50 protein-coding genes and 1 tRNA gene (2 of these 51 only partly in view) are annotated in these 56183 nt (G+C 67.5%); 26 read left to right on the forward strand and 25 right to left on the reverse strand.

Features of this window, described 5'->3' with window-relative positions; all coding sequences use genetic code 11:
- From D8S75_RS07505 to hemW, 5 genes are all read left to right on the forward strand, one after another.
- Window positions 1–769 carry the 3' portion of a serine/threonine protein kinase gene (locus D8S75_RS07505; protein WP_119965532.1) on the forward strand. 248 nt of this gene lie to the left of the window's left edge, so 769 of the gene's 1017 nt are visible here — the last part of the coding sequence; its start codon lies off the left edge, out of view; the stop codon is at window positions 767–769.
- Window positions 766–1668 (forward strand): PP2C family protein-serine/threonine phosphatase, encoded by a 903-nt coding sequence (locus D8S75_RS07510; protein ID WP_119965534.1) that lies wholly within the window; start codon window positions 766–768, stop codon window positions 1666–1668. The genes D8S75_RS07505 and D8S75_RS07510 overlap by 4 nt, the downstream gene beginning before the upstream one ends.
- Before the next feature lie 186 nt (window positions 1669–1854).
- On the forward strand, window positions 1855–2583 hold the full coding sequence (gene rph / locus D8S75_RS07515; RefSeq protein WP_119965536.1) for a ribonuclease PH: 729 nt from the start codon (window positions 1855–1857) through the stop codon (window positions 2581–2583).
- Window positions 2584–2628: 45 nt separating this feature from the next.
- Window positions 2629–3246, forward strand: coding sequence for an RdgB/HAM1 family non-canonical purine NTP pyrophosphatase (rdgB, locus tag D8S75_RS07520; RefSeq protein ID WP_119965537.1), 618 nt, complete (start codon window positions 2629–2631; stop codon window positions 3244–3246).
- Window positions 3247–3338: 92 nt separating this feature from the next.
- Complete coding sequence (gene hemW, locus D8S75_RS07525) at window positions 3339–4574, forward strand: radical SAM family heme chaperone HemW (RefSeq protein WP_119965539.1); 1236 nt, start codon at window positions 3339–3341, stop codon at window positions 4572–4574.
- Window positions 4575–4672: 98 nt separating this feature from the next.
- On the opposite strand, the gene D8S75_RS07530 is transcribed toward hemW, so the two are convergent.
- From D8S75_RS07530 to merR, 4 genes are all read right to left on the reverse strand, one after another.
- Window positions 4673–4984 (reverse strand): I78 family peptidase inhibitor, encoded by a 312-nt coding sequence (locus D8S75_RS07530; RefSeq protein WP_119965541.1) that lies wholly within the window; start codon window positions 4982–4984, stop codon window positions 4673–4675.
- A gap of 351 nt (window positions 4985–5335) precedes the next feature.
- A complete protein-coding gene (locus D8S75_RS07535; RefSeq protein WP_157982607.1) occupies window positions 5336–6778 on the reverse strand; it encodes a PI-PLC domain-containing protein in 1443 nt (480 codons plus the stop codon).
- A 466-nt stretch (window positions 6779–7244) separates the two neighbouring features.
- Window positions 7245–7679 carry a thermonuclease family protein gene (locus tag D8S75_RS07540; protein WP_232828964.1) on the reverse strand — a complete coding sequence of 145 codons (435 nt, stop codon included), beginning with the start codon at window positions 7677–7679 and terminating at the stop codon, window positions 7245–7247.
- A gap of 75 nt (window positions 7680–7754) precedes the next feature.
- Window positions 7755–8189 carry a mercury resistance transcriptional regulator MerR gene (gene merR / locus D8S75_RS07545; protein WP_000414383.1) on the reverse strand — a complete coding sequence of 145 codons (435 nt, stop codon included), beginning with the start codon at window positions 8187–8189 and terminating at the stop codon, window positions 7755–7757.
- A 71-nt stretch (window positions 8190–8260) separates the two neighbouring features.
- On the opposite strand from merR, the gene D8S75_RS07550 reads away from it, so the two are divergent.
- The 5 genes from D8S75_RS07550 to D8S75_RS17930 all read left to right on the forward strand — a co-directional run bounded on the left by D8S75_RS07550 (window position 8261) and on the right by D8S75_RS17930 (window position 11206).
- Window positions 8261–8611 carry a mercuric transport protein MerT gene (locus D8S75_RS07550; protein WP_001294666.1) on the forward strand — a complete coding sequence of 117 codons (351 nt, stop codon included), beginning with the start codon at window positions 8261–8263 and terminating at the stop codon, window positions 8609–8611.
- Window positions 8612–8626: 15 nt separating this feature from the next.
- A complete protein-coding gene (gene merP, locus D8S75_RS07555; RefSeq protein WP_000732290.1) occupies window positions 8627–8902 on the forward strand; it encodes a mercury resistance system periplasmic binding protein MerP in 276 nt (91 codons plus the stop codon).
- A 71-nt stretch (window positions 8903–8973) separates the two neighbouring features.
- Window positions 8974–10659 (forward strand): mercury(II) reductase, encoded by a 1686-nt coding sequence (gene merA / locus D8S75_RS07560; RefSeq protein WP_003090700.1) that lies wholly within the window; start codon window positions 8974–8976, stop codon window positions 10657–10659.
- 17 nt (window positions 10660–10676) lie between these two features.
- Window positions 10677–11042: a mercury resistance co-regulator MerD gene (merD, locus tag D8S75_RS07565; RefSeq protein ID WP_003090698.1), complete on the forward strand. Its 366-nt coding sequence runs from the start codon at window positions 10677–10679 to the stop codon at window positions 11040–11042.
- Window positions 11043–11056: 14 nt separating this feature from the next.
- Window positions 11057–11206 carry a hypothetical protein gene (locus D8S75_RS17930; protein ID WP_370807471.1) on the forward strand — a complete coding sequence of 50 codons (150 nt, stop codon included), beginning with the start codon at window positions 11057–11059 and terminating at the stop codon, window positions 11204–11206.
- A 335-nt stretch (window positions 11207–11541) separates the two neighbouring features.
- Here D8S75_RS17930 and D8S75_RS17415 read toward each other — a convergent pair whose 3' ends face one another.
- The 6 genes from D8S75_RS17415 to D8S75_RS07605 all read right to left on the reverse strand — a co-directional run bounded on the left by D8S75_RS17415 (window position 11542) and on the right by D8S75_RS07605 (window position 17001).
- Window positions 11542–12186 carry a hypothetical protein gene (locus D8S75_RS17415; RefSeq protein WP_157982608.1) on the reverse strand — a complete coding sequence of 215 codons (645 nt, stop codon included), beginning with the start codon at window positions 12184–12186 and terminating at the stop codon, window positions 11542–11544.
- 107 nt (window positions 12187–12293) lie between these two features.
- The gene (locus D8S75_RS07585) at window positions 12294–12590 is read right to left on the reverse strand and encodes a hypothetical protein (RefSeq protein ID WP_157982609.1); all 297 of its coding nucleotides are present in this window, start codon (window positions 12588–12590) and stop codon (window positions 12294–12296) included.
- A complete protein-coding gene (locus D8S75_RS07590; protein WP_119965552.1) occupies window positions 12577–14850 on the reverse strand; it encodes a DUF3987 domain-containing protein in 2274 nt (757 codons plus the stop codon). Before D8S75_RS07590 ends, D8S75_RS07585 begins: the two co-directional genes overlap by 14 nt.
- Window positions 14851–14860: 10 nt before the next feature.
- A complete protein-coding gene (locus D8S75_RS07595) occupies window positions 14861–15067 on the reverse strand; it encodes a helix-turn-helix transcriptional regulator (protein WP_119965554.1) in 207 nt (68 codons plus the stop codon).
- Window positions 15068–15544: 477 nt separating this feature from the next.
- The gene (locus D8S75_RS07600) at window positions 15545–16687 is read right to left on the reverse strand and encodes a tyrosine-type recombinase/integrase (protein ID WP_370807452.1); all 1143 of its coding nucleotides are present in this window, start codon (window positions 16685–16687) and stop codon (window positions 15545–15547) included.
- A gap of 226 nt (window positions 16688–16913) precedes the next feature.
- A tRNA-Ser gene (locus D8S75_RS07605) sits at window positions 16914–17001 on the reverse strand.
- A 215-nt stretch (window positions 17002–17216) separates the two neighbouring features.
- Here D8S75_RS07605 and D8S75_RS07610 point away from each other — a divergent pair.
- Window positions 17217–18296 carry an adenylate/guanylate cyclase domain-containing protein gene (locus D8S75_RS07610; RefSeq protein WP_119965558.1) on the forward strand — a complete coding sequence of 360 codons (1080 nt, stop codon included), beginning with the start codon at window positions 17217–17219 and terminating at the stop codon, window positions 18294–18296.
- Window positions 18297–18298: 2 nt separating this feature from the next.
- On the opposite strand, the gene D8S75_RS07615 is transcribed toward D8S75_RS07610, so the two are convergent.
- The 9 genes from D8S75_RS07615 to D8S75_RS07655 all read right to left on the reverse strand — a co-directional run bounded on the left by D8S75_RS07615 (window position 18299) and on the right by D8S75_RS07655 (window position 28954).
- Window positions 18299–19075 carry an ABC transporter permease gene (locus D8S75_RS07615; protein WP_119965560.1) on the reverse strand — a complete coding sequence of 259 codons (777 nt, stop codon included), beginning with the start codon at window positions 19073–19075 and terminating at the stop codon, window positions 18299–18301.
- Entirely contained in the window at window positions 19072–19926 is an 855-nt protein-coding gene (locus D8S75_RS07620; RefSeq protein ID WP_119965561.1) for an ABC transporter ATP-binding protein, read from the reverse strand. Before D8S75_RS07620 ends, D8S75_RS07615 begins: the two co-directional genes overlap by 4 nt.
- Window positions 19927–19994: 68 nt before the next feature.
- Window positions 19995–21023 carry an ABC transporter substrate-binding protein gene (locus D8S75_RS07625; RefSeq protein WP_119965563.1) on the reverse strand — a complete coding sequence of 343 codons (1029 nt, stop codon included), beginning with the start codon at window positions 21021–21023 and terminating at the stop codon, window positions 19995–19997.
- 316 nt (window positions 21024–21339) lie between these two features.
- Window positions 21340–23646, reverse strand: coding sequence for an NADP-dependent malic enzyme (locus D8S75_RS07630; RefSeq protein WP_119965564.1), 2307 nt, complete (start codon window positions 23644–23646; stop codon window positions 21340–21342).
- Window positions 23647–23957: 311 nt separating this feature from the next.
- Window positions 23958–24182: a hypothetical protein gene (locus D8S75_RS07635; RefSeq protein ID WP_232828966.1), complete on the reverse strand. Its 225-nt coding sequence runs from the start codon at window positions 24180–24182 to the stop codon at window positions 23958–23960.
- 135 nt (window positions 24183–24317) lie between these two features.
- Window positions 24318–25547: a M20 family metallopeptidase gene (locus D8S75_RS07640; RefSeq protein ID WP_119965566.1), complete on the reverse strand. Its 1230-nt coding sequence runs from the start codon at window positions 25545–25547 to the stop codon at window positions 24318–24320.
- A gap of 9 nt (window positions 25548–25556) precedes the next feature.
- Window positions 25557–27320: a 2-oxo-4-hydroxy-4-carboxy-5-ureidoimidazoline decarboxylase gene (gene uraD, locus D8S75_RS07645; protein WP_119965568.1), complete on the reverse strand. Its 1764-nt coding sequence runs from the start codon at window positions 27318–27320 to the stop codon at window positions 25557–25559.
- Window positions 27321–27323: 3 nt separating this feature from the next.
- Window positions 27324–28280, reverse strand: coding sequence for an allantoinase PuuE (gene puuE, locus D8S75_RS07650; protein WP_119965569.1), 957 nt, complete (start codon window positions 28278–28280; stop codon window positions 27324–27326).
- Complete coding sequence (locus tag D8S75_RS07655) at window positions 28277–28954, reverse strand: GntR family transcriptional regulator (protein WP_119965571.1); 678 nt, start codon at window positions 28952–28954, stop codon at window positions 28277–28279. Before D8S75_RS07655 ends, puuE begins: the two co-directional genes overlap by 4 nt.
- Before the next feature lie 89 nt (window positions 28955–29043).
- Here D8S75_RS07655 and uraH point away from each other — a divergent pair, with 89 nt between their 5' ends.
- Window positions 29044–29394 (forward strand): hydroxyisourate hydrolase, encoded by a 351-nt coding sequence (uraH, locus tag D8S75_RS07660; protein WP_119965573.1) that lies wholly within the window; start codon window positions 29044–29046, stop codon window positions 29392–29394.
- Between the two features lie 100 nt (window positions 29395–29494).
- Here the strand turns inward: uraH and D8S75_RS07665 are convergent, their stop codons facing one another.
- Window positions 29495–30019, reverse strand: coding sequence for an energy transducer TonB (locus D8S75_RS07665; RefSeq protein ID WP_119965575.1), 525 nt, complete (start codon window positions 30017–30019; stop codon window positions 29495–29497).
- 34 nt (window positions 30020–30053) lie between these two features.
- On the opposite strand from D8S75_RS07665, the gene xdhC reads away from it, so the two are divergent.
- Together xdhC and D8S75_RS07675 are read left to right on the forward strand one after the other, a co-directional pair.
- Window positions 30054–30875 carry a xanthine dehydrogenase accessory protein XdhC gene (xdhC, locus tag D8S75_RS07670; protein WP_232828968.1) on the forward strand — a complete coding sequence of 274 codons (822 nt, stop codon included), beginning with the start codon at window positions 30054–30056 and terminating at the stop codon, window positions 30873–30875.
- 172 nt (window positions 30876–31047) lie between these two features.
- Window positions 31048–32265 carry a urate hydroxylase PuuD gene (locus D8S75_RS07675; protein WP_119965578.1) on the forward strand — a complete coding sequence of 406 codons (1218 nt, stop codon included), beginning with the start codon at window positions 31048–31050 and terminating at the stop codon, window positions 32263–32265.
- A 9-nt stretch (window positions 32266–32274) separates the two neighbouring features.
- Here the strand turns inward: D8S75_RS07675 and D8S75_RS07680 are convergent, their stop codons facing one another.
- Window positions 32275–32913: a TetR family transcriptional regulator gene (locus D8S75_RS07680; protein WP_119965647.1), complete on the reverse strand. Its 639-nt coding sequence runs from the start codon at window positions 32911–32913 to the stop codon at window positions 32275–32277.
- 167 nt (window positions 32914–33080) lie between these two features.
- Between D8S75_RS07680 and D8S75_RS07685 the strand changes: the two genes are divergently transcribed.
- Genes D8S75_RS07685 through D8S75_RS07695 form a run of 3 tightly spaced genes read left to right on the forward strand, consistent with a single transcriptional unit; the run spans window position 33081 to window position 38964 of the window.
- Window positions 33081–34355 carry an efflux RND transporter periplasmic adaptor subunit gene (locus tag D8S75_RS07685; protein WP_119965580.1) on the forward strand — a complete coding sequence of 425 codons (1275 nt, stop codon included), beginning with the start codon at window positions 33081–33083 and terminating at the stop codon, window positions 34353–34355.
- 12 nt (window positions 34356–34367) lie between these two features.
- The gene (locus tag D8S75_RS07690; RefSeq protein ID WP_119965582.1) at window positions 34368–37526 is read left to right on the forward strand and encodes an efflux RND transporter permease subunit; all 3159 of its coding nucleotides are present in this window, start codon (window positions 34368–34370) and stop codon (window positions 37524–37526) included.
- Window positions 37519–38964: an efflux transporter outer membrane subunit gene (locus tag D8S75_RS07695; protein WP_119965648.1), complete on the forward strand. Its 1446-nt coding sequence runs from the start codon at window positions 37519–37521 to the stop codon at window positions 38962–38964. The genes D8S75_RS07690 and D8S75_RS07695 overlap by 8 nt, the downstream gene beginning before the upstream one ends.
- A gap of 12 nt (window positions 38965–38976) precedes the next feature.
- Here the strand turns inward: D8S75_RS07695 and D8S75_RS07700 are convergent, their stop codons facing one another.
- A complete protein-coding gene (locus D8S75_RS07700) occupies window positions 38977–40857 on the reverse strand; it encodes a GGDEF domain-containing protein (protein WP_119965583.1) in 1881 nt (626 codons plus the stop codon).
- A 278-nt stretch (window positions 40858–41135) separates the two neighbouring features.
- Between D8S75_RS07700 and D8S75_RS07705 the strand changes: the two genes are divergently transcribed.
- Both D8S75_RS07705 and D8S75_RS07710 read left to right on the forward strand, forming a co-directional pair.
- Entirely contained in the window at window positions 41136–41762 is a 627-nt protein-coding gene (locus tag D8S75_RS07705; protein WP_119965585.1) for a Crp/Fnr family transcriptional regulator, read from the forward strand.
- Window positions 41763–42014: 252 nt separating this feature from the next.
- Window positions 42015–44108 (forward strand): sensor domain-containing diguanylate cyclase, encoded by a 2094-nt coding sequence (locus tag D8S75_RS07710; RefSeq protein ID WP_119965586.1) that lies wholly within the window; start codon window positions 42015–42017, stop codon window positions 44106–44108.
- A 1-nt stretch (window position 44109) separates the two neighbouring features.
- On the opposite strand, the gene xdhB is transcribed toward D8S75_RS07710, so the two are convergent.
- Window positions 44110–46407 carry a xanthine dehydrogenase molybdopterin binding subunit gene (gene xdhB / locus D8S75_RS07715; protein WP_119965588.1) on the reverse strand — a complete coding sequence of 766 codons (2298 nt, stop codon included), beginning with the start codon at window positions 46405–46407 and terminating at the stop codon, window positions 44110–44112.
- On the reverse strand, window positions 46404–47894 hold the full coding sequence (gene xdhA, locus D8S75_RS07720) for a xanthine dehydrogenase small subunit (protein ID WP_119965590.1): 1491 nt from the start codon (window positions 47892–47894) through the stop codon (window positions 46404–46406). Before xdhA ends, xdhB begins: the two co-directional genes overlap by 4 nt.
- A gap of 128 nt (window positions 47895–48022) precedes the next feature.
- On the opposite strand from xdhA, the gene D8S75_RS07725 reads away from it, so the two are divergent.
- The 6 genes from D8S75_RS07725 (at window position 48023) to D8S75_RS07750 (ending at window position 54960) form a co-directional block, all read left to right on the forward strand.
- A complete protein-coding gene (locus D8S75_RS07725; RefSeq protein WP_119965592.1) occupies window positions 48023–48955 on the forward strand; it encodes a LysR family transcriptional regulator in 933 nt (310 codons plus the stop codon).
- Between the two features lie 77 nt (window positions 48956–49032).
- Entirely contained in the window at window positions 49033–50643 is a 1611-nt protein-coding gene (locus D8S75_RS07730) for an ABC transporter ATP-binding protein (protein WP_119965593.1), read from the forward strand.
- The gene (locus D8S75_RS07735) at window positions 50630–51709 is read left to right on the forward strand and encodes an ABC transporter permease (RefSeq protein ID WP_119965595.1); all 1080 of its coding nucleotides are present in this window, start codon (window positions 50630–50632) and stop codon (window positions 51707–51709) included. Before D8S75_RS07730 ends, D8S75_RS07735 begins: the two co-directional genes overlap by 14 nt.
- 1 nt (window position 51710) lies before the next feature.
- A complete protein-coding gene (locus tag D8S75_RS07740) occupies window positions 51711–52631 on the forward strand; it encodes an ABC transporter permease (protein WP_119965597.1) in 921 nt (306 codons plus the stop codon).
- 44 nt (window positions 52632–52675) lie between these two features.
- A complete protein-coding gene (locus D8S75_RS07745) occupies window positions 52676–53836 on the forward strand; it encodes a BMP family ABC transporter substrate-binding protein (protein ID WP_119965598.1) in 1161 nt (386 codons plus the stop codon).
- A 74-nt stretch (window positions 53837–53910) separates the two neighbouring features.
- Window positions 53911–54960: an adenosine deaminase gene (locus D8S75_RS07750; protein ID WP_119965600.1), complete on the forward strand. Its 1050-nt coding sequence runs from the start codon at window positions 53911–53913 to the stop codon at window positions 54958–54960.
- Between the two features lie 7 nt (window positions 54961–54967).
- Here D8S75_RS07750 and D8S75_RS07755 read toward each other — a convergent pair whose 3' ends face one another.
- A complete protein-coding gene (locus D8S75_RS07755) occupies window positions 54968–55417 on the reverse strand; it encodes an HIT family protein (RefSeq protein ID WP_119965602.1) in 450 nt (149 codons plus the stop codon).
- Window positions 55418–55562: 145 nt separating this feature from the next.
- Here D8S75_RS07755 and D8S75_RS07760 point away from each other — a divergent pair, with 145 nt between their 5' ends.
- Window positions 55563–56183, forward strand: partial view of a BMP family ABC transporter substrate-binding protein gene (locus D8S75_RS07760; protein ID WP_119965603.1) — the 5' portion only. 468 nt of this gene lie beyond the right edge of the window; only the first 621 of its 1089 coding nucleotides appear in the window; the start codon lies at window positions 55563–55565; the stop codon falls past the right edge of the window.

Raw genomic sequence — 56183 nt, forward strand, 5'->3', positions numbered from 1 at the left:
AGGCCGGGCGCTGGCCCAGATCTCGCACGCCTCGGTGGTGAGCGTGCTCAACTTCTTCCGCGAGAACGAAACCGTCTACATGGTGATGAACTACCTGGAGGGCGCGACCCTGCAGGATTTCATCATCACCGCGCGCGACCTCAAGACGCAGAAGGTGTTCCGCGAATCCACCATCCGCTCGCTGTTCGACGAGGTGCTGCGCGGCATGCGCATCGTGCACCAGCACAAGATGCTGCACCTGGACATCAAGCCGGCCAACATTTTCATCACCGACGACAACAAGGCCGTGATGATCGATTTCGGCGCCGCGCGCGAGGTGCTGTCGAAAGAAGGCAACTTCATCCGCCCCATGTACACCCCCGGCTTCGCCGCCCCCGAGATGTACCGGCGCGATTCGTCCATGGGCCCCTGGACCGACATCTACGCCATTGGCGCCTGCATCTACGCCTGCATGCAGGGCTTCCCGCCCAACGAGGCGCCGCAGCGCCAGGAGAAGGACCGCCTCTCGCTGGCCCTGGCCAAGCTGCGCGGCGTGTACTCCGACAACCTCATCGAGGTGGTCGAGTGGTGCATGGCGCTCGACCCGCTCTCGCGCCCGCAATCGGTGTTCGCGCTGCAGAAGGAATTGAGCCGCGAGGGCGAGCGCCGCTACACCAAGCTCACGGTGGCCGAGAAAATGCGCATGCAGCTCGACACCCTGGTGTCCGACACCAAGAAAAATGTGCAAAAGGTGGGTGAGGCCACTGGAATCGGAGTCAAGCCCAAATGAAATTCTCCGTCTTCCAGATCAGCCGCCGCGGGGGCCGCGAAAAGAACGAAGACCGCATGGGTTACTGCTATACGCGGGAGTCCGGTCTGTTCGTGCTGGCCGATGGCATGGGCGGCCATCCGGAAGGCGAGGTGGCGGCGCAGATCGCCATGCAGACCGTGGCCGCCATGTTCCAGCGCCAGGCGCGCCCGGTGCTCTCTGACGTGCAGGAGTTCCTCTCGTCCGCCTTGCTGGCGGCGCACCACCAGATCCTGCGCTATGCCAGCGACAAGGGCATGCTCGACTCGCCGCGCACCACGCTGGTCATCGCCGTCGTGCAGGCCGGCAGCGCCACCTGGGTGCATTGCGGCGACTCGCGCCTGTACATGGTGCGTGCCGGCGCGCTGCTCACGCGCACGCGCGACCACTCCTACCTGGAGCTGCGCAACATGCCGCCAGGGCTGGAGCGCATCAACCGCAACGTGCTCTTTACCTGCCTGGGCTCGCCCACCAAGCCCATCTACGACATGACCGGCCCCGTGCATTTGGAGCAGGGCGACCGCATCCTGCTGTGCTCCGACGGCCTGTGGGGCACGCTCAGCGACGAGGAAATCGCCCTGCAGCTCGGCAGCCAGACGGTGTCGCAGGCCGTGCCCGAGCTGGTCGAGCAGGCGCTGCGCAAGGCCGGCGCCGGCAGCGACAACGTGACCGTGGTGGCCATGGAGTGGGAAACCCCCGACGCCTTCGAGTCCACCCAGGGCGTGTCCACCGACAGCATCAGCGACGATGTGTTCGCCTCCACCATCCAGGCTGGCCCCATCGACGGCCTGGTGGACGACCTGGACGACGAAGCTATCGAGCGCTCCATCGCCGAGATCAACGAGGCCATCCGCCGCACTTCTGCTGCAAAAAAGGCGTGAGCCTCCCCCTGAGGCGCTGCGCGCCTTCCCCCTCCTCTCGCGCTGCGCGCGGGGAGGGGAACACCGCCAGCGCTGCGGGGCGGCCCTTGCGCGGCGGTTGCTGGCCTGGACAGCGCACAGCGCAACAGGCGGTGAATGGTTTGGACCCGGCGCTGCACTTGGCGCCATTTTTTTGACGGATTCCACATGACTACATTTGTTCGCCCCGGTGGCCGTGCCGCCGACCAGTTGCGCCCCGTGCGCATCACCCGCCGCTACACCATGCACGCCGAGGGCTCGGTGCTCATCGAGTTCGGCAACACCAAGGTGCTGTGCACCGCCTCGGTGGAAGAGAAAGTGCCGCCGCACAAGCGCGGCAGCGGCGAGGGCTGGGTCACGGCCGAATACGGCATGCTGCCGCGCGCCACGCACAGCCGCAGCGACCGCGAGGCCGCGCGCGGCAAGCAGAGCGGCCGCACGCAGGAGATCCAGCGCCTCATCGGCCGCTCGCTGCGCGCCGTGTTCGACCTCAAGCTCCTGGGCGAGCGCAGCATCGTGCTCGACTGCGACGTGATCCAGGCCGACGGCGGCACGCGCACCGCGGCCATCACCGGCGCCTGGGTGGCCGCGCAGGACGCGGTGAACACGCTGCTCGCCAGCGGCAAGCTCACGGTCTCGCCCATCCGTGAACCCGTGGCCGCCGTCTCTGTGGGCATCGTGCAGGGCCAGCCTGTGCTCGACCTCGAATACGTGGAAGACGTGGCCTGCGACACCGACATGAACGTGGTCATGACCGGTGCCGGACACTTCGTGGAAGTGCAGGGCACGGCCGAGGGCGTGGCCTTCACGCGCCGCGAGATGGACCAGCTGCTGGCCCTGGCCGAAAAAGGCATTGGCGAACTGATGCAGATGCAGCAGAAGGCGCTTCAAAATTAATAGCTGTTCGCGCTTTATGGACAAGCGCTGGAGGCCAATTTGGCTATGAAAATCGTATTGGCATCGAACAACCGCGGCAAGCTCGCCGAGCTGCAGGCCATGCTCGCCCCCCTGGGCGTGGAGCTGGTGCGCCAGGCCGACCTGGGCGTGGGCGAGGCCGAGGAGCCGCACCGCACCTTTGTCGAAAACGCCCTGGCCAAGGCCCGCTTCGCCAGCGCGCACACCGGCCTGCCGGCCCTCGCCGACGACGCCGGCCTGTGCGTGGACGCCTTTGGCGGCCTGCCGGGCGTGGATACCGCCTACTACGCCACCCAGTTCGGCTACGAGAAGGGCGACGACAACAACGTGCGCGCCTTGCTCGAACAAATGCAGGGCCAGGACAACCGCCGCGCCGCCATGGTCAGCACCCTGGTGGCCGTGCGCAGCCCGCAAGACCCCGAGCCGCTCATCGCCGTCGGCCGCGTGGTCGGCGAGATCGCGCGCGAGCGGCGCGGCAGCCACGGCTTCGGCTTCGACCCGGTGATGTTCATCCCCGAGTTCGGCCAGACCTTCGCCGAACTGCCGCCCGAAGTGAAGAACGCGAACAGCCACCGGGGCCGTGCCGCGCAGCAGATGCTGGCACTGATGCGCAGCAACTGGCTTCCCGAACCATCAAAAAAGTGAGCTGCTAGCGCTTGCCAGTGGCTGACTTTCAATACGTTTCTTATTGAAACCCTTATCAGTCAAGCGCCAGCAGCTATGGTTTTGATAACGCCATGAACATCCCCATCGTCCCCGCCACCGAGGCCGCGCCCGTCGCCCCGCGCGATGTGCAGCACTACATGCGCCCGGGCCTGCTGCAGCTCACCAGCCTGCCGCCGCTCTCGCTCTACGTGCACCTGCCCTGGTGCCTGAAGAAATGCCCCTACTGCGACTTCAACTCGCACGCCTGGGCCGGCGGCGGCGAGCTGCCCGAACAGCGCTATCTCGACGCCCTGTGCGCCGACCTCGAAGCCGCGCTGCCGCTGGTGTGGGGCCGCCAGGTGCAGAGCATCTTCATCGGCGGCGGCACGCCCAGCCTGTTTTCGCCCCAGTCCATCGACCGCCTGCTGGCCGACATCCGCGCGCGCCTGCCGCTGGCGGCGGGCTGCGAGGTCACGCTGGAGGCCAACCCCGGCACCTTCGAGAAAGACCGCTTCCGCGCCTTCCGCGCGGCCGGCGTCACGCGCCTGTCCATCGGCGTGCAGAGCTTCAACGACCGGCACCTGCAGGCCCTGGGCCGGGTGCATGACCGCGCCCAGGCCATCGCGGCGGTGGAAGAGGCCGCCCAGGCCTTCGACACCTTCAACCTCGACCTCATGTACGCGCTGCCCGGCCAGGACCTCGCGGGCCTGGACGAAGACCTGCGCACCGCGCTCGGCTTCGCGCCGCCGCACCTGTCGGTCTACCACCTGACCATCGAGCCCAACACCTACTTCGCCAAGCATCCGCCCGTGGTGCCGCCCGACGACGACGCCTACGCCATGCTCGACCGCATCACCGAGCGGACCGGACAGAGCGGCCTGCCGCGCTACGAAATATCGGCCTACGCCCGTGCCGGCCACCAGTGCGTGCACAACACCAACTACTGGGAGTTCGGCGACTACCTGGGCATTGGCGCCGGCGCGCACAGCAAGCTCAGCTTCGCGCACCGCGTGGTGCGCCAGGCGCGTTTCCGCGACCCCGGCCGCTACATGAACCACGCCCTGGCCGGCCACGCGCTCGCGCAGGACGACGACGTGCGCCGCGCCGACCTGCCGTTCGAATACATGCTCAACGCCCTGCGCCTGCGCGGCGGCTTCGCGCTGCAGGACTTCACCGAACGCACCGGCCTGCCCCTCACCGCCATCGCCAAGCCCCTGCAGGCGGCCGAGGCCAAGGGCCTGATCGAACGCGACTTCGCCCGCGTGCGGCCCACCGAGCGGGGTTTCGATTTCCTCAGCGATCTGCAGGAGCTGTTCCTGGCCGACTGAGCGCGGCCTGGAAGCCCGGTATGTAAGAAAATTGGCTGCTAGCGCTTGTCAGATAAGCGCTAGCAGCTATTAAAAGAGAAGCGTTGGCGGGCTGCGGTTCAACCGCAGCGCACCGCCACGATGCGCCCGTTGGCGTCCACCTCCAGGTTCAGCCGCTGCGCGTCGAACTCTTTGGTGATCATCTGCCCCGGCCGCAGAATGCGCGCGATCATCGCCCCCGAACGCACCCGCGCCGCCTCCACCACCTTGGCCGTGCTGTTCTGCCCCACGGCCGACTGCGCCGGCTTGGCGTCGCAGGTGCCGCCCCGGGGCGCGCCTGTCGGGCCGACGGTGGGTTCGTTCACGCCGGCACATCCAGCGGCCAGCGCGCAGGCGGCGAGGGCGCTGATTGTGGTTGCGGTGGTTTTCATGGTCGTGCCTCCTGGGTGCTGAGGACCCTACCTTAGCGGAAAGCCGTGCGTCTCGGCGTTTGCCAACAATGCGTTACGGTGAGCGCGCGAGCGCGGCCGGTTAGTCAAATGCATGCCGACCTGACCCTGTGCGCAGCGTCGTGAAGGATGACGCTGACTGAACGCTCTATGGTCTAGCCGACTTGGAACGCAATGAGTCGGTCTCCAAACAATCTCCAGCGATTGCTGGCGTCACCCTGTGCCGTGTCGGCCCACGCTGCCTGGTACAAAGCAGTCTGCGGGTCTGCGTGCATCCGCTGGGCATCCGCAGGTCGTTCCAAAGGCCAGCCGATATCTGGCCAAGCACGGTACTCAGTGCATTTGGTTGATCAGGATGGCCGCGTTGGTTGCCTTTTTGTCTGACTGATCGACATACACAACATGCGGGTAGCGGCGCTGCTTGCTCACCTCGGTAACGATGTCGTCGATGTGTTTGTTGGCTGCCTGGCCAAGTGCCGGCAGCGTTTTGCACTCGTAACCCAGTTGGGCTGCAATCCATTTCAGTTCATCGGTCACCGCGACGGAGCACGCGATCATCTGATTCTTGGTCTGCGTCAGCGTCCAGGAGAGCACAAAGAGTGGCGCTACGCGCGTCTGCTTATCCCACGCCGCACGAGCGCGCTTGTAGCAGTCCGTGCTCATTGGACCGACGAACTGTTGGCACATGAAGGCGTTCACCCAATACTGCTCGCCATGCAAGGGTGGTGCGTGAGTTTCCATCTTGCTGAACTGATCAGCGCGCATGTCGCTGACGGAAGCCGTCTTCGAGTATTCGTCATAGAGAATCAAATCAGACTGCGGGTAGATGCCCGTCGAACCGTCGTAGCCACTGGCGTCGAACGTCACGATCACCTTGGGGCCGTCCGCCGTCAGTTCCGCGATGGGCGTGGTTCTGAAGTTCCGGTTACCGCGCAGCAGATACGGGCCCAGCTTCTGCTCAATCATCTCTTCGAGCGCCCTGAAATCCACCGCGTCGAAATGCGAGTGGTCTGTGTCATGCGCCCTCAGATTCTGAAAATGAGAAAACTTGAGAATCACCAGCTCGCGGTTGTCTCCGCCTTGCATGAAGTCGCGGACATTCTCCAGGGCATATCGCACCGTATAGCCTGCGCAACCTTCGTTGCGCAGCGTGAACTTATGAATGCCCAGGTTGACAGTCGTGCCTACCCAACTGTAGTGGCCCAAGCGCATTTCGGGATCCGACGAAAACGCAGGTTTGACAAACATGGGCCGCATGTCGAAGTAGCGAATCCCGTCATTGAGCATCCGCCCCACCGTGGTGTTCTGGGTCCGCGTGGTTGCTTCATTGGCATAAAACGAGCAGCTGTCCACCTTGCCCATCCCGGCATCATGGGCCCCTGGCAGCGTGATTCCGAACAGCGTGGACTTTTGTACACCCGCGTCGTCCGTCATCCAGCGGTCATTGCGCACGGGTTGTGAAACCTGTTCTCCCGCTGTCAGGAGATGGGCCTGCTCGTTGAGCACCTCGTCATCAGGCCCAAGGACCCGAACGAGAAGAACCTTGGCGGTCTCCGGAACCTCGACCACATCAGAGGCAATCCCGGGCGCCGCGGGCAACGTAGTCCATGCCCCGTCTTCGTCCACCACGCGGTACTCCACGCGGCCTGCCTGCCCTGACAAACCGCCATGCGACACCGTGACAGAGCGGGTTGGGGTTTCACCGCCACCACACGCCGCCAGCATTACAGCGCTCCAAATGGCTGCCATGCTCAAGAAAGATTTTGCGCGCTCCATGACGATCCTCCTTCTCCGTAGATTCTGGATACGGCGAGCAGTCTGGTTTTGACACACATCAGCCAGGTGTGTGAGACAGTCGCTACCAGTTCGACTGGTGGGCTGTCTGCTAGACCGGGAGCCGTCCAGGATCGGACGGCAACGCGGTGAGGCCGCACCGCGACTGCCGCACCAAGTTCGTTGCGCTAGACATTCGCCAAGCAGGGGCGCCGTTCAGGAGTAGAACGGTGGCGCTTCATGGGTCATTTGATGGGCAGAAAAGAAAAACGGGCCCTTGCGGCCCGTTTTTCTTCGTGTGCTGGCGGAGACTGTGTCCGCATGGAATCTAGTATTCATGCGGGTCCATGGGTTGATATCTCGATTTTCCCACCGTAAAACCCACCATAAAAACCACGCCAAATTAAGCGCACAAAATAGTTTCCGAGGTGTGGCAGACACGCTAATCCGGCTTGCAGTGTATGAACGATCACTTGTTGCCCGCGATGGTTGAATGGAAGTTTGAGTTGCTATTGCGCCTGAACTCCCAGGGTGGCGTTGGTTCTGCATCCCGCCACAGGCCCAGCTTCGCCGCTCTGGCCTCAGCCTCGGCCGCTGCATAGCTCTGTCGGTCAGCCGGGGACTGCTCCCGCTCGTACTTCTTGTAGTGCCATGCCAGGCCGCGCTTGATCTGCACCAGGTTGCTATCCAGACCGGCCAGCAGAACCTTGCCGACCTTGCGCCCGTACCGATCAACTTTGTCCCACTCGACCGCCACAGACTGCCCGGCGACCTGCTCGGCCAGGCTCTCCTTGGAGACATTGCCGAATGCCTGCCCCCGCTCAGGCGCATCAATGCCGCTTAGGCGAATCTTGTGCTGGGTGCGGGTGTCGTCCAGGACTGTGATGCTGTCGCCATCCTGCACATGGATGACCTTGCCCAGCAGGGGGTCGTCTCAGAAAACGGAAAATAAAGCACGCTAAGGCGTAACTACCCTCGGCTACACCGCGTCGGCACCACGCGGCTCTTTCTCCCCTTGCAGCGAAGCAATCAGCGGGCAAGAAACGTTCCCTTGCCGCGCATGGCAGGCGAACACAAGTTCGGATAGCACGGTTTCCATGCGCGCCAGGTCGGTCATTTTTTCGCGCACGTCCTGAAGCTTGTGCTCGGCCAGGCTGCTGGCTTCCTCGCAGTGGGTGCCGTCATCCAGCCTCAGCAGCTCTGCGATCTCGTCGAGGCTGAATCCGAGCCGCTGGGCTGATTTCACGAAGCGCACCCGCGTCACATCCGCCTCGCCATAGCGGCGGATGCTGCCATAGGGCTTGTCCGGCTCCGGCAACAAGCCCTTGCGCTGATAGAACCGGATTGTTTCCACGTTGACCCCGGCCGCCTTGGCGAAAACGCCAATAGTCAGATTCTCCAAATTTTTTTCCATATCGCTTGACTCCGTACATTGGTACGGAAGTAAGCTTAAGCTATCCAATCCAGATTTGAAAGGACAAGCGTATGTCTGAACCTCAAAACGGGCGCGGGGCGCTCTTCACTGGCGGGCTAGCCGCCATCCTCGCCTCGGCTTGCTGCCTGGGGCCGCTGGTTCTGATCGCCCTGGGGTTCAGCGGCGCTTGGATCGGCAACTTGACGGTGTTGGAACCTTATCGCCCGATCTTCATCGGCGCGGCGTTGGTGGCGCTGTTTTTCGCCTGGCGGCGCATCTACCGACCGGCGCAAGCCTGCAAACCAGGGGATGTGTGTGCGATTCCCCAAGTGCGCGCTACTTACAAGCTCATTTTCTGGGTCGTGGCCGCGCTGGTTCTGGTCGCGCTCGGATTTCCCTACGTCATGCCATTTTTCTATTAATCACAGGAGTTCATCATGAAAAAACTGTTTGCCTCTCTCGCCATCGCTGCCGTTGTTGCCCCCGTGTGGGCCGCCACCCAGACCGTCACGCTGTCCGTACCGGGCATGACCTGCTCCGCTTGTCCGATCACCGTCAAGAAGGCGATTTCCAAGGTCGAAGGCGTCAGCAAAGTTAACGTGACCTTCGAGACACGCGAAGCGGTTGTCACCTTCGATGATGCCAAGACCAGCGTGCAGAAGCTAACCAAGGCCACCGAAGACGCAGGCTATCCGTCCAGCGTCAAGAAGTGAGGCACTGAAAACGGCAGCGCAGCACATCTGACGCCCTTGTCTGCTACCACAAACGAAAAAGGATCTGTCGCATGACCCATCTAAAAATCACCGGCATGACCTGCGACTCGTGCGCGGCGCACGTCAAGGAAGCGCTGGAAAAAGTACCCGGCGTCCAATCTGCCATAGTGTCCTATGCCAAGGGCGCGGCCCAGCTCGCCCTTGATCCAGGCACAGCGCCGGACGCACTGACCGCCGCCGTGGCTGGCCTGGGCTACAAAGCGATGCTCGCCGATGCCCCGCCGACCGACAACCGCACTGGGCTGTTCGACAAGGTGCGCGGCTGGATGGGTGCCGCCGACAAGGGCAGCGGCGGCGAGCGCCCGTTGCAAGTCGCCGTGATCGGCAGCGGTGGAGCCGCGATGGCGGCAGCACTGAAGGCCGTCGAGCAAGGCGCGCAGGTCACGCTGATTGAGCGCGGCACCATCGGCGGCACCTGCGTCAACGTCGGTTGTGTGCCGTCCAAGATCATGATCCGCGCCGCCCACATCGCCCATCTGCGCCGGGAAAGCCCATTCGACGGCGGCATGCCACCCACACCGCCGACGATCTTGCGCGAGCGGCTGCTGGCCCAGCAGCAGGCCCGTGTCGAAGAACTCCGTCATGCCAAGTACGAAGGCATCCTGGACGGCAATTCAGCCATCACCGTTCTGCACGGTGAAGCGCGTTTCAAGGACGACCAGAGCCTTATCGTTAGTTTGAACGAGGGTGGTGAGCGCGTCGTGATGTTCGACCGCTGCCTGGTCGCCACGGGTGCCAGTCCGGCCATGCCGCCGATTCCGGGCCTGAAAGAGTCACCCTACTGGACTTCGACCGAGGCCTTGGTCAGCGACACCATTCCCGAACGCCTGGCCGTCATCGGCTCGTCGGTGGTGGCGCTGGAACTGGCGCAAGCCTTCGCCCGGCTGGGTAGCCAGGTCACGATCCTTGCGCGCAGCACGCTGTTCTTCCGCGAAGACCCTGCCATCGGCGAGGCCGTCACAGCCGCCTTCCGTGCCGAAGGAATCAAGGTACTGGAACATACGCAAGCCAGCCAAGTCGCCCATGTGGACGGCGAATTCGTGCTGACCACTGGACAGGGCGAAGTGCGCGCCGACAAGCTGCTGGTCGCCACCGGCCGGACACCGAACACGCGCAGCCTGGCATTGGAAGCGGCGGGGGTAGCCGTCAATGCGCAGGGGGCCATCGTCATCGACAAGGGCATGCGCACCAGTAGCCCGAACATCTACGCGGCCGGCGACTGCACCGACCAGCCGCAGTTCGTCTATGTGGCGGCAGCGGCCGGCACTCGTGCGGCCATTAACATGACCGGCGGCGACGCCGCCATCAATCTGACCGCGATGCCGGCCGTGGTGTTCACCGACCCGCAAGTGGCGACCGTGGGCTACAGCGAGGCGGAAGCGCACCACGATGGCATCGAAACCGACAGCCGCACGCTGACGCTCGACAACGTGCCGCGTGCGCTCGCCAACTTCGATACCCGCGGCTTCATCAAGCTGGTCATCGAGGAAGGCAGCGGACGGCTGATTGGCGTACAGGTGGTGGCCCCGGAAGCGGGCGAACTGATCCAGACGGCTGTTCTCGCCATTCGCAACCGCATGACGGTGCAGGAACTAGCCGACCAGTTGTTCCCCTACCTAACGATGGTCGAGGGCTTGAAGCTCGCGGCGCAGACCTTCAGCAAGGACGTGAAGCAACTGTCCTGCTGCGCCGGATAAGGAAAAGGAGGTGTTCGATGAACGCCTACACAGTGTCCCGACTGGCCCTTGAGGCCGGGGTGAGCGTGCATATCGTGCGCGACTACCTGCTGCGCGGATTGCTGCGGCCAGTCGCCTGCACCACGGGCGGCTACGGCTTGTTCGATGACGCCGCCTTGCAGCGGCTGTGCTTTGTGCGGGCCGCTTTTGAGGCGGGCATCGGCCTGGACGCATTGGCGCGGTTGTGCCGGGCGCTGGATGCGGCGGACTGCGATGAAACAGCCGCACAGCTTGCCGTGCTGAGTCAGTTCGTCGAACGCCGACGCGAAGCGTTGGCCGATCTGGAAGTGCAGTTGGCCGCGATGCCGACCGCGCCGGCCCAGCAAGCGGAGAGTCTGCCATGAACAGCCCCGAGCGCTTGCCGACCGAGACACACAAGCCGTTCACCGGCTACCTGTCGCCGCTCGGCTGGGAACACATCAACCTGACCGGCGATTACCTCTGGCGCAGCAGCGCCAAGATCGGCGCGGGCAAGTTCAGGCCGCTACGACCGTTGCAACCGGCTTAGCGTGCTTTATTTTCCGTTTTCTGAGGCGACCCCAGCAGGGTCTCGGCCTGCGCCTGAAACACCAGGCACAGCACCAGAGTGGTGGCCGCCGATTTGAATTGCATTCTCATGGGGGATTTTTTCTCCGCGTGCGAAGCAATGGGGTGTCGTCAGTTCGAGGGTTGCAGACTTTGAACTTCCCCCGCCCCTACCTGCACCTGTCGGCCAGCTCACGCGATACCCGCACATGCTCGTTGACCATCTTGGAAAGCTCCCGCAGCTCGGCCCGGTGGCCGCCCTTCCAGGCGTTGCGACTGACCCGCTCCTTGCCCTCCAGCGACCTCGGCCCGGTGGACTTAGCCCACGGTCTCCAGCTTCTGATTAGCTCGGCCTGCCGCTGCCTGCGATCCAATGTCCAGCCGTTGACCATGATCTGCCTCCAATAGTTTGTTTGGCTCACTTCGAGAATTTCCCGCGCCCGACTGTATGCCACTATGCGATGGCGTACCGGCATAGGTATTGTTGACCTGTTGCGGCCCGGTGGTCATGTTGGCTTGCTTGATGTAGGGCATGGGGTTCTTCAGCAGCGCCAGTGCCTCAGCCGTCGATCTGGCCTGCGCCTGCGCCTTCAATGCCAGTCGCATCAAAACCTCGATCCCCTTATAGCTGTCCTGTCGCCCAGACCGCTGCGCCATGTCGTTGAAGATGGCGTCCAGGGTCATGGCTTGGTTGGCCAGCATTCGCTCGACCCGGCCCATGTCGCCAGCGACAACCTCATCCCCCGCCTTCCTCATTTCGATCAGCAGGTCGGCCACATCCATTTCGTCGCCAGCGCCTGAATACCGCTTCAGAGTGACGGCCGCCAGGGATGAAGTCGTCGTCAGCTTCGCCAGCGCCTGCGACTTGGTGTCTTCGCTTTTCACGACCTCAAAGGCGTTGGGGTCGCGCTTCCTCGGGAGTGCGGCCGGTGCCGTTTTTGGACTCGATTTTTTCGCCGCCATGCTCATGCTCCTTGTGTTGACTGAATAAAGCAGCGAACCTGCAGCCAGCTCGCCGTTTTTACTCAGTTATACGGTGGCACCCCTACAGATGCCACGTCCAGATGGTTTCAGTGCAGATCAGCTTGCTTACCAATGAAGTGGTCTAGCAGGTCTTGCCGTAGGTTCTGCGGCGTCTCCAGCACCTGATCTCGCATGTCCTGGCGTGCCATGTCGCCATCGCTAAACTGGTCGCACCGTCGCATGGCTGCGGCCATCAATCGCGCCGCCAGCAAGTCGAACGATTCTTCGTTTGCTCGCTGGCTAATGGCTAATGTGGCTATCGTGGCTAATTCGGCTAATGGCTGCGCAGCCGGGGGAGGGACGTGCGCAGCTTCGCGGAGTGCCTGCATGTCAAGTTTGAACACGGCGCACCTCCCACACGTCGCCAGCTTCACGGATATAGCCACGCTGCACCAGGTCAGACAGCATTGCGTTAATCCCTGCGGCCTTGAGGCTGCGGATTGCACGGGGGGTGGCTTGCAGAACGTCCTTCTTAGCCACGGTAGTGCCTCGCCCTTGCATCCATTCCAGCAGGCTGCGCAAGGCCCCTTCCTCGCGTTCCTGGCGTCCTGCGCCGGTCAGTCGCAAGTGCTCATTTAAATAGAACGCTGTCAGTTGGATGGCGCCGTCCATGGCCTCGCTGGTGATGTGGGTGGCCTGCGTGTTCTCCACCATGGTGATGATCCCGGCGATGCGTGCGGCGTGCTCTGCAGCCTTGGATGCGAACGGGCGGGCACCATCCAGTTCACTGCCGTTTGCTTGCTGGCCTTCGATCACGTTATAGAACGCGATCCACAGTGCCCTGGCATCGTCGCCCATGTAGAGGGCGCGGGGTTTCAGTTCGTAGCCGTCGCCGTTTGGCCAGCACTCTGGCGTTGTGCTCAGCAGCGTGCGGATGCGTTCGTTGTAGGCGATCACGTCCGAGTTTTCGTGTGGGTTCGTGTGCTTGAACATGCGCGTACCTGCCAGCGTTTGCGGCTCTGCAATGAGGCACCGTGCGAGTAGGCCCTGGCCTTGCGCCAGCGGGTCGCACAGCAGCTCACGCAGCAACACCGGCTGCACCAGGACGTGCATGGCAATGCGCCTGCCCAGTAACACGGTAAGTCCGTCGCCACCGCGCAGAGAATCGAGGGACTCACCACTCCAGCCCTTGAGATAGAACGCAAGGCCGGAGGAGCGCTTATCGTCGCGCAGCGAATGGCCTCCCAACATTTCGCCACCTTCGGCGCTGAAAATCCCGATACTGCTTTGGAACTTCAGCAACTTGCAAATGCCCTCGATAGTGGCGTTGGCCGTGGTGATGCTCTGCGGCGCAGGCTTTGTCGGTGTCGGGTCTTTGGGCTTGCGTTCGCCCATCTCGGCCTCGTACTTCTGCACCTCTTTGGCATGGGCGCGGGCTTGGTCTTTGCGGACTTCCTCCACCTCTTTACAGGCCACCGCGTCAACGGCGCTTTTGCGATCACCTGAGCCTGCGCCGGTTATCACGAACACACTGAGCGGGGAGTGCTGGCCATGGGGCAGCACGGCATTGGCCAGCGGCTGCACAGCAAGGGATGCCGCTGCCAGTACGCTGCCACCGGCGAGACTGTCAGGCGCTTGCACGTCCTCTGCGATAGCGCGGGCGGCGTTGCCCAGGATCGGCCCCAGGGCGTCAAAAGGAAACGCGGCAGGAGCTGGTGCTGCGGCTTCTTTCAGCGCATCAAGGGCGGGCCAGCCACTCGCCACCAAAGGATCAAAAATGGCTTTGACGCGATCCAGGCCGAACTCGCGGTGCAAGTCGTTGAAGTCGGTCATGCCCTCGAAGCGCTTGGGGAACTGCGGCACCACTACGGTGGCGCCAGCGGCCTGCGCAGCTTCGCCAGCTTTTGTCAGTCCGGGGTTGCCGTCTGTCTGCCAGTCGTCGTCTGCGGCGATAAGGATGCGCTCGTCCGGGTGCTTTGCGCGAAGGGCCTCTGCTACTGCTTTCAGGTTGCCTGCACTGTGCGCCACCAACACGGCGAGCCCAGTAGCTTCACGAATGCTTGCACCAGTGGCGAACCCCTCGCAGATCACGGTGGTGCCGTTGCTCTTGCCCATGGGATAGAAGCATCCAACCACGCGGCCATCGGGCATGAACTTCTTATCGCCGTGTGATGTGATGAATTGAACGCTCCACAGTTCGCCGTCTGTGTCGTACAGGGGCATTACCAGGGATGTGCCATGCACACGCAGGCCATGGGGTTGCACTTCCCGGCCAGCCAGATATGGGTGGTCTGCCGTCGCTGCCTCGCTTGCGTCCATGGTTCCCGCTGCGGAGTTCTGAGCATTCGCGTGCTTGCGTTCAGTCTGCTTTGCACGCTGCGCTTTTGCGTCCTCCATTCGCGCCATTACCGCCTGGCGCTCTGCCTCGCTCATGGCGTTGTCGGCCTTGCTGGTCCACTTGATAGCGTCAGTTCCAGCCCAGTCGCCAAAGGCACCAGCGGGCACGCTGTCGCCGTACAGGATGCACCAGGAGTTTTTCGTGTTGCCACGTTTGCCGGTGCCGTTGAACCGGATCAGCTTGCCGTCGTCGGTGATGTTGTCGGGCGGCGTCAGGCCAGCGGACAGGATTGCGCCTCGAAACGCTTCGATATGGTTGGTGTGCATGTGGCCCCCTTCACTTGGTCAGGGACTGGATCAGGGCGTCAATATCCGATGCGCGCCACACAGTCACACGCGGGGACAGCTTGATCCCGGCGGGGTAGCGGCCTTCTTTCACGCCACGCCACCAGGAGGAGCGGCCAAAGGGGAGGATTTCGAGAATGGCGGGTTCGCGCAGATAGCGCTCGCCTTGAATGGAGCGGGGGGTAGCTTGTGGGTGCATAAGCCTCTTTCAAACGTCAAGTGAAAGTCGCCCGCACCACAAAACAAGTCGCAGACAAAGACGTGTCAAAAAACACAGCATTGCACTGCCTCTACCGCATTCGGTATGATTCGAGTCGTCCGTCCAAAGACATCTCAAATCGCCTTGCTTGTGGTTTGGGTAACCAAGGCCCCCGGTGCTCACGCTCCGGGGGTTTTGTTTTTGGGACTATTGGCGTCCCAGAAACCGCGCCGATCATATTTGTTTTTTCGCCGGTATCAACTGTCCATGAAAATTTAATTTTGCCTGTGGATATCTCTAGCTAACTACTATGTAAGTTGGCTTACATGCCTCTGTTAGCCCTGCCTAACTCGGTGTGGATAGTTTTTCTATCGGTTCTCCTATGCGGTATTGCATAGATGAGTTGTCCACAATAGTGCGCAATCGTGCTGAATCGTGCTGAATCGTCCATTTTTTCCATTAGCCACATTAGCCGGATTAGCCATTGGCCACGCCCTCGCAGTAGTTCGCCCACTCCTGCATCATGGCTCTGCGCCTTACTAGCGCGTCCCCTCTTCGGTAGGCAGCTTCCACCTTGTTCTCCAGTGCATGGGCCAGCGCTGCCTCTGCCAGATCGCGCGGGTAGTCGGTGCGCTCGAACACCCAATCGCGGAACGTAGAACGGCACCCATGGGGCACGCACAAGCGGCCAGCGTCATCTCTGAAATTCATACGCCGTGTAAGAGCTGTCAGAGCCATGTCTGATAGCTGGCCACCACGAGGGGCAGGAAATACCAGCTCAGTGCCTTCTATACGTGGCATTGCCTCCAGTAGCTTGATGGCTTGGGTATTGAGCGGGACGCGGTGCTCCTTGCCAGCTTTCATGCGCTCCTTGGGCACAGTCCAGACAGCGGCCTCCAGATCAATCTCTGCCCAGGTTGCCCCACGCACTTCTCCAGAGCGAGCGGCAGTCAGGACGGCAAACTCCAGGGCCTTGGGAGACAGGCCATCATGTTGGCGCAGAGCCTTGATAAAGGCTGGCATGTCATCTACACGAACGGCAGGGTGGTGCTTGGGCTTTGATACCTTGCCGGGTGCCGGTAGAAGCTGATCCAGTAGGCCAGTCCATCGGGCGCAGTTCTCACCCTGGCGAAACCCTGCGGCAGTTGCCCAGGCCAGCACCTGCTCGATGCGTCCGCGTAGCCGGGTGGCTGTCTGTGTCTTTGTTTTCCAGATTGGCTGCAGCACCGCCATAACGTGGGCCTGAGTTACCTCTCCCACCAGAACCGTGCCCATGGTGGGATAGACATAGGTTTCAAAGGTAGAGGGCCATTGGGCGCGGTGCTTGGCGTTGCGCCATGAATCGGAGTGCGCCTCGATATACGCCTTGGCGCAGTCAGCAAAGGTTTTCTGTGTGGCCTTGAGGGCTTGCCGTGCGCTGCGGGCCTCTTTGCGCTGCGCTACAGGATCAATCCCCATGGTGGTGTCTGAGCGGGCGGCGCGGGCCTTCTCCCTGGCAATGGAGAGAGACACGTCTGGAAAGCTGCCCAGGCCCATCTCCCTGCGCTTGCCGTCAACATTGACGCGGGCAATCCAGGAGCGGGAGCCGGAGGGGGAAACGCACAGGTACAGGCCAGCCACGCCACCAACTGCGTGCATCCCTGGCGCGGTCAGTCGTTGAACTGCCAGCGCCGATAGCTCCTTAGCCTTGCTTCCCACCGAATCCCCCCTGTTATCCCACCGTGAAACGTTGGATTGGGTGGGATTGTATGGGACTACTTGAGACTAATGCAATGACCTGTAGTAGGTGATTCCTAGGGAAATCAACCACTTACGGGACGTTGCGGGACTAACTTTAGGGGTGTTCTGGCGGAGACTGTGAGATTCGAACTCACGGACGGTTGCCCGTCGGCAGTTTTCAAGACTGCTGGTTTAAACCACTCACCCAAGTCTCCGGGAGGGGCGTATTCTAGCCGCCCGCCAGGGCGTGGCGCCGCGCGCTGGCTGGCGCGGCATTCCTTGGGTTTCGCGGGGTGCCATCCCGGGGCTGGGGCTGGGCCACCGCGAGCAGGGGTGCGCGGCGGCGCAGGCTGTTGTTTTCTCTGCCGATGGCTTGACCGGTGCGGGCGGGCCGCCCTATTCTGGGGGACTTCAAGGGAGAGCGTTTTCCATGCCCGATGAGCCGAACACCGACACCGTGCGCCGCCTGCAGGCGCTGATCGCGCGCGAGACCGGCGCCCCGCTGGGGGGGCTGGCGCAGGCCGAGATGCTGGCCATCCTGGGCGAGGCAGCTGCTCCGGCCCACCCCGTGGCGGCGCAGGTGGAGCAGCGCGAGGTCACCATCCTGCTGGCCGACCTGCGCGGTTTCACGGCGCTTGCGGCCACGCGGCCGGCGGGCGAGGTGGTGGCGGCGCTCAACCGCTGCCTGGCGCGGCTCAGCGAGGTGGTGTTCCGCCACCAGGGCACCATCGACAAGTTCACGGGCGAATCCATCATGGTGCTGTTCGGCGCGCCGCAGGCGCGCGCGGACGACGTGGAGCGCGCCCTGGTCTGCGCTGTCGAAATGCAGCTGGCCATGCGCGACCTGAACCTGGAGCACCTGCGCGAGCGCCTGCCGCAGGTCTACCTGGGCATCGGCATCAACACCGGCACGGTGGTGGCGGGGCGCTTCGGCTCCGACCGGTTCTCGCAGTACACCGTGATCGGCGAAGAGGTGCGCCTGGCCTCGCGCATCGAGGCGTTCAGCCTGCGCGGCCAGGTGCTCATGAGCGAGACCACCTACCAGCGCTGCGGCAGCCTGGTGTCGGCGACGGCGCCCATGCAGGTGTACGTGAAGGGCAAGGCCGAGCCCGTGGCCATGCGCGAGCTGGTGGCCATTCCGGCGCGCCGGCTCAAGGTGCCGCGCCAGGAGTTCCGGCGCAGCCACCGCGCGGACACGCACGTGCCCTGCCTGTGCCAGCTGGTGCAGGGCGACGACGTGCAGCCGCGCATCATCCACAGCATGGTGGTCGACGTGAGCTACCACGGTCTGCAGATGGAGCTGCCCGAGCGCATCGAGCCCGGCAACGTGCTGCAGATGGAGTTCTCGCTGGCGCTGGTGGAGCACCGCGCGGTGGGCGTGTTCGGGCGCATCGTCAAGATCCAGGCCGAGGGCGACCACTGGGTGGCGGGCCTGGAGTTCACCGAGATCGACGATACGACGCAGCAGAAGGTGCAGATGTTCGTGCAATTGCTCGTGGCGTCGCGCTAGCTTCATTCGTTCTGCGAGCCCCGGTGCGCCCAGCCGGTGGTGTGCTTCTCGATGAGGCTGAACAGCTCGTAGCAGGCCATGGCCATGGCGCCCACCACCATCAGGCCGGCGAAGGCCAGGCCCATCTGCATGGACGAGCCGGCGGAAATCAGCAGGTAGCCGATGCCCTCGTTGGCGGCCGTCATCTCGCTCACCGTGGTGCCCACGAAGGCCAGCGTGATGGCCACCTTGAGCGAACCGAAGAAGTAGGGCATGGAGCGCGGCAGCCCCACCTTGGTGAGCACGTCCCAGCGCTTGGCGCCCAGCACGCGCAGCACGTCCTCCAGCTCGGGCTCCAGCGTGGCCAGGCCCGTGGCGATGTTCACCATGATGGGGAAAAAGCTGATGAGGAAGGCCGTGAGAATGGCCGGCCCCACCCCAATGCCGAACCACACCACGAGGATGGGCACGAACGCCGCCTTGGGCAGCGCGTTGAAGGCCGTCATCAGCGGGTAGACGGCGGCGTAGGCCAGGCGCGAGCTGCCGATGACGAAGCCCAGTAGCACCCCCACCACGATGGCGATGCCGAAGCCCGCCATGGTCACCCAGAAGGTGCGCCAGGCGTGGCCGGCGATCACGCCGCCGAATTCCACCAGCTGCACGCCAATGGCCCAGGGGCTGGGGAAGATGAACTCCGACACCTCGAAGGCCGAGCAGACGGCCTGCCACAGCACCAGGGTGGCGGCCAGCAGGGCCCAGGGGGCCCAGCGTTCGGTGCGCTGGCGCTTTGATGCGGTCATGGCGTGGGCTCCGGTGCGGCAGGCGCATGGGGCGCGGGCTTGCCGCCGGGCGAGCGCACGGCGCCGATGTGGCCGCGCAGTTCGTGCACGATGTCGGAAAAGGCGGGTGTGTAGGTCACGTCGAGGTCGCGCGGGCGCGGCAGTTCGATCTCGCGGCGCACCACGAAGCGGCCCGGGCTCTTGCCCATCACGTACACCGTGTCGGCCAGGAAGACCGATTCGCGCAGGTCGTGCGTGACCAGGATGACGTTGAAGCGCTGCTCCATCCACAGGTCGCGCAGGATGCACCACAGCTCCTCGCGCGTGAACGCGTCGAGCGCGCCGAAGGGCTCGTCGAGCAGCAGCATCTGCGGCTCGTGGATCAGCGCGCGGCAGATGCTGGCGCGCTGCTGCATGCCGCCCGAGAGCTGCCAGGGGAACTTGTCCTCGTAGCCCGCCAGGCCCACCTTGCGCAGCAGCTCGCGGGCGCGCGCCTCGTATTCGGGACGCTTGGCCTTGAACTGGCTGCGGTGCGGCTCGACGATCTCCAACGGCAGCAGCACGTTGTCCACCGCCGTGCGCCAGGGCAGCAGCGAGGGCGCCTGGAAGGCCATGCCCGAGATCTTGAGCGGCCCGGTGACCGGCTGGCCGTCGATGCGGATGCTGCCGCGCGAGGGCTTCTTGAGCCCCGTCGCCAGCTTCATGAAGGTGGACTTGCCGCAGCCCGAGGGGCCGACGATGGCGATGAACTCGCCCCGGCGCACCTGCAGGTCGATGGCCTCGACCGCGAAGTGGTTCTGCGCCAGCAGCTCTTCGTTGTAGGCAAGCCAGACGTCGCGGAAGTCCACGAAAGGGGATTCTTCAGCCTGCATGGATTTGAAGTAAAAATGGCCTCCAGCGCCTATGCAATAAGCGCTATCAGCTATTGAAATGAGAGCGACTACTTCTTCGGCAGGATGGCCAGTTCGGCCGCCGTGGGCAGGAAGCCGCCGTTCCACACGGCCTCGGGGCTGACGCGGGTCTTGGTGTTGAAGGCGTCCGACACCTGCGAGGCCATCAGCGACAGGCGCGCGGCGTTGAGCTGGCCGAAGCCGTCGGCGCGGGCGTCGGGGCTGTTGATGACGGTGTCGATGGCCAGCTGCAGGCGGCGCGTTTCCAGCGCCACGTTGACGATGCCGTCGCGCGCCTTCACATGCTCGATGGCCGCCGCCGGGTTGGCGATGACTTCCTTGGCGCCCTTGGCGAAGGCCTGCAGGAAGGCCTTGATGGCGGCCGGGTTCTCCTTGATGAGCTTGGGCGACGCGATGATCACGTTGCCGTACAGCTTCACGCCGAAGTCGGCATAGGGCAGCACCACCACGTCGGAGGCCTTGGCGCCGCGCGCCTCCAGGTTCAGCAGCGAGGTGAAGGTGAAGCCGGTGATGGCGTCCACGTCGCCGCGCACCAGCATGGTCTCGCGCAGCGGCGGGTCCATGGCGGTCCAGGTCACGGCGCCCACGGCGTTGGCTTTCTGGAAGATGGGAAAGGCACGCCGCCCGGCGTCGAACACGGGCGCGCCCAGCTTCTTGCCGGCCAGGTCGGCGGGCTTGGCGATGCCGCTCTTCTTGAGCGCCATCACCGAGGCCGGCGTGTTGTTGTAGACCACCATCACGGCCACGGGCTTGTTCTGCGCGTCGGGGTTGTTGGCGTGGAACTCCATCACGGCGGCCAGGTCGGCGAAGCCCATGTCGTAGGTGCCCGAGGCCACGCGCTGCACGGCGCCGCCCGAGCCGTTGCCCGCGTCCACGGTCACGTCCAGGCCCGCCGCCTTGAAGTAGCCCTTGGCCACGGGCTGCAGGAAGAGGGCGGCGGGGCCCTCGAAGCGCCAGTCGAGCTGGAACTTGATGGGCGTGGTTTGCGCCTGGGCCAGCGGCACGAAGGCGGTGGCGGCGGCCAGCACGGCGGCGCGCAGGAAGGATCGTTTCTTCATGGGTTCTCCTGGTGGGAAAGCGCGGAAGGACCGCAGGCGCGGCCGGGGTGGCCGTGCTGCGAGCAAAAACGATGCCTGACTTGGGAGGCTCGGTGTCAGGCGCCGAGCCATTGTTCACCGAAGTGGTGCATGCCGGCATGCAGGCTTACCCGGAAACGGGCAGGGCCTGCCGGCATGCACGGCCGGGGTGCGCCCCCGGCTGGATACGGTTTTGCCTTCAACCGCATAACGTCGTTGGGGCGCCTTGCCGTGCTACAGCACTGTCTTTGGCTCCCCGCCTAGTTATCCGGTCGAATCCAAAACCGTATGAGCTTGCCTACCTGGCGCGCGAGGCGCTGCTGGCCACGGCCAGGGCCGTCATGTTGAGCACGCGGCGCACCGTGGCGGCGGGCGTGAGGATGTAGGCCGTGGCGGCCGCGCCCATGAGGATGGGGCCCACGGTGACGCCGCCGCTGGTGGTCGTCTTGAGCACGTTGTAGAGGATGTTGGCCGAGTCGATGTTCGGGCAGATCAGCAGGTTGGCCGAGCCGGTGAGGGTGGAGTCCGCCATGTAGGCGGCGCGGATGTTGGGTTCCAGCGCGGCGTCGCCGTGCAGTTCGCCGTCGCATTCGATCTCGGGGTGGCGCGCCACGAACAGGTCGCGCGCCTCGCGCATCTTGCGCGCCGAGGCGCGCTTGGACGAGCCGTAGCTCGAATGCGAGAGGAAGGCCACCTTGGCCGGCAGGCCGAAGCGCTGCACTTCCTTGACCGAATGCCAGGCGATGTCGGCCAGCTGCTCGGCCGTGGGGTTCTCGTTCACGTAGGTGTCGGCGATGAACAGCGGGCCCCGGTCGGTCATGAGCGCGTTGAGCGCGGCGTAGTCGGCCACCCCCGGCGCGTGGCCGATGATGCTGTGGATGCGCTCCAGGTGGGTTTCGTAGGTGCCCACCAGGCCGCAGATCATGGCGTCGGCGTCGCCCAGCTTGACCATCAGCGAGGCGATGATGGTGTTGGATCGGCGCACGGCGGCCTTGGCCACCTCGGGCGTGGCGCCGTTGCGCTTCATGATCTGGTGGTAGGCCTCCCAGTACTGGCGGAAACGCGGGTCGTCCGAGGGGTCGCAGACCTCCACGTCCACCCCAGGCTGGATGCGCAGCCCCGCCTTGGCGATGCGCGCCGCGATCACGGCGGGGCGGCCGATGAGGATGGGGCGGGCGATGTGGTCGTCCACCGCGATCTGCGCGGCGCGCAGGGCGCGCTCGTCCTCGCCGTCGGCGTAGGCCACGCGCTTGTGCGCGTCGGGCAGGGCCTTGGCGGCGTTGATGACCGGGCGCATGAGGATGCCGGTCTGGTACACGAAGCGCGCCAGGTTTTCCTTGTAGGCCTCTATGTCGGCGATGGGGCGCGTGGCCACGCCCGAATCCATGGCGGCCTGGGCCACGGCCGGGGCGATCTTGAGGATCAGGCGGGTGTCGAACGGCGTGGGGATCAGGTAGTCGGGGCCAAAGGTCAGCTCCTTGCCCGCATAGGCGTTGGCCACTTCTTCGCTGATGTCCGCCTTGGCCAGGTCGGCGATCTGGCGCACGCAGGCCAGCTTCATGGCCTCGGTGATCTTGGTGGCGCCGCAGTCGAGCGCGCCACGGAAGATGTACGGGAAGCACAGCACGTTGTTGACCTGGTTCGGGTAGTCCGAGCGGCCCGTGGCGATGATGCAGTCCGGTCGCACGGCCTTGGCCAGCTCGGGGCGGATCTCAGGCTCGGGGTTGGCCAGCGCCAGGATGATGGGCTTGGCCGCCATGGTCTTGACCATCTCGGCCGTGAGCACGCCGGGGGCCGAGCAGCCCAGGAACACGTCGGCGCCGTGCACGGCATCGGCCAGGGTGCGTGCCTCGGTCTTTTGCGCGTACTGGGCCTTGGATTCGTCGTAGCCGCCAGGGCGGCCTTCATAGATCACGCCCTTGGAGTCGCAGACGAAGATGTTTTCGCGCTTCACGCCCAGGCCCACCATCACGTTCAGGCAGGCAATGGCGGCGGCGCCCGCGCCCGAGACGGCGATCTTCACCGCGCCAATGTCCTTGCCCACCAGCTCCAGGCCGTTGAGCAGCGCGGCGCTGGAGATGATGGCCGTGCCGTGCTGGTCGTCATGGAACACCGGGATGTTCATGCGCTTGGACAGCTCGCGCTCGATGTAGAAGCACTCGGGCGCCTTGATGTCTTCGAGGTTGATGCCTCCGAGCGTGGGCTCCAGCGAGGCAATGATCTCGATGAGCTTGTCGGGGTCGCGCTCGGCCAGTTCGATGTCGAACACGTCGACGCCGGCGAACTTCTTGAACAGGCAGCCCTTGCCCTCCATCACCGGCTTGCCGGCCAGCGGGCCGATGTCGCCCAGGCCCAGCACGGCCGTGCCGTTGGTGATGACGCCGACGAGGTTGCCGCGCGAGGTGTAGTCGAAGGCCTTGGAGGGGTCGGCCTGGATGTCCAGGCAGGGGTAGGCCACGCCGGGCGAGTAGGCCAGCGAGAGGTCGCGCTGGTTGGACAGCGGCTTGGTGGGGGTGACGGCGATCTTGCCCCGGCTGGGGTTGCGGTGGTACTCGCGCGCGGCGTCGCGCAGGGCGGCTTCGGCGGCGGACAGTTCTTGGTTCATTCGGAAATCCTCAACGGTAGGCGGGTTCAGCTTACTCCAGGGTGGATCGGTGCGGCAAATGGCTTCGCCCGGCCCGTCCCGTGGACGGGGTGGGGCGGCACCACCCTGGAGGCGTGGCCGTGAACAGGTTCTTGGCACGGCACGGGTGCGACGCGAGTGGGCGTCGGCCTGGCGTGCGGCGGAAACAGCGGCGGAGGTGTCGCGGCTGGCGCCATGGAAGAAAACGTGCAGGACCACGGCAGTGATCGGGGTCCGCAGGATACCGGATTCGGCGGAGGCGTGGATGGAGTGGCCCCTCCAGGGCCGTGGCGTCAGGGCGCGGCGTCGCCCGGGGCGCGCGTGAAGCCGAGGGCTTCGAGCTCTTCGGGCGTGAGGTTCAGTTCGGTCACGTCGGGCTGGCGCGGCTCGATGCTGCGGCGCCGCTCGTAGGACAGGGGCGAGGCTGTTTCCTGCTGGCGCCGGTCGACGCCGGAGCGCCGGTCGTGGTGGCTGCGGCGGTCCGGGCCGGGAGGGGAGGGCATCTGGGGTTCGCTCATGTCAAATCCTCTGCGCTGAGCAAGCCAGGGACGGCGCATGCAGACCATGGCTTGCCGTCGGGTTCCGGGAGGGCGGTGCGGTGGGGCCGCCCGGCAAGTATGCCCCCGGCCCCGGCGGCCTGCAACGGCCCGGGCTCAGGCCAGCAGGTCGCTGAGCGCGCGCGCGATCACCTTGGTGGCGCGGCGCAGGTCTTCCAGTTCCAGGCGCTCGTCGGCGCGCTTGGCGTGCGATTCGAGCACCGTGCGCGGCCCGGCGCCGTAGATCACGCCGGGAATGCCGTGCCGCCCGTACAGGCGCGCGTCGGTGTAAAGCGGGGTGCCCACGGCGGGGATGGGCTCGCCGAACACGGCCTTGCCATGCGTCTGCAGCGCCTCGACCAGCGGGCGGCTGCCGGGCTGCGGCGTCATGGCGTGGGCCAGCAGCAGGCGCTGGATGTCCACCGTGATGCCGGGGCGCTCAGCGGCCGCCTGCCCGATGACGCGGCGGATCTCGGCCTCGACCTCGACCGGGTCTTCCTCGGGGATCATGCGGCGGTCGAGCTTGAACGTGACCTTGCCGGGCACCACGTTGGTGTTGGTGCCGCCCTCGATGCGGCCGATGTTGAGGTAGGGGTGCTTGATGCCCGGCACCTGCGAGAGCACCTGCTGGTATTTCTGGTTCTCGGCATAGAGCGCGTTCATCAGGGCCACCGCGCCCTGCAGCGCGTCCACGCCGGTGTGGGGCACGGCGGCGTGGGCCATCTTGCCGTGCACCGTCACCTCCATCTGCAGGCAGCCGTTGTGGGCCGTGACCACCTCGTAGGAAAAGCCCGCCGCGATCAGCAGGTCGGGCTTCGTCAGGCCGTGCTTCAGCAGCCAGCCCGGGCCCAGTTCGCCGCCGAACTCCTCGTCGTAGGTGAAATGCAATTCGACCGCGCCTTTGGCCGGGCGGGCCACGGCTTCGAGCGCGCGCACGGCGAAGGTGAAGCTGGCGAAGTCGCTCTTGCTCACGGCCGTGGCGCGGCCGTACATGCGGCCGTCCACCACCTCGGCGCCGTAGGGGTCGTGCGTCCAGCCCTCGCCGGGCGGCACCACGTCGCCGTGGGCGTTGAGGGCGATGGTGGGGCCGCCGTCACCGTAGGGCTGGCGCACGATCAGGTTGGTGATGGACTGCATGCCGCAGGCCTGCACCTCGGCTGCGGGCACGGCGTGCTTCTCGGCGGTGTAGCCAAAGCCCTGCAGCAGTTCGGCCGTGCGTTCGGCGTGCGGCGCGTTGTTGCCCGGCGGCGTGTCGGTGGGCACGCGCACCAGGGCTTGGAGGAAGCGCACTTCCTCGTCGAAATGCTGGTCGATCCAGGTGTCCAGGGCGGTGTAGGCGGTCGTCATGGGGCTCTCCTAGGCGAGCTGGCGCAGCACATGGCCGAAGGCCTCGATGGCCAGCTGGATGTCGTTGTTGGTGGTGGATTCGAGCGGGTTGTGGCTGATGCCGGCGTTCTCGCCGCGCACGAACAGCATGGCCTGCGGCATGATTTCGTGCAGTTTCATGGCGTCGTGGCCGGCGCCGCTGGGCATGCGGCACAGGGGCAGGCCCAGGGCGTTGACGGCGCGCTCCCAGCGCTGCTGCCAGTCGTAGGCGCTGGGCGCGGCCGAGGCGCGCATGGCCTCCTCGACGGTGCAGCGCAGGCCGCGCCGCTCGGCGATGCGCTGCAGGCTCGCCAGCACGTCCTGGGCCAGCGTGTCGCGCTGCGTGTCGTTGGGCGCGCGCAGGTCGATGCTGAAATGGCAGCGCCCCGGCACCACGTTGATGGAGCCGCCCGGCACGTTGAGAATGCCCACGGTGGCGACCGAATCGCCGTCGATCACGGCGCGTTCTTCGAGGTACAGCGCCAGCTCCGCCACGCCCACGGCGGCGTCGCGCCGGCGGTCCATGGGCGTGGTGCCCGCGTGGCTGGCCATGCCCACCATCTCGCACAGGTAGCGCACGCTGCCGTTGATGGAGGTGACCACGCCCAGCGGCAGGTCGAGTTCGCTGAGCACCGGCCCCTGCTCGATGTGCACCTCGATGAAGCCCAGGTAGTGCGCGGGGTTGCGCTGCAGGCCCGGGATGTCCTCGGGACGCAGGCCGGCGTGCAGCATGGCGGCGCGCATCGTCGTGCCCTGGGCGTCCTTCTGGTCGAACCACTGCGGGTCGAACTGGCCCAGCAGGGCGCTGGAGCCGAGGAACGTGGCCTTGAAGCGCTGGCCTTCCTCCTCGGCGAAGGCCACCACCTCGATGTTGTATGACAGCCGCTTGCCGGCGCGGTGCAGTTCGCGCACGCAGACCATGGGCACGAAGATGCCCAGGCGGCCGTCGAACATGCCGGCGTTGCGCACGGTGTCGTAGTGCGATCCGGTGAGCAGCGTGCGCATGCCGGGCGTGGCGGCGTGGTAGCGGCCGACCACGTTGCCCACGGCGTCGATGTGGGCCTCGTCGAAGCCGCAGGCCAGCATGTGCTCGCGGATGCTGCGAGCGCAGGCGCGGTGGGCCTCCGAGAGGTAGGTCACGGTGAGCTGGCCCTGCTCGGCGTAGCCCGGTTCGCTGTGCCGGGCCAGGGCGTCGAGCCAGTCCCAGACCTCGTTGCCCAGCCCGGGCTCGGCGCCGAACTTGTCGTTCAGGCGCAGCTCGGCGATGCGGTGGATGTTGCGCAGCGCCTCGGCGCGCTCGTAGTCGGGGTGGTTGTGCAGCCGGCGGGCGAAGGTGTCGATGATCTGCTGGCGGGTCAGCCCGGTGCCGCGCGGGCCGCGCACCGCCAGGACGAACGGGAAGCCGAAGCGCGCGTTGTAGGCGGCGTTGAGCTGCTGGATGCGCTCGAACTCCTGCGGCGTGCACTGCGTCAGCCCTGCCCGGCTCTGCTCGCTGGTGGACTCGGCCGTGAGGGCCTGGGCGACCATGGCCTTGCCCGCCAGCTCGGGGTGGGCGCGGATCAGGCGTAGCTGCTCTTCGGGCTCGGCGTTGCGCACCACCTCGGCCATGATGGACTTGAGGTGCGCCAGCGAGCGCAGCGGGCGCTGCGCCAGCGCCTGGCGGGCGATCCAGGGGGAGTGCTCGTACACGCCGTCGAGCGCGCGCATGGCGTCGGACAGGCTGGCGGTGTTGATCTGGTCCAGGGTCAGGGTCATGGCTTACACCTTGGTTGCGGGGTAGGGGTGCGTCTGGGTCCAGTGGCGGGCGATGTCGATGCGGCGGGCCACCCATACCTGCTTGTGCAGCTGGATGTGGTCCAGGAAGCGCTGCAGCGCCGTGATGCGCCCGGGGCGCCCCAGCAGACGGCAGTGCATGCCGATGCTCATCATCTTGGGGCGGTCGAGGCCGGCCGGGTCGCCCTCGGCGTAGAGCGCGTCGAACGTGTCCTTCAGGTACTGGAAGAACGGGTCGGCGTGCGAATACCCCTGGGGCAGCGCGAAGCGCATGTCGTTGCAGTCCAGCGTGTAGGGCACGATGAGCTGCGGCGCCACGGTGCCGTCGCTCTTGCGCATCTGCATCCAGAACGGCAGGTCGTCGCCGTAGTAGTCGCTGTCGTAGGCGAAGCCGCCGTGGTCGGCCACCAGGCGCCGGGTGTTGGGGCTGTCGCGCCCGGTGTACCAGCCCAGGGGCCGTTGCCCGGTCAGGCGCTCGATGGTGGCCATGGCCTCCCGCAGGTGGGCGCGTTCCACGTCCTCGGGCACGTTCTGGTAGTGGATCCACTTGAGGCCGTGGCAGGCGATCTCGTGGCCCTGCTCCACGAAGGCGGCGCACACCTCGGGGTGGCGCTGCAGCGCCGTCGCCACGCCGAACACGGTGAGCGGCAGGCCGCGCCGCTCGAACTCGCGCAGGATGCGCCAGACGCCCGCGCGGGAGCCGTATTCGTAGATGCCTTCCATGCTCATGTGCCGCTCGGGGTAGCTGGCCGGGTTGAACATCTCGGAGAGGAACTGCTCCGAGCCCGCGTCGCCATGCAGCACGCAGTTCTCGCCGCCTTCCTCGTAGTTCAGCACGAACTGCACCGCGATGCGCGCGCCCCCGGGCCAGCGGGCGTGCGGCGGGTTGCGGCCGTGGCCGACGAGGTCGCGCGGGTAGGGGGCGGTGGTGTCGTAGGTCATGGGGTCAGTGGGCCGAGGGCCAGGGAAAGGTTGTTCGAGGGGCGCTTGCGGTGGAAGCTCAGGTGGGCTTGCACATGTTCCAGATGGGCCTGCATCAGCGCCTCGGCGCGTTCGGCGTCGCGTGCGGCCAGGGCCTCGACGATGGCGGCATGCTCCTCGTGCGAGTGCGCGGCGGCGCTCGCCGACTGGTACATGAGCGTGATGAGCGCGCAGCGCGAGACCAGGTCGCCCAGCATCTGGGCCAGCACCCGGTTGCCCATGAGCTCGGCCATGCGCACGTGGAAGTCGCCCAGCAGCTCGTTGCTGCGGCCGGCGTCGGCGCTGTCCAGCGCGGCCCGCTCGCGGGCCACATGGCCGCGCAGGGCGCGGATCTTGGCCGGCGTGCTGGCCTGCGCGAAGGCGCGGGCCATGCCGGCCTCCAGCATGCGGCGCACGGCGAAGACCTGGCGCGCCTCCTGTGCCGACGGCGTGGCCACGAAGGCGCCGCGCGCGGGCGCCAGCGTCACCAGGCGGTTCTGCGCGAGCTGGAACAGCGCCTGGCGCACCAGCGTGCGCGAGACACCGAAATGGTCGGCCAGCTTCTGCTCGGCCAGCTTGGTGCCGGGCTGCAGGCGGTGCTCCACGATGGCGCGCGTCAGCGCCTGGGCGATCGCGTGGGTGGCCGAGGACTCCATGGCCGGATGATAGGTGGAATGGGCAAAAGTGCATACACTTTTGGTCCACAAGGCAGCCATTTCCGGCGGCCCGTCACCAGGAGACTCCCATGGGCTTGAGCACCCACGTTCTGGACACCATGCACGGCTGTCCCGCCGCCGGCATGGCGGTGGCGCTGTATGCCACCGAGGGCGAGTCCGCCACCCTCCTCAAACGCGTGGTGCTGAACCAGGACGGCCGCACCGACGCCCCGCTGTTCGACAACGCCAGCCTGCGCGCGGGCACCTACCGCCTGCGCTTCGATGTGGCGGGCTACTTCAGGGCGCGCGGCGTGCAACTGCCCGAACCCAACTTCCTTGGCCAGGTGAGCCTGGACTTCGGCATCGCCCATGCCGACCAGCACTACCACGTGCCGCTGCTGGTCAGCCCCTGGAGCTATTCGACCTACCGGGGTTCGTGACGGATTCCAAAAAAGAGAGCGCTTGGCGCAAGATCAGCAAGCATTTCGAATGGAAATGTTCATGAAAACGGCCACTGTCAAGCGCCACATGCTCCTGATTTCAGAGCTGGCCCTCGGTCAGCGTGTCGAGCTGGAAGCGGCCGCTCTGGTCCCACAGCCAGGTGTCGGTGTAGGTGACCTTGCCCATGCGCAGGGGCAGCGGGTAGGGCGCGGCGGCGCGCACGGTGCGCTCGATCTCGGCCACCACCTCGGGCGCATGGCGCGGCGCGCGCAGCCAGTGCACGCGGGTCACGCGGCCCTTGCGGTCGATGTCCACCTCCAGCACGCCGATGGCGTAGAGCTGGGGCGGCAGCTTGCCCTTGAAGATGCGCTCGGCGTTCAGGCCATAGAGGTGGCCGGCGGCATCCTTGCGGTAGTCGCGCGGAGTGCGTGCCTCCGAGGGGGGCGTGGCCAGCGTGGCGGGGCCCAGGGTGCTGGGGGTGTCGCTGCCTTTGCGGCTGTCGGCCGGGAGGGTGCTGACGGGCGAGGATTTGCAGGCCGCCACCAGGGCGGCCACGGCCGCCATCAGGCCGGCCAGCAGCCAGGGGCCGCGCGTCTTGCTGCGTTGGGATGGAATCTGGTCCATGCTGCGGGTGGTGAATTCCGGAAAGGCCGATAGCGTGGCATTTTTGCACTTTTTGCTCCAGGGGTTGGAAACGGCCCCGGCCTGTCTGGTGAGCGTGGATCGCACCGAGGGCTCGGCGCCGCGCGAGCGCGGCGCCTGGATGGCGGTGTTCGATGGCCATGTGGTGGGCACCATCGGCGGCGGGCATGTGGAGTTCCAGGCCATCGCCGAGGCGCGCCGCCGGCTCGCCGGCGGGGCGGGCCCCGCCGTGCTGCGCTATGCCCTGGGCCCCAGCCTGGGGCAGTGCTGCGGCGGCGTGATGCACCTGCGCTTCGAGCGGGTCACGCGGGCCGACGGCGCCCTGCTCGCCACGCGCCTGGCGCCCCGGTGCGCGCCCGTGGCGCTGTTCGGCGGTGGCCATGTGGGCCAGGCGCTGGCGCGCGTGCTGGCGCCGCTGCCTTTTCAGCTTACCTGGATCGACAGCCGCGACGGTATCTTTCCGCCCGATGCGCCGCCGGACGCGGCCTGCGAGCATTCCGAACCCGTGCAGGCCGCCGTGCCCGGCCTGGCGCCCCAGTCGCGCGTGCTCATCATGAGCTTCAGCCATGCCGAGGACCTGGACGTGGTCGCCGCCTGCCTGCGCCGCCAGCGCGAGCACGGTGACCTGCCCTTCATCGGCCTGATTGGCAGCCGCAGCAAATGGGCCGTCTTCCGCCGCCGCCTGGCGGAGCGCGGCTTCGCCGAGGCGGAGCTGGCACGCGTGACCTGCCCCATCGGCGTGCCCGGCATCGCGGGCAAGGCGCCCGAGGTCATCGCCGTGGCCGTGGCGGCGCAGTTGCTGCAGACCTTGCCGCCCGATGGGCTGGGAGACTCCTGATGCAGGGTGGCTGGATTCGTGCTGAAATCGCGCGCAGGTTTTGCATACACTTTGCATCCTCCGGTCGCAGCGGAGCCCCGGCAGCGCAAGCTGCCTTGGAGCGCGGCCCATGTCCTGCTCAGAGCGCCCGCAGTGGTGAGCAGCTATTGGCGTGCAGCCAAGGGTGAACCACATGGAAAGCTACCTTCTCGACTGGGCCAACCTGCTGCTGCGCTGGCTGCATGTCATCACGGCCATCGCCTGGATCGGCTCCTCGTTCTACTTCGTCTTCCTCGACAGCAGCCTCACGCCGCCCGAGGACGAGGACCTGAAGAGGCAGGGCGTGAGCGGCGAGCTCTGGGCCGTGCACGGCGGGGGCTTCTACCACCCGGTCAAGTTCGCCGTTTCGCCCCCGAAGCTGCCCGGGCACCTGCACTGGTTCTACTGGGAGAGCTACAGCACCTGGCTCAGCGGCTTTGCGCTGTTCACCGTGTCCTACCTCTGGAGCGCGGGCACCTACCTGGTGGACAAATCGCGCATGGACTGGGCGCCGCCCACGGCCGTGCTGGCGGCGCTGTCCTTCCTGGTGGTGTTCTGGCTGCTCTACGACGCCATCTGCCGCGCCTTCGGCCAGCGCAAGAACGGCGACGCCATCGTCGGCGCGCTGGTCTTCGTGCTGGTGTGCATCGCCTCGTGGCTGGCCTGCCACTGGTTCGCGGGGCGCGCGGCCTTCCTGCTGGTGGGCGCGATGATGGCCACGGCCATGAGCGCCAACGTGTTTTTCTGGATCATCCCGGGACAGAAAACGGTGGTGGCGCAGATCAAGGCCGGCCAGCCGGTGGACCCCATCCACGGCAAGCGCGGCAAGCAGCGCAGCGTGCACAACACCTATTTCACGCTGCCGGTGCTGTTCGCCATGCTCAGCGGGCACTACAGCTTCACCTGGAGCCACCCGCAGAACTGGCTGGTGCTGATCCTCATGATGTTCGCGGGCGCGGCCATCCGGCAGTTCTTCGTGCTGCGCCATGGCTACAAGCTGGGGCGCAACGCACACCCCTGGCCGTATGCGCTGGTGGGCGTGGCCGTGCTGGTGGGCGCGGTCGCCTGGCTGCGCCCGGGTGCTCCTGTTTCCGTAGCTGGCAGCGCTTTATCCACGGGTTCTACGGCCGGATTTGACTACAAGGAAGTGCAGGCCGTGCTGCAACAGCGCTGCGTGCAATGCCATGGCGCCGAGGTGCAGATGAAGGGCGTGCGCCTGGACACCCCCGAACAGGTGGCGCCGCGCGCCCCGCTCATCTACCAGCAGGTGGTGCTGCAAAAGCTCATGCCCATGAACAACGCCACGCAGATGACGGAGGCCGAGCGCGCCCTGATCGCGCGCTGGCACGCGGCCGGGGCCCCCGTGCAATAGGGCGCGGGGTCAGGGGGCTGGGGTTTTCACCTCCAGCCCCAGCCCGCGCAGGTAGGTGGCGATGGTGCTGCGCCCGGCCTGCACGAGGTCGAAGGCCTCGGTGTCCAGCAGCCAGCCCTGCAGCAGCCCTTCCACCAGCACCTGCAGGCCCAGCGCCGCCATGTCGGGCGGCACGGTGGCGGGGCAGGAGCGCCCGGCGAAGGCGCGCTCCAGCGCGCTGCGGTTGTGCGCCAGCCACTGGCGGTGCATGGTCAGGTGGCGGGCCTGTACGGCGTCAAGCTCCTGCACGTACTCCACGCGGTGGATGGCGATCTGCATCACGCGGCGCAGCGAGGCGTCCGTGGCGATGCGGTGCAGCGCCTCCAGCATGGCTTCGAACACCCTGTCCATGTCCGGGGCGGGCGCGCCCGGCCGTGGGTCCAGCAATAGCTGGTCCAGCGGCGCGGTGGCGCGCTCCATCATGGCGTTGAACAGGTCGGCCTTGTCCTTGAAGTGCCAATAGATCGCGCCGCGCGTGGCGCCAGCCGCCCCGGCGATGTCCTGCAGCGAGGTGCGCGACACGCCCTTTTCCTCGAACAGCCGTTCCGCGGCGTCGAGCAGGGCGTTGCGCGTCGCCATCGCATCGGCTTTGGTGCGGCGGGGGGCCATCATTGTTCTCCTGCGGTCATGCTGCCTACTATACATACATTCAAGCATGTATGTATACTCCCGGCTTCACCATCCAGATACACAGCGGCGCGCACCGGGTTAACCGAAAGTCACTATGCTTTTTGACTTTCGTGCCCGCCACGGACGGATTTACGCCAAGGATTCCCATGCTCTCACGCCATCCACAGACTGAGACTGTTTCTGCCCTGTTCCCCTTTTCTTCCGGCGCGCGCTGGCGGCTGGCACTGGCCAGCGGCAGCCTGGGCGTAGCGCTGCTGCTGTCGGCCTGCGGCAAGGGCGACGCGCCCGCGGCGCCGCCCGGCGGCGGCATGCCGCCGCCCGAGGTGGGCGTGGTCACCGTGCAGCCGGGCGAGCTGGGCCTGCAGACCGAGCTGCCGGGCCGGCTGGAGGCCTCGCGCGTGGCGCAGGTGCGCGCCCGCGCGGCGGGCATCCTGCAGCAGCGCCTGTTCCAGGAGGGCAGCGATGTCAAGGCCGGGCAGGTGCTGTTCCGCATCGATGCGGCGCCCTACGAGGCCGCCTTGCAGAGCGCCGAGGCCGCGCTGGCCAAGGGCCAGGCCAACCTGGTGCAGACCACCGCGCTGGCCGAGCGCTACAAGCCCCTGGCCGCTGCCAATGCCGTGAGCCAGCAGGAATACGCCAACGCCGTGGCCGCGCAGAAGCTGGCCGAGGCCGATGTGGCCGCCGGCAAGGCCGCCGTCACGACGGCGCGCATCAACCTCGGCCATGCCAGCGTGACGGCGCCCATTGCCGGGCGCATCGGCCGGGCCCTGGTGACGGAAGGTGCGCTGGTGGGGCAGGGCGAGGCCACGCAACTGGCCGTGGTGCAGCAGATCCACCCGATGTATGTGAACTTCACGCAGTCCGCCGCCGAGGTCATGCGGCTGCGCCGCGCCCTGGAGGCCGGCCAGTTCAAGCGCGCGGCGGGCGGCAACGCCGCCAGCGTGCGCGTGCTGCTGGAGGATGGCAGCGAGTACCCGCTCGCGGGCAAGCTGCTGTTCTCCGACCTCAGCGTGGATGCCACCACGGGCCAGATCACGCTGCGCGCGCAGGTGCCCAACCCGGACGGCCTGCTGCTGCCCGGCCTGTACGTGCGCGTGCGGCTGGAGCAGGCACAGGCGCAGCAGGCGATCCTGCTGCCGCAGCAGGCGGTGACGCGCTCGGCCCAGGGTGACACGGTGCTGGCCATCGGCGCCGACGGCAAGCCGGCGCAGCGCAGCATCCAGATCGGCGGCCAGCAGGGCGGCCAGTGGGTGGTGCTCGGCGGCCTGCAGGCGGGCGAGCAGGTGATCGTCGACGGCTTCCAGAAGCTGCGCGGCAACCCCGTGGTCAAGCCCGTGCCCTGGCAGGGCGGCGCCAAGCCCGGCGCGCCCGCCAGCGGCGCTCCTGCGGCCCCAGCCTCCACGGCCAGCGCGGCGCAGTAAGGAGCGCCCAGCATGGCGAAATTCTTTATCGACCGGCCCATCTTCGCGTGGGTGATCGCGCTGTTCATCATGGTGCTGGGGGGCGTGTCCATCACCCAGCTGCCCATCGCGCAGTACCCACCCGTGGCGCCCCCGGCCATCGTGGTCTCGGCCACCTACCCTGGCGCCTCGGCCCAGACGCTGGAGGACAGCGTGCTCTCGGTGATCGAGCGCGAGATGAACGGCTCGCCCGGCCTGATCTATATGGAGTCGGTGGCGCAGGCCAACGGCACCGGCAACATCACGCTGAGCTTCCAGCCCGGCACCAATGCCGACATGGCGCAGGTGGACGTGCAGAACCGCCTCGCGCGCGCCACGCCGCGCCTGCCCGCCGTGGTGACGCAGCAGGGCGTGCGCGTGGACAAGTCGCGCAGCAACTTCCTGCTGTTCGCCATCCTGTCGTCGGACGATCCGGCCTGGGACCCGGTGGCGCTGGGCGACTACGCCTCGCGCAACATCGTGCCCGAGCTGCAGCGCCTGCCCGGCATCGGCCAGGCGCAGCTGTTCGGTACCGAGCGCGCCATGCGCATCTGGATCGACCCGGCCAAGCTGCTGGGCCTGAACCTCAGCGCGGCCGACGTCAACAACGCCATCCGCGCGCAGAACGCGCAGGTGTCGGCGGGCGAGATCGGCAGCCTGCCGAACGTGGCGGGCCAGGGCATCGCGGCCACCGTGATCGTCAACGGGCAGCTTTCCAGCGCTGAGGAATTCGGCCGCATCATCCTGCGCGCCAACCCCGACGGCTCCACCGTGCGCCTCAAGGACGTGGCGCGCATCGAGCTGGGCGGCCAGGTCTATGCCACCTCGGCGCGCCTCAACGGCAAGCCCTCGGTGGGCATGGGCGTGCAGCTCTCGCCCACGGGCAACGCGCTGGCCGCCGCCAAGGCGGTGCGCGAGAAGATGACGGAACTGGAGCGCTATTTCCCGCAGGGCATGAAGTGGTCCATCCCCTACGACAGCTCGCGCTTCGTCGACATCTCCATCACCCAGGTGGCGACCACGCTGGTCGAGGCCGTGGTGCTGGTGTTCCTGGTGATGTTCCTGTTCCTGCAGAACCTGCGCTACACCATCATCCCCACCATCGTCGTGCCGGTGGCGCTGCTGGGCACCTTCGCCACGCTGATGGCGCTGGGCTTCTCGATCAACGTGCTCACCATGTTCGGCATGGTGCTGGTGATCGGCATCGTGGTGGACGACGCCATCGTGGTGGTGGAGAACGTCGAGCGCATCATGAGCGAGGAGGGGCTGCATCCGCTGGAGGCCACGCGCAAGGCCATGGGCCAGATCTCGGGCGCCATCGTCGGCGTGACCGTGGTGCTGATCTCGGTGTTCGTGCCGCTGGCCTTTTTCGCGGGCTCGGTGGGCAACATCTACCGCCAATTCGCGGCGGTGATGGTGTCGTCGATCGCCTTCTCGGCCTTCCTGGCGCTGTCGCTGACGCCGGCGCTGTGCGCCACGCTGCTCAAGCCCGTGGAGGCCGGCCACCACCATGCCAAGACGGGCTTCTTCGGCTGGTTCAACCGGGGCTTCTCGCGCACCGCCAAGGGCTACGAGGGCGTGGTGGCGCGCATCCTGCGCCGCGCGCCGCGCGCCCTGATCCTCTACGCGGCCATCATCGCCGCCGCCGCCGTGGTCTACATGCGCCTGCCCGCGTCCTTCCTGCCCAACGAAGACCAGGGCACCATGCTGGTGAACGTGCAGCTGCCGCCGGGCGCCACGCAGGAGCGCACGCGCGCCGTGATGGAGCAGGTCGAGGCCTACATGCTCAAGCAACCCGAGGTGCAGAGCATGGTGGGCGTGCTGGGCTTCTCCTTCTCGGGCCAGGGACAGAACGCCGCGCTGGCCTTCGTCACGCTGACCGACTGGGCCAAGCGCGCCGGTCCCGGCAGCAATGCCGAGGCGGTGGCGGGGCGTGCCTTTGGCGGGCTTTCGGGCATTCGCGATGCCTTCATCTACCCGCTGAGCCCGCCGCCCATTCCCGAACTGGGCGCCGCGTCGGGCTTCAGCTTCCGCCTGCAGGACCGCGCCGGCCTGGGCCGCGAGGCCCTGCTGGCCGCGCGCAACCAGTTGCTGGGCATGGCGATGCAGAGCAAGGTGCTGGCGCAGGTGCGCCCCGACGGCCTGGAGGACGCGCCCCAGCTGCAGCTCGACATCGACCGCGACAAGGCCAGCGCCCTGGGCGTGGGCTACGACGCCATCAACAGCGCCATCGCCACGGCCCTGGGTTCGAGCTACGTCAACGACTTCCCCAACGCCGGGCGCCTGCAGCGCGTGGTAGTGCAGGCCGACGCGCCCGCCCGCATGCAGCCCGACGACCTGTTGCGGCTCAACGTGCTCAACAGCCAAGGCAAGGCCGTGCCCCTGTCGGCCTTCTCGACCACGCGCTGGGTGTCGGGCGCCATGCAGACCGTGCGCTACAACGGCTACCCGTCCATGCGCATCAGCGGCGCGGCGGCGCCGGGCCAGAGCACGGGCGCGGCCATGGACGAAATGGAGCTCCTGGCGGCGCAACTGCCGCAAGGCTTCGGCTTCGAGTGGACGGGCCAGTCGCGCGAGGAAAAGCTCGCCGGCGCCCAGGCCATCATCGTCTACGCCTTCGCCATCCTGGCGGTGTTCCTGTGCCTGGCGGCGCTGTACGAAAGCTGGTCGATTCCGTTCGCGGTGATCCTGGTGGTGCCGCTGGGGGTGCTGGGGGTGCTGGTGGCCACGCTGCTGCGCGGCTATGCGAACGATGTGTACTTCCAGGTGGGGCTGGTGACCATCATCGGCCTGTCGGCCAAGAACGCCATCCTGATCATTGAGTTTGCCAAGGACCTGCAGGCCCAGGGCAAGAGCGTGATCGAGTCGGCCCTCGCGGCAGCCCACCTGCGCTTCCGGCCCATTGTCATGACCTCGATGGCCTTCATGCTGGGCGTGCTTCCGCTGGCCCTGGCCACGGGCGCGGGTTCGGCCAGCCAGCGTGCCATCGGCACCGGCGTGATTGGCGGCATGATCACCGGCACGGCGCTGGCCGTGTTCTTCGTGCCGGTCTTTTTCGTGCTGGTGCGCGGCCTGTTCAAAGGCAGCGCGCGCCAGCGGCAATTTGACGCGCAACACGCGCACCAGACGGGCGTGGGAGACCACCATGCATAAGACACCACGGATTCCGGCGCTGCGCGCTCCGCTGGCCGCGCTGGCGGCCGGGCTGGCCCTGGCGGGCTGCTCCTTCATGCCGGTGTACGAACGGCCCGCCGCCCCAGTCGCCGAGCAATGGCCCACCCTGGCCGGCGCCCAGCCTGCGGATGCTGCGGCCCGCGCCGCGGGCGACCTGCCCTGGCAGGAGTTCGTGCAGGACGCGCGCTTGCGCGCCCTGGTCGAGCGGGCCCTGGCCGGCAACCGCGACCTGCGCGTGGCCGCGCTGGCCATCGAGCAGGCCCGCGCCCAGTACCAGATCCGCGCCGCCGACCAGACGCCCACGCTCAATCTGGCGGCCGCCGGCAACCGCCAGCCCGCCTCGGGCGGCGGCATCAGCAGCACCTACACGGCGGGCGTGGCCCTGGCGAGCTGGGAGATCGACTTCTTCGGCCGCATCGCCAGCCTCAAGGAGGCGGCGCTGGCGCAGTATCTGGCCACCGAGGAGGCGCGCCGCGCCGTGCAGACCAGTCTGGTGGCAGCCGTGGCCAGTGCCTGGCTGAGCCTGCAGGCCAACGACGAACTGCTCGCGCTGACGCAGCGCACCCTGGCCACGCGCGAGGATTCGCTGCGCCTGGTGCGCCTGCGCACCGAGCAGGGCGTGGCCTCGGCGCTGGATCTGCGCCAGGCCGAGTCGCTGGTGGCGGCGGCCCAGGCCGCGCTGGCACAGCAGCAGCGCCTGCGCGCGCTCGACGTGAACGCGCTGACCCTGCTGGTGGGCCAACCGCTGTCGCCCGAGTGGCTCGACACCCAAGGCCCAGAAGCGCCCCTGCGCGCCGATGTGCCCGCTGGGCTGCCCTCCGACCTACTGGAGCGGCGTGCCGATGTGCGCCAGGCCGAGCAGCTGCTGGTGGCCGCCAATGCCAACATCGGCGCCGCGCGTGCCGCCTTCTTCCCGCGCATTTCGCTCACGGCGAGCGCGGGCACGGCCAGCACGGCGCTGTCGGGCCTGTTCAAGAGCGGCTCCTGGGGCTGGACCCTGGCGCCGCAGGCGCTGCTGCCGATCTTCGATGGCGGGCGCAACCAGGCGGGGCTCGATTCCGCGCGGGCCGGCCGCGAGATCGCGCTGGCGCAGTATGAAAAGGCCATCCAGACCGCGTTCCGCGAGGTGTCCGACGCCCTGGCCGGCCGCGCCACGCTGGGCGAGCAGGCGCGCGCCCAGCAGGCGCAGGCCGATGCCGAGGCCGAGCGCCTGCGGCTGGCCGAGCTGCGCCACCGCAATGGCGTGGCCAGTTCGCTGGAGGTGCTCGACGCGCAGCGCTCGCTGTTCGCGGCGCAGCAGGCGCTGGCCCAGGTCCGGCTGGCCCAGCGCCAGAACCAGGCGGTGCTGTACAAGGCCCTCGGCGGCGGCTGGGGCCCGGTGGCACCAGAGGCTGTTGCCTCCTCGCCGCAGCGCTGATCGGGGAGCGGCTCAGGCCGCCAGGGCCGCCGGCGCCGGGCACGGCCCGGGATGCGGCGCCTGCAGGGCCGAGACCCTGCCTGCGTCCAGCACCACGATGCCGCCGGGCGACTGCTTGGCCTCGTGCTTGGCCTGGGCCGCCAGGTTGGCCACTTCCTCGGCATGGCGCAGCACGCCCGGAGGGATCTGCGCCGCGCCGATGGACAGCGTGGTGCACGGGAAGAAACGCAGGATGCCGTGGCGGTCCTCGGCATGGATGCCGCCGGCTTGGCGCGCCGTGTCGTCGAACAGCGCGCGGGCCTCGTGCGCGAAGGCGTCCACGATGCCGCGGCAGCGGCGCAGCCAGTCGCCGCTTTGGAACAGCACGAGAAAATCGTCGCCGCCCACATGGCCGACGAAGTCGCGCCGCGCGTCGCAATGCGCGACCACCAGGCGGGCCACCAGCCGGATCATCTCGTCGCCGCGCCAGTAGCCGTACTGGTCGTTGAAGGGCTTGAAGTGGTTCAGGTCGGCATAGCAGGCCACGAAACCGTTGCCGCTCTCCAGCAGGCGCTCGATGTGCATGCTGATGGGAATGTTGCCGGGCAGGAAGGTCAGCGGGTTGGCATGGCGCGCGGCCTCGATGCGCGCCTCGGTCACCGCGCGCACCAGTTTGTCGCCCGTGCCCAGGCCGATGTAGCGGCCGTTGTCGGTGACGATGAAGCCGTCGCTGAGGTAACGCTGGTCCTGCGAGGTCAGGATGCCGATGAGCTGGTCGGCGTCGCAGTCGAGCTCCACCACGCGCGGCGCCGGGTTGGCGAAGGCCATGCAGGGCTTGCGGCCGTGCACCTCGCGGAAATACAGCGTGGCGTAATGGTTCATGAACTGTTGCCGGTTGATCAGCGCCACGGGCCGGCCGTCCTCCACCAGCGCCAGCGCGTGCAGTTCCGGGTGCTGCATGAACAACTCGGCCACGCTGTCGTTGGCGGTTTCGGGCGTGGCCGTGGGGGCGGGCACCACCTGCAGGCCGCGCAGGATGCCGGGGCGCGCCGACTGTGCCAGGTGCGGCAGCACGGCGACGCGCCGGTCGCGCATCACTTCGAGGGCTGGTGCCTCCAGTGCCTGGCGTGCCGTGGACGCGGGGCGCCCGAGCAGCCAGCCCTGGCCGTGCGGGATGTCGAGGTCGCGCAGCGCGCGCAGGTCATCCTGGGTTTCGATGCCCTCGGCGATCAGCTGCGTGCCGAACATGTCGGCGATGCCCTTGATGGCGCGCAGCATCTGCAGGTTCTCGGGGTGTTCGGCGATGGCATGGATGAAGTACTTGTCGATCTTCACGAAGTCGGGCCGGACCTCCGACCACAGGCGCAGGCTGGAGCGGCCGTCGCCGAAGTCGTCCAGCGCCAGGCGCATGCCGGCCGCATGGATTTCCTTGACGGCCTGGCGCAGTTGCGCCATGTCGGTCACGCGTTCATGCTCGGTGATCTCCAGCACCACCATCCTGGGAACGACCCCGAAGTCCCGCAGCGTGGCCGAGAGCGTTCCCGCGCCGCACAGCGCCACGCCCTGGACCAGTGCGTCGGCGCTGATGTTCACGAACAGCCGGCCCGGCGCGCCGATGGCGGCCCAGTTGCGCAGGGCGGTGTAGACGCACATCAGCTCGAAATCCTGCAGCAGGTGTTCGCGGCGCGCCATCTCCAGCAGGAAATCCGGGCGATGGAAGGGCGAATCCAGGGGGCCGCGGATCAGGGCCTCGTGCGCGAACACCGTCCCGGTGCGCAGGTCGCCGATGGGCTGGAATACGCAGTGCAGCTCCCCGTCGCGGACCAGGCGGGCGAGCGGCCCCGTGCCGCAGCGCACCGCAGGCGAAAGGGCCGCCACCACGCGGTCGCGCTGTTCTGTAATGTGAAATGGCATGGCACTGGATGGTTGGATCGGCACATGGGTAACCCTAAGCCGGACGTGTGACGCAGCCGTTACAGCAGCACCCCATGCCCCTGCGGGGTCTGGGGTGACAGGGCCGCAAAGGCCCTGGGCATGCGGGTTATCCCGGTAATTTGCCTTACTATCGCTTACCGGTTTCTAGGTATGAAACTTGACGCAGAGCAAATCCGTGGCGACTGCTTTCGCAGTGCGCCGGGAATTTGATTTGCCTCAAAACCCAGTAGGAAATGGCGCTGCAAAGTGCTTTCCATATGTTGCCTAACTATTCACCGGAATCCCCCGCAGAGAGCGAGGTCGTGGCCCCTGGCGAGGTGCTGCGCGTGCGCCAGGAAAAGCTCACCTCGGTGCTGCATCTGGTGAGCGGACGCGTGCAAATGGGCATCCTGGAGGATGGCCAGATGCGGCACCAGCTGGGCGTGGTCGAAGGCCCGTTCTGGCTTGATGGCGCTTCCGCCATGCTGAACCTGCCTTGCCCCGTCGACATGGTGACCGAAACACGCGTGCAGTTGCGCCGCCAGCCGCTGGAGGCTTTTCAGCGCAGCGTCGAGGCCCTGCCCAAGGCGGCGCAGATGCTGCTGCGCGACATGGCGATCGGCTACCGCCAGCAGACCGAGCTGGCCGTCAGCCGCCTGGCGCAGGATGCCGAGGCGCGCTGCGCACAGTGGCTGCTGAGCCATGCCCAGGAGGACGGCAGTGGCGCGCTGAGCGTCACCCTGAGCCAGCGCAAGCGCCTGATCGCGGCCCAGCTGGGCATCGCGCCGGAAACCTTCTCGCGGGTGCTGCGCAACCTGCGCGAGCATGGCCTCATCCTGGGGTCGGGCAATGTGCTCAAGCTGCCCGAGCCCGGCGCCCTGCAAATGGTCGCCAGCGGCGGCTGATACCCCGGCGCGCGTGCCGCGCCACAGGATTTTTCCGGCTGCCGTTCTGGCAGCTTTTTTTTTGCCGCTGCGTGGGCAGGCTGCTGACGGAGAGGCTCCAGGCTCAGGGTTTTTCCTCGGCGGGCTCTGAGGGTTCCACCCAGGCCAGGGGGGGAGGGGGCTGCGTATATTCAATGCACCACCTATGCGAAGCCCTGTGATCCCGCCGCTCCCCGCTTCTTCCTGCGCCCGTCCGTGCGACCGGGAGGGCGCATGACGCCGCCGCCCGACGCCGCCCTGGCCGTGGCGGACAGTGCGCCACCCTCCTGGTCCCTGCCGGGCTCCCTGGCGGTGCGCCTGGTGCTGCTGGTGGCGCTGGCGGTGGCCTGGTCCGGCGCGGTGTCGGGCTGGCTGGTGGCACGGGCTTCCGGGCAGGAAGCCGTGCGGCGCATGGTGGACCAGCAGAACGACGAGGTCGAGGTGTTCGCCCGGCTGCTGTCGAGCAAGATCGAGCAGAGCCAGAAGGTGCTGCGCACGGTGGCGGCCGGCATCACGCCCGACATGCTCGACATGCCTTCCACGCTCGAATGGCTGCTGCAGCAGGGCTTGCCCGCGGTCCAGTTCTTCGATTCCATCCTGGTGGCGCGGCAGGATGGCGAACTGCGCGTGAACCTGCAAAACGGCCGCTTCGAGAAATCCTCCAGCCTGGAGCCCACGGCGCGCGACGCCCTGCGCCGCACCATGGTCGAGGGCAAGCCCATGGTGGCCGAGTTGGTGACCGAGCGTTCCAGCGATGCGCGCATCCTGTTCACCATGCCGCTGCACCGGGAAGATGGCTCCGTCCTGGGCGTGGTGGCCGGCGCGCTGCGCTTGCAGTCGCAGGGGCTGCTGCCCGTGTCCATGGCGGTGCCGCCGCGCCCGGACACCCGGCTCGTGGTCTTCACGCGCGACGGCACCATCCTCTCGCACTCCGATCCGGCGCGCGTCATGGGCCAGGTGCGCGGCGAGCCCGGGCTGGGCCAGGTGTTCGCCCAGTGGCTCGCCCAGGACAGCCCGGTCGTGGGCCATGGCGCCACGCAGGTGCTCCCGGCGCATATCGTCAGCATGGCCGGCATGCCGCTGCCACAGTGGCTGGTGGCGCGCGTGAGCGATTCCCAGGCGTTGCTGGCGCCGCTCAAGGGGGCGCAGCGCAGGGCCTGGGGGCTGGCGGCGCTGGTCATCGTGCTGACCGCGGCAACCCTTGCCTTGCTGGTGCTGTGGCTGGCGCAGCCCCTGGCGCGCCTGCGCGACCGTTCCCGGGGACTGCTGGCCCCGGAGGGCCAGCGCGGACTGTCCGCGCCCTGGCCCCGGGCCGGTGGCGAGGTAGGGGCCCTGGTGCGGGTCTTCGAAGGGTTGCAGGCGCAGCGGGCACAGCAGCAGCGGGAGCGGCAGACGCTCGAAGGCCAGTTCCAGTCCATCCTGGACAGTGCGCCCGTGGGCATCCTCATCGCCCGGGGCATGCGCCTGGAGGCCGTGGGCCGCCAGGCCTGCCTGATGCTGGGCTACCAGCCGGAAGAGCTGCGGGGCCAGCCTCTGGCGCATATCTGCGGCACCGGCCCGGAATGCCCGGAATCCTGCTCCGCCGCCCAGGCGGCCTTCGCGGCCCATGGCGCCTTCACGGGCGATCTGTGCCTGCGGCGCAAGGACGGCAGTTCCGTGTGGGTGCGGGCCCAGGGGCGCGCCGTCAGGGCCGACGCGCCGCAGGAGGGCAGTGTGTGGATGCTGGAGGAGATGACGGTGGCCCACGAAGAGCGCCGCCAGGATGCCTGGGTGCTGTCGCACGACCCGCTGACGCAGCTCGACAACCGCCAGGGCTTCGAGCAGCGGCTGCGCCACCTGCTCGATGGCGGGGGGCTGGCCACCGACAGCGCTCCCGCGCCGCTCGATGGCCTGGGCGGAACGATTTCGGGCGTGGTGCTGTTCCTGGACCTGGACCATTTCACTGTGGTCAACGACGTGGCCGGCCACGATGCCGGCGACGATGTGCTGCGCCACGTGGCGCGCCTGCTGGAGGCCCAGGTGCGCCAGGCGGGCTGGGCCGCGCGCCTGGGGGGCGATGAGTTCGCCGTGGTGCTGCCGGGTTGCTCCAGCACGCACGGCCTGGCCGTGGCCGAGCAGTTGCGCGCCGCCGTGCAGGCCTGGGAGCCGGTGTACCAGGGGCGCAGTTTCACCCTGGGCGTGAGCATCGGCATGGTGGTGCTCGAACCGGGCCTGCACGATGTCGCCAGCGTGCTGCACGCGGCCGACATGGCCTGCTACGACGCCAAGCGCGCGGGGCGCAACCAGGTGGTGCGCCGCGCGGTGCAGCGCGCCGCGCTGCTGCAATAGCTCACTCCAGCGCGCCAAGCGCGCGCAGCAGGCTCTCTGGCGTGGCCGGCGCATCGAGCCGCACAGGCGTGGCCTGCGCGCTGCCTCGCGTGGCGGCCACCGCGTTGCGCAAGGCCTCGTACACGCTGATGGCCAGCATGAACGGTGGCTCGCCCACGGCCTTGCTGCCGCCCACGTTGTCCTCGCGGTTGGCTTCGGGCCAGAGCTGCACCGTGAAATGCGCGGGCACGTCGCCCGTGGCCGGGATCTTGTAGGTGCTGGGCGCGTGCGTGGCGAGCTGGCCCTGGTCGTTCCACACCAGTTGCTCGGTGGTGAGCCAGCCCATGCCCTGCACGAAGCCGCCCTCGATCTGGCCGATGTCGATCGCCGGGTTGATGCTGTGGCCCACGTCGTGCAGGATGTCCACGGCCAGCACGCGGTTCTCGCCGGTGAGCGTGTCGATCACCACCTCGGTGCAGGCCGCGCCGTAGGCGAAATAGTAGAACGGCCGGCCGGTGAGCGTGGTCTTGTCGTAGTGGATTTTGGGCGTGCGGTAGAAGCCGTCGCTCCAGAGCTGGATGCGGTTGGCGTAGGCGTCCTGCACCACGTCCTCGAAGCGGCGCACCGCCTTGGGCGAGGTCACCATGCCGCCCTCGAAGCGGATCGCGCCCGCGCCACAGCCGTCCAGCCCACAGACGAAGGAGGCCAGGTTGTCGCGCACATTGCGCGCGGCGTACTGCGCCGCGCGGCCGTTGAGGTCGGTGCCGCTGCTGGCCGCCGTGGCGCTGGCGTTGGGCACCTTGCTGGTATCGCTGGCCGTCACGCGCACGCGCGCCAGCGGTACGCCCAGCTCGTCGGCCACGATCTGCGCTACCTTGGTGTGCAGGCCCTGGCCCATCTCGGTGCCGCCGTGGTTCACCTGCACGCTGCCGTCGGTGTACACATGCACCAGCGCGCCGGCCTGGTTGAACAGCGTGGCGGTGAAGCTGATGCCGAACTTGACCGGCGTGATGGCGATGCCGCGCTTGAGCACGGGGCTGGCGGCATTCCAAGCAAAAATGGCCTCCTGGCGCCGCCGGTACTGCGCGGACAGCTCCAGTTTTGGGAGCAGATCGTGCAGGATATTGTCTTCCACCGGCATCTGGTAGTGCGTGACGTTCCGCTCCGTGGTGCCGTAGAGGTTGGCCAGGCGAACGTCCAGCGCGTCGCGGCCGAGGGCGCGGGCGATGTCGCCGAGGATGGTCTCGATGGCGATCACGCCCTGCGGCCCGCCGAAGCCGCGGAAGGCCGTGTGGCTCTGCAGGTTCGTGCGGCAGCGGTGCGACTCGATCTCGACGTTTTCCAGGAAGTAGGCGTTGTCGGCGTGGAACACGGCGCGGTCGCACACCGGGCCTGAGAGGTCCGCCGAGAAGCCGCAGTTGGCCGCCATGTGGAGCTTGAGGCCCAGAATGCGGCCGCTGTCGTCATAGCCCACGTCCCAGCGGTAGGCGAAGGGGTGGCGTTTGCCGGTGACCACGAAATCGTCGTCGCGGTCCAGGCGCAGCTTGACCGGGCAGCCGGTCTTGCGCGCGGCCAGCGCGGCCCACACGGCCAGGTGGCCGGCCTGCGTTTCCTTGCCGCCAAAGCCGCCGCCCATGCGCCGGCACTCCACGCACACCGCGTGGTTGGCGATGCCCAGCGCGTGCGCCACCCAGTGCTGCACCTCGCCCGGGTGCTGGGTGCTGGCGTGGATGTGCCACTGCCCCTGCTCCAGCGGCAGGGCGTAGGCGATCTGGCCCTCCAGGTAGAAATGCTCCTGCCCGCCCACCTCCAGCGCGCCCTGCAGCCGGTGTGGTGCCCCGGCCAGCGCCGCCTCGGGCGCGCCCCGGCGCACCGTCACGGGCGGCAGCACGCGGCTCTGCGCGGCCAGGGCCTGCTCGACGGTGAGGATGGCGGGGAGCGGCGCGATGTCCGGCTTCACGGCACGCGCGGCGCGGCGCGCCTGCAGCGCGGTGTCGGCCACCACCAGGCCGATGACCTGGCCCGCGAAGTGCACGGTGTCCCCGGCGAAGATGGGTTCGTCGTGCGCGAAGGCAGCCAGGATCGGGTCGCCGGGGATGTCCTGCGCCAGCACCACGGCGCGCACGCCGGGCATCTGGAGCGCGGCGGCGCAGTCCACGCCGCGCAGGTGCCCGTGCGCCACCGGCGAGAGGATGGGCGCGGCGTGCAGCGTGCCCTTCACCTCGGGCAGATCGTCGATGTAGTGCGCGCTGCCCGCCACCTGCGCGTGCGCGCTCTCGTGCGGGTGCGACTGGCCCAGGGCCCGTGCAGCGGTTTTCATGCCAAGGCCTCCATTTGCAAGGTGTCGAGCGAGACATCCGCTTGGCCCTGGCTCTCCAGCCAGAAGCGCCGCACCAGCGTCCCCAGCACGGCGTGCCGGTACTGGCTGCTGGCGCGCAGGTCGGACAGCGGTGTGAATTCGGTCTGCAGCGCCTGGGCGGCCTGCTGCGCGGCGGCCTCGCTCCAGGCCTGGCCCCGCAGGGCGGCTTCGGCCTGGCGCGCGCGCGCGGGCACGGCGGCCACGCCGCCCGCGCCGATGGAGGCGGCCGCTACCAGACCGCCCTCCAGGTGCAGATTCAGCACCAGACAGACGGCGGAGATGTCGTCGTCCTGGCGCTTGGACACCTTGTAGGCGCGCAGGAACTCGCCCGGTGCAGGGTGCGGCACGAGGATGCGCGCCAGCACCTCGTCGGGCGCCATCACGTTCTGGCGGTAGCCGGTGTAGAGGTCTTCGAGCGGCAGCTCGCGCTCGCCGCGCAGGCTCGCCAGCACCGCGCGGGCGCGCAGCGCGATCAGCAACGGCATGGAGTCGCCGATCGGCGAGCCGTTGGCCACGTTGCCGCCCAGCGTGCCCGCGTTGCGCACGGGCAGGCCGGCGAAGCGTGCCGCGAAGGTCTGCAGTTGCGGGCGCCGGCGCACCAGGGCCGTGAAGGCGTCTTCCAGGCGCACGGCGGCGCCGATGGTGGTGTGGTCCGGGGCTTCGTCGATGCGGGTCAGTTCGGCCACGCGCGTCACGTCCAGCACCTGGGCGAACTGGCGGTGCTGCTTGGTGACCCACAGGCCCACGTCGGTGCAACCGGCCACGAGCTGGGCCTGGGGGTGGGCGGTGCGTGCCGCCAGCAGCCCAGCCAGCGTGGTGGGAGAAATATAAGAAGAATCGGCTTCCAGCGCTTGTTGGCTGTGCGCAAGCAGCTTTATTTTTTGTAGCAAGGCAGCCTCGTCCACCTGCCAGCGTGGCAAACGGTCCATCTGCTGGGCGGCGTCGAGGATGGGGCGGTAGCCGGTGCAGCGGCACAGGTTGCCCGAGAGGTCCTGCACCGCCTGCGCACGCGACACGCCACGGCCCTGGCAGACCTCGGTCTGGTACAGCGCGAACAGGCTCATCACAAAGCCCGGCGTACAGAAGCCGCACTGCGAGCCGTGGTGATCGACCAGCGCTTGCTGCACCGGGTGCAAATCGCTGGAGGTTGCCGTGGACTCCTGGGGACGGACCAGCGGGTCCTGCGCCAGGTCCTCGGCCGTCCACAGCGCCTTGCCGTCGATGGAGTGGGCCAGGGCGATGCAGGCATTTATGGCGCGGTAACGGATGCGTCCGCCTTCGGCCTCGCCCACCACCACGGTGCAGGCGCCGCAGTCGCCCTCGCCGCAGCCCTCCTTGGTGCCGGTGTGGCCCAGGTCCTCGCGCAGCAGCTGCAGGAGCGTGCGGTCGGGTGGTACATTGGCCAGCGCCATCGGCTGGCCGCGACGGATGAATTGCAGGGTGTGCATGGTCGAGAGGTTATTCCATTACCGCCGGGCTGGCACGCATCGTGCAGTGCCCGGATCTGTGCCGAGGGTAGGGCGCCTGGGGGTGCGCGGCATATGCGTGGCCTTATGACGAGAATGCATCCCAAGCTATGAGAGACCAAGCCCTTTTCGACAAGATAGACCTCCATCTCATCAGGGTCTTGCACACCGTGTTGCTGGAACGCAGCGTATCGAGGGCCGCCGTGCGGCTGGGCATGCACCAGCCGGCGGTGTCGGCCGCGCTCAAGCGCCTGCGCGCGTTGGCGGGCGACCCGCTGCTGGTGCGCTCGGGCGGGGCCATGGCGCCCACCGACGCGGCGCTGCGCATGGTGGAGCCTGCGGGGGCCATCCTGCGCGCGGCCGAGGCGCTGTTCTCCGACGCGCGCGGCTTCGACCCGCGCAGCGCCACGCGCACCTTCCGCGTGGCGGCGAGCGATTTCCTCGACCCCCTGTTCCTGCCGCGCCTGGTCGCGCGCCTCAAGCAGGAGGCGCCGCTGTGCCCGATCGACATCCTGCCGCTCTCGCCCGATGCCCACTACCACGCGCTGCTGGCCCAGGGCGAGGCCGACGTGGTGGTGGGCAACTGGCCGCAGCCGCCGGGCGACCTGCACCTGGGCCGCTTGTTCTCCGACGAGGTGGTGTGCCTGGTCTCGCGCGAGCATCCGGCCGTGCGCCGGGGCTGGAGCACCGAGGAGTGGCTGGCGGCCGAGCACATCGCCCCCACGCCCACGCACCCGGGCGCGCGCGGCGTGATCGACGGCCACCTCGACGGCCTGGGGCTGCGACGCCACATCACGGCGCGCTGCGCGCATTTCAGCCTGATTCCGGAGATCGTGGCCTCCAGCCTGCTGGTGCTGACCACGGGCCGACAGTACTGCGAGCGCTTCACCGCCCACCTGCCCGTGGCCATCCTGCCCAGCCCGGTGGCGTTCCCGGCGCTGATGTACTACCAGCTCTGGCACGAGCGCACGCACCATTCGGCGGCGGTCGCGTGGCTGCGCGACTGCGTGCGGGATGTGGCGGGAACGCTACGAAAACAATAGCTGTAGGCGCTTTCCAGTCCAGTGCCAGGGGCTTTTTTGTGCAAGAAAATGAAACAAACTGAGAGACAATCGCGCGCATGAATTCCACCGCAACCCCCGACGCCCCCGGCCAGGCCGCGCCGCCGCGGCTGCAGCTTTCGGGCATCACCAAGCGCTATCCGGCCGTGGTGGCCAACAGCGGCGTCTCGCTCGCCGTGCGGCCGGGCGAGATCCACGCCGTGCTGGGCGAGAACGGCGCGGGCAAGTCCACGCTGATGAAGATCATCTACGGCGCCGTCAAGCCCGACGAGGGCAGCGTGCACTTCGATGGCCGGGCCGTGCACATCCGCAACCCGCAGGAGGCGCGGCACCTGGGCATCGCCATGGTGTTCCAGCATTTCAGCCTGTTCGACACGCTGACCGTGGCAGAGAACGTCTGGCTGGGGCTGGACAAGAGCCAGGGCCTGGCCGAGGTCACCCAGCGCATCAGCGCCAAGGCGGCCGAGTACGGGCTGGACATCGACCCGCTGCGCCCGGTGCACACGCTCAGCGTGGGCGAGATGCAGCGCGTGGAGATCATCCGCGCGCTGCTCACCGAGCCGCGCCTGCTCATCCTCGACGAGCCCACCTCCGTGCTCACGCCGCAGGCGGTGGAGAAGCTTTTCGTTGTGTTGAAAAAGTTGGCCTCCGAGGGCTGCAGCATCCTCTACATCAGCCACAAGCTGCACGAGATCCGCGCGCTGTGCACCGCCTGCACCGTGCTGCGCGGTGGCAAGGTGACGGGCGTGTGCGACCCGCGCGAGGAATCTAACGCCTCGCTCTCGCGCCTGATGATCGGCGCCGAGCCGCCCGCGCTGGAGTATCGCCCCGTACACGCGGGCGACGCCGTGCTGCGCGTGGACGGCCTGAGCCTGCCGCGCGCCGACCAGTTCGGTGTCGACCTGATCGACCTGCAGCTCGAAGTGCGCGCCGGTGAGGTGGTGGGCGTGGCCGGCGTGTCCGGCAACGGCCAGAAGGAACTGCTCTACGCGCTGTCGGGCGAGGACCAGCGCGCGCGACCCGACATGGTGGAGGTGGCCGGCCAGAGGGCCGGGCATCTGGGCCCGCGCCAGCGCCGCATGCTCGGCCTGCACTTCGTGCCCGAGGAGCGCCTGGGCCGGGGCGCCGTGCCCAGCATGGGCCTGGCGCACAACCTGCTGCTGACGCGCAGCGACGCGGTGGGCGGCGCGGGCTGGATCAGGATGTCGGTGCTGCAGGCGCAGGCGCGCGGCATCATCGAGCGCTTCGGCGTCAAGGCGGGCGGGCCGAACGCGGCGGCGCAGTCGCTGTCGGGCGGCAACCTGCAGAAGTTCATCGTCGGACGCGAGATCTCGGCCAAGCCGCGCCTGCTCATCGTCTCGCAGCCCACCTGGGGCGTGGACGTGGGCGCGGCGCAGCAGATTCGCGGCGAGATCCTGGCCTTGCGCGACGCGGGCTGCGCCGTGCTGGTGCTCAGCGAGGAGCTGGAGGAGCTGTTCGACATCAGCGACCGCATGTACGTGATGGCCAAGGGGCGCCTCTCGCCCTCGGTGGACCGCGCCGACGCGACCGTCGAGCGCATCGGCGAATGGATGAGCGGCCTGTGGCATGGCGACGTGCAGGCCCACCTGGCGCGCAACCGCCAGCAACTGGCGGCAATGGAAAGCGTGGAGCACCATGATCAAGCTTGAACCCCGGCCGCAGGCCTCGCGCCTGTGGACCTATGGCTCGCCGCTGCTGGCGCTGTGCGTGACCGTGCTGATCGGCGTCGTGCTGTTCGCCGTGCTCGGCAAGGACCCGGTGCGCGGCCTGCAGGTCTTCTTCTGGGAGCCCCTGCGCTCGAAGTACGCGCTGGGCGAACTCATGGTCAAGGCCACGCCGCTGCTGCTCATCGCGCTGGGCCTGGCCGTGTGCTTCCGCTCCAACGTCTGGAACATCGGCGCCGAGGGGCAGTTCGTCATGGGCGCCATCGCCGCCGGTGGCGTGGCGCTGATGGCCAGCAAGGACACGGGCGGCTGGATCGTGCCGGCGCTGTTGCTGGCCGGCGTGCTGGGCGGCATGGCCTGGGCGGGCCTGACGGCCGTGCTGCGCGACCGCTTCAACGCCAACGAGATCCTGGTGAGCCTGATGCTGGTCTACGTGGCCACGCTGCTGCTGAGCTACCTGGTGTTCGGTCCCTGGAAGGACCCCATGGGCTACAACTTCCCGCAGACGCGCACCTTCGAGAAGGTCACGCAGATTCCGCGCCTCATGGCCGGTTCGCGCGTGCATGTCGGCCTGCTGATCGCGCTGGCCGGCGCGGCGGCGCTGTGGGTCTTCCTGTTCCGCTCGCGCGCGGGCTTCGCCCAGCAGGTGGGCGGCCTGGCGCCGGCGGCGGCGCGCTACGCGGGCTTCTCGTCGCGCCGCGCGCTGTGGACGGCGCTGCTCGTCTCGGGCGGGGCGGCCGGCCTGGCAGGGGCGCTGGAGGTGGCCGGGCCCATCGGCCAGCTCACGCCCTACGTGCCCGCGGGCTACGGCTTCGCCGCCATCATCGTGGCCTTCGTCGGGCGCCTGCATCCGGTGGGCATGGTGTTCTCGGCCATCCTCATGAGCATGTTCTACATCGGCGGAGAGCTGGCGCAGTCGCGCCTGGGTCTGCCGAAGTCGCTCACCGGCGTGTTCCAGGGCCTGCTGCTGTTCTCGCTGCTGGCCTGCGACACGCTCATCGCCTACCGCGTGCGCTGGGTGCGCGCGCAACCGGCACGGCAGGAGGTCTGACATGGAATCGTATGCGCTGCTGATCGGCGCCACCCTGAGCGCCGGCACCGTGCTGGCCATCGCGGCCCTGGGCCTGCTGATCAACGAAAAGGCCGGCATCGTCAACCTCGGGGCCGAGGGCATGATGCTGTGCGCCGCCATCGCGGGCTTCGCCACCGTGGTGCACACGGGCAACACCTGGCTGGGCTTTGCCGCGGGCATGGCGGCGGGCGCGGTGCTGGCGGCCGTCTTCGGCTGGCTGGTGATCTGGCTGGGTACCAACCAGTACGCCACCGGGCTCGCGCTCTCGCTGTTCGGCGTGGGCTTCTCGGCGTTCGCGGGCATCAGCTACGTGCAGGCCAAGCTGCCCGAGCTGCCGAAGTACGAACTGCCCTTGCTGGCCGATGTGCCCTTGTTGGGCGTGGCCCTGTTCCGCCAGCACCCGATGGTGTACCTGACGGTCCTCTTCGCGGCGGCGCTGGTGTGGTTCCTCTACCGCACGCGCGCCGGGCTGGTGCTGCGTTCGGTGGGCGAATCGCCCCAGTCGGCCCACGCGCTGGGTTACCCGGTGCGACGCATCCGCCTGGCGGCCGTGGTGGCGGGAGGTGCGCTGTGCGGTCTGGCCGGGGCCTATATCTCCACCGTGTACACGCCGCTGTGGGTCGAGGGCATGGTGGCCGGGCGTGGCTGGATTGCGCTGGCGCTGACCACCTTCGCCACCTGGCGCCCCGCGCGCGTGCTGCTGGGCGCCTACCTGTTCGGCGGCGTGACCATGCTGCAGTTCCACCTGCAGGCGACCGGGGTGCAGGTGGCCAGCCAGTGGCTGAGCATGCTGCCCTACCTCTCCACCATCGTGGTGCTGGCGCTCATCTCGCGCAATCCGGAGTGGATTCGCGTGAACATGCCTGCGTCTCTGGGCAAACCCTTCCATCCCGGCTCATAATGGCCGTTTTTCCTGTCCTACCATTTCCCCCAGAAGGAACCGACATGACCGATCTGAACAAACGCGCCCTGCTGAAAGTGGCTGCACTGTCCGCCGTGGCCGCCGCCGCACTCGTGGGTTGCGGCAAGAAGGAAGAGCCGGCGCCCGCACCGGCTCCCGCGCCGGTGACCGAGGCCCCCGCGCCCAAGGCCGAGCCGCTGAAGATCGCGTTTGCCTATGTCGGCCCCGTGGGCGACGGCGGCTGGTCGTTCGCCCATGACAACGGCCGCAAGGCCATCGAGAAGGAATTCGGCGACAAGGTCGTGACCAGCTTCGTCGAGAGCGTGCCCGAGTCCGCCGACGCCGAGCGCGTGCTGCGCGATCTGGCCGGCCAGGGCAACAAGCTGATCTTCGGCACCACCTTCGGCTACATGGAGTCCATGCTCAAGGTCGCCGCCGACAATCCTGGCGTGAAGTTCGAGCATGCCACCGGCTACAAGACCGCCGAGAACATGCGCACCTACGACAGCCGCACCTACGAGGGTGCCTACATGGCCGGCGTGATCGCGGGCTCCATGACCAAGTCCAACACGCTGGGCGTGGTGGGCTCGGTGCCGATCCCCGAGGTGCTGCGCAACATCAACAGCTTCACGCTGGGCGCCCAGTCGGTCAACCCGAAGATCAAGACCAAGGTCGTGTGGGTGAACGAGTGGTTCAGCCCCCCGAAGGAAACCGAGGCCGCCACCTCGCTGATCAACGGCGGCGCCGACATCCTGTTCCAGAACACCGACTCGCCGGCTGTGCTCAAGACCGCCCAGGAAAAGGGCAAGCGCGCCTTCGGCTGGGATTCGGACATGACCGCCTACGGCCCCAAGGCCCACCTGGCGTCGGCCATCATCAACTGGGGTCCGTACTACATCCAGGCCACGCGTGACGCGCTGGATGGCAAGTGGGCCACGGGCCAGGCCTGGTGGGGCGTGAAGGAAGGCGCGATCGACATCGTGTCCATCGCCGAGGACGTGCCCGCCGAAACCAAGGCCAAGGTCGAGGAAATCAAGAAGGGCCTGGCCGATGGTTCCTTCGCCATCTGGAAGGGCCCCATCGTGGGCCAGGATGGCAAGGAAGTGCTGGCCAAGGACGTGGTCGCCGACGACAAGTTCCTCGGCGGCGTGAACTTCTACGTCAAGGGCGTGGAAGGCAAAATCCCGGGTGGCGACAAGAAATAAGCCGCCAGCCCGCGCACCCGCCAAAGGGCCGCCCGTGGGCGGCCCTTTATTTTTCAGTGATGGAAGGAGTTGCGATGTTCAAGGTTCCACCCATATCCGCCAACCGCCTGCCCGCGCTGCTGCGCGCCATGCCCAAGGCCGAGCTGCACATCCATATCGAGGGCTCGCTGGAGCCCGAACTCATTTTTGAACTCGCGCGGCGCAACGATCTGCGCTTGCCCTATCCCAGCGTGGAGGCGCTGCGCGCCGCCTACGCGTTCACCAACCTGCAAAGCTTCCTGGACATCTACTACGCGGGTGCCAGCGTGCTGCTGCACGAGCAGGATTTCTACGACATGGGGCGTGCCTACCTGGCGCGGGCCGCGCTCGACAACGTGGTGCATGCGGAAATCTTCTTCGATCCACAGACGCACACCGCGCGCGGCGTGCCGATCGAAACCGTCATCAACGGCCTGCACCGCGCCTGCGAGGACGCGCGCACCACGCATGGCATCAGCGCGTCGCTGATCCTGTGCTTCCTGCGCCACCTCAGCGAGGAGGACGCCTTCGCCACGCTGGAGCAGGCGCTGCCCTTGCAAGACAAGTTCATTGGCGTGGGCCTGGACAGCAGCGAGGTCGGGCATCCGCCCGAGAAGTTCGCGCGCGTGTTCGCGCGCTGCCGCGAGCTGGGACTGCGCCTGGTTGCCCATGCGGGCGAGGAGGGGCCGCCGGCCTACATCTGGAGCGCGCTCGACGTGCTCAAGGTCGAGCGCATCGACCATGGCGTGCAGGCGCTCAAGGACGAAGCGCTCGTGCGGCGCCTGGCGCAGGAGCGTGTTCCGCTCACCGTGTGCCCGCTGTCGAACCAAAAGTTGCGCGTTTTCCCCGACCTCAAGGACCACAACCTGCGCCAGCTGCTCGACGCGGGGCTGTGCGCCACGGTCAATTCCGACGACCCGGCCTACTTTGGCGGCTACATCAACGACAACTTCACGCAGGTGTTCGCCGCCACCGGCCTGACGGCGCGCCACGCCTACCAGCTGGCCAGCAACAGCTTCGAGGCCAGCTTCGCCAGCGAGGCCGACAAGCGCCACTGGCAGCACCAGCTCAAGGAAGCGTTCGAGCGCTTCGTCGAGCACGATTGACGGTTCGTCAGGGCGTTGGCGCGATGGCCGCAGTCAGGCGCGCCGCGTAGTCCCGCAGCGTGGCGGCGTCCGGGTTCTTGCGCGGCCAGGTGAAGCCGATGCCATCCTGCGCATGGCGCGGCACCACATGGATGTGGAAGTGGAACACCGTCTGCTCGCCCTCGCGGCCATTGGCCTGCAGCAGGGTGATGCCGGGCGGGTCGAAGGTCTCCTGGATGGCGCCGGCCACGCGCTGCGCCGTCTGCATGACGGCGGCGGCTTCTTGGGGCGTGATGTCCAGCAGCGTGGCGGCATGGCGCTTGGTGGCCACGAGCACATGGCCGGGGTTGACCTGGCCGATGTCCATGAAGGCGAGGGTCAGCGCGTCCTCGTAGACCCGGGCGGACGGGATCTCGCCCGCCACCAGGCGGCAGAAGAGGCATTGGCCGGGGGGCGAGGTGTCGACGAACAGGGGCATGCGGCGGCTCCTTGGCAAGGGTGGGTGATGGCGGCATGGTAGCCCGTGCGGGCGCCACGGGCCGCCTGCGGTAAAATCGAATGCAAAGACCGCTGTCCCGGCGGTCTTTTGCTTTTCCATTCTCGGGACCATGTAGAGGACCACCATGTACAAAAACCTCGCTGCCGCGCTCGCGGCCGCCTGTTTTTTCTCCCCCGTTTTTTCCCAGACCAAGGCGCCCGCCGAACCCGTGAAGGCCGGCTTCGTCTACGTCTCGCCCATCACCGAGGCCGGCTGGACGCGCCAGCACGACGAGGGCCGCAAGGCCGTCGAGGCCGCGCTGGGCGCGGGCGTCAAGACCACCTTTGTCGAGAACGTGCCCGAGGGGCCGGACGCCGAGCGCGTGATCCGCGACCTGGCCGCCACGGGCCACAAGATCATCTTCACGCCGAGCTTTGGCTACATGGAGCCCACGCTCAAGGTGGCGCAGGACTTCCCCGGCGTGAAGTTCGAATCCATCACCGGCTACAAGCAGTCCGCCAACGTGGCCACGGCCAACGCGCGCTACTACGAGGGCCGCTACCTCGCGGGCATCGCGGCGGGCCGCATGAGCAAGACTGGCGTGGCCGGCTACGTGGCGGGCTTCCCCATCCCCGAGGTGCTGCAGGGCATCAACGCCTTCACGTTGGGCATGCGCTCGGTGAACCCGCAGGCCCAGGTGAAGGTGGTGTGGCTCAACGTCTGGTTCGACCCGCCCAAGGAGCGCGATGGCGCCATGGCGCTGTTC

Source organism: Simplicispira lacusdiani (genome assembly GCF_003604195.1).
Taxonomy (GTDB): domain Bacteria; phylum Pseudomonadota; class Gammaproteobacteria; order Burkholderiales; family Burkholderiaceae_C; genus Simplicispira; species Simplicispira lacusdiani.

Excerpts from the sequence above, each read along its gene's own strand:
- D8S75_RS07550 (WP_001294666.1), top strand. The coding sequence starts at position 8,261 with ATGTCTGAACCTCAAAACGGGCGCGGGGCGCTCTTCACTGGCGGGCTA.
- D8S75_RS07685 (WP_119965580.1), top strand. The coding sequence starts at position 33,081 with ATGCTCTCACGCCATCCACAGACTGAGACTGTTTCTGCCCTGTTCCCC.
- D8S75_RS07725 (WP_119965592.1), top strand. The coding sequence starts at position 48,023 with ATGAGAGACCAAGCCCTTTTCGACAAGATAGACCTCCATCTCATCAGG.
- D8S75_RS07680 (WP_119965647.1), bottom strand. The coding sequence starts at position 32,913 with ATGGCCCCCCGCCGCACCAAAGCCGATGCGATGGCGACGCGCAACGCC.
- merA (WP_003090700.1), top strand. The coding sequence starts at position 8,974 with ATGACCCATCTAAAAATCACCGGCATGACCTGCGACTCGTGCGCGGCG.
- D8S75_RS07610 (WP_119965558.1), top strand. The coding sequence starts at position 17,217 with ATGCCCGATGAGCCGAACACCGACACCGTGCGCCGCCTGCAGGCGCTG.
- D8S75_RS07740 (WP_119965597.1), top strand. The coding sequence starts at position 51,711 with ATGGAATCGTATGCGCTGCTGATCGGCGCCACCCTGAGCGCCGGCACC.
- D8S75_RS07595 (WP_119965554.1), bottom strand. The coding sequence starts at position 15,067 with ATGCACCCACAAGCTACCCCCCGCTCCATTCAAGGCGAGCGCTATCTG.
- D8S75_RS07675 (WP_119965578.1), top strand. The coding sequence starts at position 31,048 with ATGGAAAGCTACCTTCTCGACTGGGCCAACCTGCTGCTGCGCTGGCTG.
- D8S75_RS07590 (WP_119965552.1), bottom strand. The coding sequence starts at position 14,850 with ATGCACACCAACCATATCGAAGCGTTTCGAGGCGCAATCCTGTCCGCT.
- D8S75_RS07700 (WP_119965583.1), bottom strand. The coding sequence starts at position 40,857 with ATGCCATTTCACATTACAGAACAGCGCGACCGCGTGGTGGCGGCCCTT.
- D8S75_RS07745 (WP_119965598.1), top strand. The coding sequence starts at position 52,676 with ATGACCGATCTGAACAAACGCGCCCTGCTGAAAGTGGCTGCACTGTCC.
- D8S75_RS07630 (WP_119965564.1), bottom strand. The coding sequence starts at position 23,646 with ATGAACCAAGAACTGTCCGCCGCCGAAGCCGCCCTGCGCGACGCCGCG.
- D8S75_RS07695 (WP_119965648.1), top strand. The coding sequence starts at position 37,519 with ATGCATAAGACACCACGGATTCCGGCGCTGCGCGCTCCGCTGGCCGCG.
- D8S75_RS07620 (WP_119965561.1), bottom strand. The coding sequence starts at position 19,926 with ATGCAGGCTGAAGAATCCCCTTTCGTGGACTTCCGCGACGTCTGGCTT.
- uraH (WP_119965573.1), top strand. The coding sequence starts at position 29,044 with ATGGGCTTGAGCACCCACGTTCTGGACACCATGCACGGCTGTCCCGCC.
- D8S75_RS07655 (WP_119965571.1), bottom strand. The coding sequence starts at position 28,954 with ATGGAGTCCTCGGCCACCCACGCGATCGCCCAGGCGCTGACGCGCGCC.
- D8S75_RS07730 (WP_119965593.1), top strand. The coding sequence starts at position 49,033 with ATGAATTCCACCGCAACCCCCGACGCCCCCGGCCAGGCCGCGCCGCCG.
- merR (WP_000414383.1), bottom strand. The coding sequence starts at position 8,189 with ATGGAAAAAAATTTGGAGAATCTGACTATTGGCGTTTTCGCCAAGGCG.
- D8S75_RS07615 (WP_119965560.1), bottom strand. The coding sequence starts at position 19,075 with ATGACCGCATCAAAGCGCCAGCGCACCGAACGCTGGGCCCCCTGGGCC.
- D8S75_RS07665 (WP_119965575.1), bottom strand. The coding sequence starts at position 30,019 with ATGGACCAGATTCCATCCCAACGCAGCAAGACGCGCGGCCCCTGGCTG.
- D8S75_RS07705 (WP_119965585.1), top strand. The coding sequence starts at position 41,136 with ATGTTGCCTAACTATTCACCGGAATCCCCCGCAGAGAGCGAGGTCGTG.
- D8S75_RS07690 (WP_119965582.1), top strand. The coding sequence starts at position 34,368 with ATGGCGAAATTCTTTATCGACCGGCCCATCTTCGCGTGGGTGATCGCG.
- rdgB (WP_119965537.1), top strand. The coding sequence starts at position 2,629 with ATGAAAATCGTATTGGCATCGAACAACCGCGGCAAGCTCGCCGAGCTG.
- merD (WP_003090698.1), top strand. The coding sequence starts at position 10,677 with ATGAACGCCTACACAGTGTCCCGACTGGCCCTTGAGGCCGGGGTGAGC.
- D8S75_RS07755 (WP_119965602.1), bottom strand. The coding sequence starts at position 55,417 with ATGCCCCTGTTCGTCGACACCTCGCCCCCCGGCCAATGCCTCTTCTGC.
- rph (WP_119965536.1), top strand. The coding sequence starts at position 1,855 with ATGACTACATTTGTTCGCCCCGGTGGCCGTGCCGCCGACCAGTTGCGC.
- hemW (WP_119965539.1), top strand. The coding sequence starts at position 3,339 with ATGAACATCCCCATCGTCCCCGCCACCGAGGCCGCGCCCGTCGCCCCG.
- merP (WP_000732290.1), top strand. The coding sequence starts at position 8,627 with ATGAAAAAACTGTTTGCCTCTCTCGCCATCGCTGCCGTTGTTGCCCCC.
- xdhB (WP_119965588.1), bottom strand. The coding sequence starts at position 46,407 with ATGAAAACCGCTGCACGGGCCCTGGGCCAGTCGCACCCGCACGAGAGC.
- D8S75_RS07710 (WP_119965586.1), top strand. The coding sequence starts at position 42,015 with ATGACGCCGCCGCCCGACGCCGCCCTGGCCGTGGCGGACAGTGCGCCA.
- uraD (WP_119965568.1), bottom strand. The coding sequence starts at position 27,320 with ATGACCCTGACCCTGGACCAGATCAACACCGCCAGCCTGTCCGACGCC.
- D8S75_RS07750 (WP_119965600.1), top strand. The coding sequence starts at position 53,911 with ATGTTCAAGGTTCCACCCATATCCGCCAACCGCCTGCCCGCGCTGCTG.
- D8S75_RS17415 (WP_157982608.1), bottom strand. The coding sequence starts at position 12,186 with ATGGCGGCGAAAAAATCGAGTCCAAAAACGGCACCGGCCGCACTCCCG.
- D8S75_RS07640 (WP_119965566.1), bottom strand. The coding sequence starts at position 25,547 with ATGACGACCGCCTACACCGCCCTGGACACCTGGATCGACCAGCATTTC.
- xdhA (WP_119965590.1), bottom strand. The coding sequence starts at position 47,894 with ATGCACACCCTGCAATTCATCCGTCGCGGCCAGCCGATGGCGCTGGCC.
- D8S75_RS07530 (WP_119965541.1), bottom strand. The coding sequence starts at position 4,984 with ATGAAAACCACCGCAACCACAATCAGCGCCCTCGCCGCCTGCGCGCTG.
- D8S75_RS07635 (WP_232828966.1), bottom strand. The coding sequence starts at position 24,182 with ATGAGCGAACCCCAGATGCCCTCCCCTCCCGGCCCGGACCGCCGCAGC.
- D8S75_RS07735 (WP_119965595.1), top strand. The coding sequence starts at position 50,630 with ATGATCAAGCTTGAACCCCGGCCGCAGGCCTCGCGCCTGTGGACCTAT.
- D8S75_RS07625 (WP_119965563.1), bottom strand. The coding sequence starts at position 21,023 with ATGAAGAAACGATCCTTCCTGCGCGCCGCCGTGCTGGCCGCCGCCACC.
- D8S75_RS07535 (WP_157982607.1), bottom strand. The coding sequence starts at position 6,778 with ATGGAGCGCGCAAAATCTTTCTTGAGCATGGCAGCCATTTGGAGCGCT.
- D8S75_RS07510 (WP_119965534.1), top strand. The coding sequence starts at position 766 with ATGAAATTCTCCGTCTTCCAGATCAGCCGCCGCGGGGGCCGCGAAAAG.
- puuE (WP_119965569.1), bottom strand. The coding sequence starts at position 28,280 with ATGACCTACGACACCACCGCCCCCTACCCGCGCGACCTCGTCGGCCAC.